This window comes from Psychroflexus halocasei, from assembly GCF_900107595.1.
Classification (GTDB): domain Bacteria; phylum Bacteroidota; class Bacteroidia; order Flavobacteriales; family Flavobacteriaceae; genus Psychroflexus; species Psychroflexus halocasei.
The window spans coordinates 57,672-115,342 of the sequence record NZ_FNQF01000005.1; the positions used below are offsets into that span (position 1 = coordinate 57,672).

A 57,671-nucleotide genomic window follows, 5' to 3' on the forward strand; every position below is an offset into this window, starting at 1 on the left:
CATTTTCAATGCCGTTTGTTAAATCAGCAGGAACAGTCATGCTTGATAAACAATCCATAATTAAAGGTTCTCCATTCTGGAAAGCTTGAATATAAAATTGGCCGCCAGTTTGTAAAGCTGCTTTATCACCATTTGGTTTAACTCCCATTAAAGGTTTATTAGATGTAGCCATTGCGCCACGTTCATAAAACTCAATAAATTCTAAATCAACTTCTCCACTAACAAGATCACCATTTAAGGTCAAGCAATTAGAAGGAATAAATAAACTTGTTCCAGCATCACTTGTAAATGTGATACCATCTTCAGCATCAAATTGAGCGTTTTGCGTTATGGAAGCTAAGCTGTTATCAAACATCTGATCCATAGCAGCTGAAGTTGGAATGTAATATTCAGGGCCTTCTGGCTGCGGTGTAACTTTATCGTCATCACTACAACTCGATAATAGCACAGCTGCTAATGCGAAAGTTAAATAAGTTTTCATCGTTTTCATAATTTATAAATTTAATTGTTCACCCTTAAATCAACTTAAACTGAGAAGTGTTACCCTATAATTTTAAATTTTTTACATTTACTTTTTATAATTTGTATAATGAGCGTACAAAAAGCACATCCTGATCAAAAATATATAGAAGGTTTAAAGCAAGACAATTCATTTGTTATCAGAGAAATCTATGATAAATTTGCGCCTAAAGTCATTCATTTTATTTGTCAGAATAATGGTGATGATGCACAAGCAAAAGATGTTATTCAAGAAGTTCTTCTAGTTATTTATGACCAAGCTTGTATTAAAGACCTAAAATTAACCTGCCCTTTTGATGCTTATTTTTTCTTGTTATGTAAAAGAAGGTGGTATAATAAATTGAAAAAGAAAAAGCTAGACACGGTAACAATTAAAGAAGAGATTGTATCTGAACATGAAGGAGCCAATCATTTAGAATTTGAAACCAGTCTTTTTCAAGATCAACAAGAGCTTTTTAAAAGGATGTTTGGAGAATTAGGGAAATCTTGTCAAGACTTGTTAAAGAAGTCATTTGAAATAGATTCTATGAAAAAAGTCGCAGAAAAACTTGATATTTCTTACGCTTATGCTAGAAAAAAGAAATCTTTATGCATAGGTAAACTGACTGAAATGATTCAGAATTCTCCTCATTATAAAAATTTAAAATCGTAAAAATGAAAGAGCAGGAATACATTTTAATAGAGAATTATTTAGCTGATGATTTGACAGCTAAGGAGTTAGGGGATTTTGAAGATAAGTTAAGGACTGATTTAGAATTTAGAGAAACATTTGAAACTTATCAACAAGTTTCGGATCAACTTAAGCATGAGTTTACACATTATTCTGAAAAAGAAGCTGTGAAGAAATCTATTGATAAAGTTGCTAATACTTATTTTGAAAAGAAAAAAGAACAACCGAAAAAATCAAGTTTTAAACCATGGCGAATAGGAGTGGCAGCGATGATTCTAATTCTTGTTGGAATTTATGCTTACCAAGAATTTTCAACACCAGTTTATAGTGATTATAATCAGTACCCAACGGTAAGTTTTCAGAGTAGAGGAGAAGAAAGTGAAAGCTTAAGAGAAGCTGAGGAGGCTTTTAACTCACATCAATTTGCTGAAGCAGCAACCCATTTTGAGGTCTTGGTTAAAGGAAATGATAATGTTGAATACAAATTATATTGGGCAATTTCTTTAGTTGAAACTGATCAGTTTGAAAAAGCAGATCAACTTTATCTTGATATTTTAAAAAGTGAAAGTGTATTTGTTCATGAAGCTTTATGGTTTGGTGCATTGAGTAAACTAAAACAAGAAGACAATAAAGCAGCTTCACAATTACTGAGTCAGATTCCTGAAGAAAGTGATAGATACAAAGAAGCTCAAAAGCTTTATAAAAAACTCAATTAAATTCTTTAAATAATCATTTCGTTAAAAGCCTGATTTTTGAATAAATTTTAAAAATCAGGCTTTTTCTATTTTTTAATAGAATGATTTTTTAGAAGGAGGTAAAAATCGAATATTCAATTTTTATAAGAGCAATTCTTTCATATCTATTATATTTGTTATCAAATTAAAGAGAAGTGAGGAACAAAAAAGGTTTTGAAAATGATATAGAAATCTTTAAACTTTTATTTGAAGGTATTTCTGAGGGCGTTATTGTTGTTGATAAATCCAAAAGTATTATAGAACTAAACACATCTGCATGCGAAATGTTTGGCTACACTTGTGATGAATTGGTGGGACAACATCTTGATGTACTCATTCCTTCAAAATTTCATCAGAAGCATAAAACATATACAGATCAGTATTTAAGCACACCAAAACGTCGCCAAATGGGCATAGGAAAAGAGCTTTACGGTGTGACTAAGGATGGACATGAGTTTCCGGTTGAGGTTGGTTTAAACCCGTTTAAGCTTAAAAATGAAGATTTTGTGATGTCTATGGTAACCGATATTACTATCAGAAAGGAAAATGAGGTTGTTATTGAAAGACTTAATTTAGAGCTTGAGAGAAAAATTCAGCGTCGTACCGAAGAATTAGAACAGACAATAAGGAAGTTAACTAGCCTTAATAAAGCGCTTGAAATAGAGATAAATAAGAGGAAAATTGCAGAAGCTAAAACTAAAGACGCACTTCAGAAAGAACGTGAATTAAGCGAGTTAAAAACCAAATTTTTATCTTTAGTTTCTCATGAATTTAAAACCCCTTTGAGCGGTATTTTAACATCAACTAGTTTAATAGGTAAATATCAAAAGACAGACCAGCAAGATAAGCGAGATAAGCACCTTAAAACGATTAAGAATAAAGTACATTATCTTACAGGAATCCTAAATGACTTCTTGTCAGTTGAGCGTTTAGAGACTGGCAAAGTCACTTATAATTATGAGGATTTCAGCTTGGTTAACCTTGTTAATGAAGTCATCTATGGAGCTAATATTACATTAAAAGAAGGCCAGAACCTTCACTATCCAAAAGATGTTGAGGATGTAACTTTAAAGCAAGATAAAAATGTTATAGAGTTAATTTTTTCAAATTTATTAAGTAACGCCATCAAATATTCACCTGAACACACAGATATTTACTTTAAAGTTGATACCACAGACGAGAAAATTTTAAAATTTGAGATTCAAGATCAAGGTATAGGTATTCCAGCAGAAGATCAAAAACATATTTTTCAACGTTATTTCAGAGCAGAAAATGCTTTGCTTAATCAAGGAACAGGAATCGGGCTAAATATAGTTAAAGATCACCTTGAAAATCTCAATGGAAAAATTAAATTTGAAAGCAAAGAAAATATAGGAACGATTTTTTTTATAGAAATACCAAAGAGACATGAGTAAGAAAGTGCTTTTAATTGAAGACGATCAAACTGTAAGAGAAAATACAGCCGAAATTTTGGAATTATCTGATTATGATGTCGAAACTGCAGCAGATGGAGAGATTGGTATTCAGAGTGCTATTCGATTTCAGCCGGATATTATAGTTTGTGATATTATGATGCCAAAATTAGATGGTTATGATGTTTTAAAAGCATTATCTCAACATCCAAAAACTAAGCGACTTCCTTTTATATTTCTATCTGCAAAAACCGATCGCAATGACGTCCGCAGAGGAATGAATCTTGGCGCAGATGATTATTTAACAAAGCCTTTTGAAGAAGACGATTTGATACATGCGATTGAAAGCAGAATTGCAAAAACTAAAATATTACAAGAGCGAGAAATTGAAGAAGTTGAAGACTCTAATCAACTTCAGTCTTTTGAGGCCTTGAAAGAAATTATTAAAGATTTTGAAATTCAAGTTTACGATCAAAATGAAATGATTTATGAAGCTGGACAAACAGCTAATCGTGTTTTTTTAATTGAAAGAGGTGTTGTGAAAACACATCAAATCGATCAAAACGGGAAAGAGTTAACCACAGCTCTTTTTCGAGATGATAACTTTTTTGGGCAGTTAAGCTTTACTAAAACTTCAAACTATGTTGATAATGCAACTGCTATGGAAAAAACAAAGCTTTATGAAATTTCTATAGATGATTTCAGGAAGTTTTTTAATAAAAATCCACAAGTTATGTTTGAGTTCATTGATAATCTTGGCGATTCTTTAAATGAAACAAAATCTCAACTTGTAGAGATGGCTTATAGTTCTGTCCGTAAAAAAACAGCCCAAACGGTATTGGTTTTTGCTGAGCGCTTAAAGAAAAACAAGTTGAATCAAATTCGTATTTCTAGAGCAGACCTTGCTGCTGTTGCTGGAATAGCATCGGAAAGTTTAATTAGGACTTTATCTGATTTTAAAAAAAGAGGAATCATCCAAGTTGAGGGAAGAAATATAAAAATCCTTGACTTTGAAGCTCTAAAGAATATATCCTAAACATGATTTTTATCATAAAAAGCTAACGCTTCACCAAATACATTTGCACCTAGACTTGCGTGTTATGAATGTATTAGTGTTAACCGACTTTTCTGAAATCTCCGAACATATTTTAAAATATGCTGGGACAGTTTTGCATGACCGTGAGGTATATTTTACACTTTTAAACATACAATTGCCATGTTCAAATTTTAATTGTCGTGGTGAGTGTAAAGATTTGACTGAACCTAAATTTGATAAAAACTTAAAAACAATTAAGCCTTTTCTAGATGAAAAGCATACAATTAAACCTTTGTTTTTAGAAGGTCGATATATCGAATCAATTCGAAAAACAGTTGAGTCTCATGAGATTGATTTAATTATTTTAGGGAATAGTCACTCATATCAAACTTCAAATGCATCTGAACTTGACAAGAAAACTTTTGATATTATCACAAAAATTAAATGTCACGTTTTATTGGTGTCCAAGTATAGCGAAATCAAAATTCCTGAAAAATTTGTTCTGCCAACAGATTTCTCAATATCAGTTGATCACAAATTATTCTCAATAATTAAGCAATTATATTCAGTTGAGACAAGTGAGCTTTCCGTACTTTCCTTACCTAAATCGGATAAAATGTCTGAAAGACAATCTTTGACTAAAGAACGTATCAACAGGATTGTCTCAAATTTAGATTTTGAATATATTAAAAATATTAATGCGGCTAACGATAATTTGCACACAGAGAAAATGTTTGACTCAGGCATAATTTTTGCTAGAAATCTCAGTATTTTTAATCGTATTTTTTCAAAATCTCACCAAACCGCACAGCACATAAGTGACAAACATTTGCCAATGTTGTTTTTGCATGGTTGATATCTATAAGTTTTTATATCTTTAGAAATTCAATCTGATCAATGAAGAAAAAAACAAAATACCTTTTCTCGATACTTATTATTTTAGGCGTTTATGTAGCAGCTATTATTATTGCTGAATATTTTATAGAAAAAAAAGTCAATACTGAATATGATTTAAAGTACAGCCAGTTTAATCTATCATTAACGACAAATCTGAAAGTTGAAGATTTGCATTTTGTTCAAGATGGGATTGATTTAAAAGCTGAAAGTATAAAAGTGAATCTTGGCTTATGGTCAACTTTATTTTCAGATAAAACAGTGATTAATAAAGTCGATTTACATAATGCAAAACTCAATTATACAATTCCTCAAGAAAAAAAGTCAAAGAATTCAAATTCAAAATCCTCAAAAATTGATGTCAATCATATTTACCTAGAGAAATTCAATGCTATTATCATAAAAGAAAAAGATACAATTGCCGAAATTGCAAATGCTAACTTTGAGCTTTCAGATCCGTTAAGTGAGAATTTTAATACTTCTAATATTGACTTTTTCAGCATGGACGAATTACATTTTCGTTTGGATAAAATTCAAGATTTATCTGTTTACAATTTTGATTTTGCCAAAAATGGTTTTGACATCGATTCGCTTCATATTGATTCAGATTACACAAAGGGAAATTACATAAATCAACTTTCTAAAGAAAAGGATTTGATTATGATGAAAAGTTATGGTTTACATTTTAATGATTTTTCATTTGATGTAGCCTCTAAGAAACTGAGCCAAATTGCTTTTAAAAATATCGCTATAGATTCTAGTCAAACGTTAATTTATCGTGATAAAACAATTGCTGATGATGAGTCTGTTAAAGAAACATATGGTCAAAAACTTCAAAATTTAGACTTTGATTTATCTATTGATGAATTGTCAGTTGATAATTCACAATTAACATATTCTGAAAAACTGAACCAGAAGAAAACCAGTGAGATTGTTTTTAAAGACTTATCTGTAACACTGAGAAATTTTCATAATCTCAAGGAAAAATCTGATGAGCAGATGAAACTCATTGGCTCACTTTCTTTAAGCCAAAGCTCAAAACTTGATGTTGGTATTGCGTATAATCAATTTGCCGATTTGGAAACTTTTCAATTAGATTTAAACGGAAAAAGCATCAATACAGAATCTTTAAATCAAATTATGAAACCAAGCATGAATTTCGGTCTGGGAGGTTATTTTAAAAAGATTAACGCTAAAATGGTTGCAAACAATAACGCACGAGGTACTTTTGATCTCACAGCCAAAGACCTTGAGTTAACAATATATTCGGACTCAGGCCGTGAAAAAAAAATTATGTCTTTTATGGCAAACAAACTTCTTAACAATAATATTTCTGAAGAAATAGAAATTGAAGAAGTTGAGCGCAATCCAACAAAATCCATGTGGAATTTTATTTGGAATTACATTAAATCTGGCTTGACAAAAATATTACTCTAGATTTTAAAGGTAATCACAGGTCGTTGCGCGTGGTTGACAATATTCTCAGAGAGGCTGCCATTAAAGAAATGCGAAATACCTTTACGACCGTGTGTCCCTATACCGATTAAATCAGCATTGATTTTGTTAGCATAATTTCTGATGCCTTCCTCAATAGATTTATCAGAGTAAATTTCAAAATTAAATGAGTTGGGATCAATTCCTTTTGTAAACTTTTCCAAACGTTCTTCAATAAACTGATTTGTCCTAAATGAATGAGGTGTATTGATGTAAACTAAATTTAATTTTGAATCCAAAATTCTAGCTAAATTAACTGCCTCGATAAAAGTTTTGTATTGAGATTCTTTTAAGCTAGATGAGAAAACCATTTCTTGTGTTGAAAAAATAGGAATATCATCTTTAATAACAAGGACAGGGACATCAGAATGTCTCACAACTTTTTCAGTGTTCGAGCCAATAAAAACTTCTTGTAAACCAGAAACACTACTCGATCCCATCACAATGAGTTCGCATTCATACTTATTGGTGATTTCCATAATTCCTTCAAAAGCTTGATTGAACTCAACGGTTTCGTGAACAACCAATCCGTCAAGCTCTTTTTGATATTTCTCAAAAGTTTCTGTAAACCTTTTGTGCGCTAGTTTCATAAAAAAAAGCGATTCAGGTAAATCTCCTGCAACACCTTCATTTATTGGGTCTATCAAATCTAGAGGGAGATCTAACAAGTGTAAAAGATGGATTTCACTATTGTATTTACGAGCAATTTGTGCACTGACTTTTAAAGCGTTTTGTGATTGCTCAGAAAAATCAGTTGGAACAAGAATTTTTTTCATAGCCAATATATATTTTTAATATGTGAAGAACATTAAAACTACAAATTTTTTGGAAAATTCATTTGTTTTTCTATTTAAAAAATAATTGTATCTTTGCAACAGGAAAAAAGAATGATGAGGGGACAACAGTCCCCTCTTTTTATACAGTTATGGCAATAGAAAAAGAACTTATTTTAGAATTGATTGACAAAGCTTTAGAAACTCATGATCATCTTTATGTTGTTGATTTGGAGATTCTTCCGGGAAGTCAAATTCAGTTGACCATTGATGGTGATAAGGATGTTTCCATACAAGACTGTATCAATTTAAGCCGTGCAATTGAGCATAACTTAGATCGTGAAGAGGAAGATTTTTCTTTAGATGTCGCCTCAGCTGGTGCTACTTCACCAATTAGAATTCCACGTCAATATCGAAAAAACTTAAACCGTAAGTTAGAAGTATTAACAAGTGAAGATGAAGAAATCAAGGCAGACTTGATTGAGGTAACAGATAGTTCTATAAAATTACAATGGAAACAGAGAGAACCAAAACCAGTAGGAAAAGGAAAAAGAACTGTACAGAAAGAAAAAGAACTTCTTTTTGATCAAATTAAAAAAGCAAAAGTGATGATAAATTTTAACAAAAAGTGATATGGAAAATATCGATTTAATCAACTCGTTTTCTGAGTTTAAAGACGATAAATTAATAGATAGAGTTACCTTAATGGCTATTCTTGAAGATGTGTTCAGAAACGCATTGAAAAAGAAATTTGGCGATGATGATAACTTTGATATTATTATAAATCCAGACAAAGGCGACCTTGAGATATGGAGAAACCGAGTTGTTGTTAACGATGGCGAGGTTGAAGATGAAAACAAGGAGATTTCACTTTCTGAAGCACGTAAAATTGAACCTGATTTTGAGGTAGGTGAAGATGTTTCTGAAGAAGTTAAGCTTTTTCAATTAGGAAGACGTGCAATTTTAGCATTACGTCAAAATCTGATTTCAAAAATTAATGAACACGATAGCACAAATACATATAAACACTTTAAAGATTTAATTGGCGAAATTTATTCTGCCGAAGTTCATCACGTGAGAAGACATGTTGTTATTTTACTTGATGATGAAGGTAACGAACTTGTCATTCCTAAGGAGCACCAAATTCAAGGAGACTTTTATAGAAAAGGAGACAGCGTAAGAGGTGTTATTGAGCAGGTTGAGCTTAAAGGAAACAAGCCAATTATTATTTTATCGAGAACATCACCAAAATTTTTGGAGAAATTATTTGAACAAGAAATTCCAGAGGTTTTTGATGGTTTAATCAATGTTAAAGCAGCTGTGAGAGTTCCTGGCGAAAAAGCTAAAGTTGCTGTTGATACTTATGATGACCGAATTGATCCTGTTGGCGCTTGTGTCGGTATGAAGGGTTCACGTATTCATGGTATTGTTCGTGAATTGGGGAATGAAAATATTGATGTGATCAATTACACAACAAACCCACGTTTATATATCCAACGTGCTTTAAGTCCTGCAAAAATCGTCGACATGAAAATCGACGAAGATAAAATGCACGCTGAAGTCACTTTAAAACCAGAAGAAGTTTCTAGAGCCATCGGTAGAGGCGGTCATAACATTCGTTTAGCCTGTCAGATAACAGGTTACGAAATTGAAGTCTTTAGAGATGATGTGCAAGATGAGGATGTTGAATTATCTGAATTCTCTGATGAAATTGAAAACTGGGTTATTGAAGAATTTTCAAGAATTGGCTTAGATACTGCAAAAAGTATTTTGGAGCTTGAAATTGAAGATTTGTTAAGACGTACTGATTTAGAAGAAGAGACAATTCTAAACGTAAGAAAAATTTTAGAAGAAGAGTTTGAAGAATAATAATATTAGACTCATCTTTGTTGAATATTTAAAATAGAATTATTTAGAGGCAATTTATGGCTGAAAAAAAACAAAAAAGGTTAAATAAAGTATTAAAAGAATTCAATATATCGCTAGATAGAGCGGTTGAATATTTGGGCTCTGAAGGATACGAAATTGAGGCTAGACCAACGACGAAAATTTCTCACGAAGTTTACGAGGTCTTATTTGACAAGTTTGAAACAGATAAGTCAAAGCGTGCTGCCTCTAAAGAAGCGAGTGAAGAGCGTAAGCGTGAAAAAGAAGAGATTCGAAAAGCACGTGAAAAAGAATTGCTGAAGAAGAAAGAAGAAGAAGCAAAGCGTGAATCCGAAACTAAAAAGCGTCAAGAAGAAGCTTTAAAGGAAAAGCAGCAGAAGGAAGAAAAGGAAAAAAAGGAGAAAGAGAAAGCTGCAAAAGAAGAAGCTGAAGCGAAGAAAAAAGAAGAAGAAAAGAAAAAATCTGATTCTGAATCTTCAAAATCAAAACTTTCTGGACCTAAGTATGTTGGTAAAATTGACCTTGAAGAAAAAGGTAAAAAACCAAAAAGTAAAAAGCCTAAGCAAACATCTGATTCTAAAGACAAGCCAAAGTCTGAATCTAAGCAAAAAAATCTAGAGTCTCCAAAAGCTTCTAAAGCCTCAGAAGCAAAGGAAACGAATAAAGATTCTAAAGCTGAAGAGAAAACAGAAGAAGAAGTTAAGCACGAAACGCAATACACAAAATTAAAGGGTCCTAACTTTACTGGTCAAAAAATTGATCTTGATAAATTCAAAAAGCCAGCCAAAAAGAAGGATGATAATAAAGGTTCTAAAAAACGCAAACGTAAGCGTATAAATAAACCTGGCCAACCTCAACAAAATTCTAAGTTTAAAGATAAAAAAGGAGCAGGAAAGGGTCGTAAGAAAAAATCTGTTGTTAAGGAAGAGCCTACAGAAGCTGAAGTACAAAAACAAATTAGAGAAACGCTTGAAAAACTTCAAGGGAAATCTTCTAAAGGAAAAGGTTCTAAATATAGAAAAGATAAACGTCAACAACACCGTCAGAAAACACAAGAAGAGTCTGATCAGTTAGAGAAAGACAGCAAAATCCTGAAGGTAACTGAGTTTGTTACTGTTTCAGAAGTTGCTACAATGATGGATGTGCCAGCGACTAAAGTGATTTCAGCTTGTATGTCATTGGGTATGATGGTAACCATGAATCAAAGACTAGATGCAGAAACATTAAGTGTTGTTGCTGAAGAGTTTGGTTACGAAGTTGAATTTGTTTCAGCTGAAATCGAAGATCCAATTGAAGAAGTTGAGGTTGATGATCCATCTAAAATGGTTGATCGTGCACCTATCGTTACTGTTATGGGACACGTTGATCACGGTAAAACATCTCTTCTTGATTACGTTCGTAAAGAAAATGTAATTGCAGGAGAAAGTGGAGGCATCACTCAGCACATCGGTGCATATGGTGTTGAACTTGATAATGGTCAAAAAATCGCATTTCTTGATACACCTGGTCACGAAGCCTTTACGGCAATGCGTGCAAGAGGTGCTCAAGTCACTGACGTTGCTATTATTGTAATTGCTGCTGATGATGATGTCATGCCGCAAACTAAAGAGGCAATTTCTCATGCTCAAGCAGCTGGAGTGCCAATTGTTTTTGCAATTAACAAGGTTGACTTACCAACAGCTAACGTTGAAAAAGTTAAAGAATCTTTAGCAAACATGAATTTGCTGGTTGAAGATTGGGGCGGTAAAGTACAGTCTCAAGATATCTCAGCTAAAAAAGGAACTGGTGTTAAAGAATTACTTGAAAAAGTACTTCTTGAAGCTGAAATCTTAGAATTGAAAGCTAACCCAGATCGTAACGCAAAAGGAACTGTTGTTGAAGCTTACCTTGATAAAGGTCGTGGTTATGTTTCTACAATTCTTGTTCAATCTGGAACATTAAAAGTTGGAGATTACGTTCTCGCAGGAACAACAAGTGGTAAAATAAAAGCGCTTCATGATGAGCGTGGTAATAAAGTTAATGAAGCTGGTCCTTCTACGCCTGTATCTATTCTTGGTTTAGATGGTGCGCCGCAAGCTGGTGATACTTTCCAAGTGATGAACGATGAACGTGAAGCAAAAGATATCGCTTCTAAACGTACACAGTTACAACGTGAACAGTCAGTTCGTACACAAAAGCATGTTACGCTTGATGAAATTGGGCGTCGTATTGCTTTAGGTGACTTTAAAGAATTAAATATTATTCTTAAAGCTGATGTTGATGGTTCTGTTGAAGCATTAACTGACAGTTTGCAGAAATTATCAACTGAAGAAATTCAAGTTAATATTATTCATAAAGGTGTTGGAGCAATCACGGAAAGTGATGTTTTACTTGCCTCTGCGTCAGACGCGGTCATAATCGGCTTTAATGTGAGACCTGCAGGTAATGCAAGAACACTAGCTGATAAGGAAGAAATCGATATCAGATCTTACTCAATTATCTATGATGCAATTAACGACATCAAAGATGCGATGGAAGGTATGCTTTCTCCAGAATTGAAAGAAGAAATTACAGGTACTGCTGAAGTGAGAGAAACTTTCAAAATTTCTAAAATTGGTACGATTGCAGGTTGTATGGTAACTTCTGGTAAAATTTACAGAAATTCTGGCATCAGACTTATCCGTGACGGAATTGTGATTTATACAGGAACACTAGCTTCTTTAAAACGCTTTAAAGATGATGTTAAAGAAGTTTCTAAAGGTTACGATTGTGGTATCCAAATCAAGAATTATAACGACCTGAAAAATGATGATATCATTGAAGCTTACCAAGAGGTAGAAGTCAAGAAGAAATTAAAATAAGTAAAGAATAAATTCATTAAAAAGAGCTATCTTTAAAGGTAGCTTTTTTTATTTCAAAATTTAAACGCCATCGAAAATAATCAAAAACATAAAGCCGGATTTGTCAACATAATTGGTAATCCAAATGTTGGAAAATCAACATTGATGAATGCTTTTATTGGTGAGAAATTATCAATTATCACGAATAAAGCTCAAACAACACGACACAGAATTTTAGGAATTTTAAGTGGAGACGATTTTCAAATGATTTTAAGCGATACACCTGGTATTATAAAACCAGCTTATACACTTCAAGAATCAATGATGAATTTTGTGAAGTCAGCTTTTCAAGATGCTGATGTTTTGGTTTACCTTGTTGAAGCTGGCGAGAAAGCCTTGAAGGATGAAGATTTCTTTCAAAAATTAAAAAATACTGATATTCCTATTTTATTGCTACTCAACAAAATTGATTTAAAAGATCAAGAGTTTGTTGAAGAGCAAATTTCTTATTGGCAAGAAGAATTACCTAATGCTGAAATTTATGCTATCTCAGCTCTTAATAAATTTGGTGTTGACTCAGTTTTGCATCGTTTGGTGGAATTACTGCCTGAGTCTCCAGCTTTTTATCCTAAAGACCAAATGACGGATAAACCTGAACGTTTCTTTGTGAATGAAAAAATCAGAGAGAAAATTCTGATTCACTATAAAAAAGAAATTCCTTATAGTGTAGAAGTAGAAACAGAAGAATTTATCGAGGATAAAAACATCATTCGCATACGAAGCTTAATTATGGTCGAGCGTGAATCTCAGCGCGGTATTATTATCGGTCATCAAGGTAAAGGTGTTAAACGCGTCGGAACTGAAGCAAGAAAAGATTTGGAAAAGTTTTTCGACAAGAAAATACATCTTGAACTTTATGTGAAAGTCAATAAAAACTGGCGTAATAATGCACAACAGCTCAAGCGTTTTGGTTATGACGACTAATGAACAATGATTTTATAAATTTCAAAAAGCTCTTTTGTTTGTTCTTTACCTCTTAGTCGATTTTGTCTCGCAAAAATATAAAGGCCAATCCATAATAAACTGATAGTTGCCATCAAACTATAAACAACAGCATTGCTGTTGCCTAAACTGTAATTTGTGTAAAACCACATCAGTAAAGCGATAAAAACAATGGCTAGGAAAAAATGAAAGAACATAAACATCGTCCATAAGTTTGGATCAGGGCCAAATGTCCCTTTAATAATAGGTTTTTCTTTTTCTTCCTTAATATATTCAAGATGTAATTGAGGCGAATAAAGCTTACGATGTTTTTTTGTGAATGATATCCAGACATGCTGATCTCCAGACAATTTCAATTGAAATTTATCTGAAATTTTTTGATGCGATTTTTTAACCTCTTCCTTAAAAAGAGATTGTGACATTTCTGTTTCTGTTGAAAAACGAATCTTAAGCTGCGCTTGTTCATTGAGTTTGTTAAAATCTGGATGATTGACCATTCAATTATGTTTGAATTTCTAAAAATATCTAAAAATTTGGATTTATCAAGTGAGATTCTTTTTTTTAGTCAAATTACATTTTTATAAAAATGCATTAAAAGGCATTTCTAAAAAATAAACACCTAAATTTGCAAAATATTTAAAACTGAAAAATGAGTATTGTAGCTGTTGTAGGCCGACCAAATGTCGGGAAATCTACTTTTTTTAACCGTTTAATCAAACGTCGTGAAGCCATAGTTGACGCTGTGAGTGGTGTGACGCGAGACCGTCATTACGGAAAGTCTGACTGGAACGGAAAAGAGTTCACCTTAATTGATACAGGTGGCTACGTTAAAGGAAGTGATGATATTTTTGAACACGAAATTGATAAACAAGTTGAGCTTGCTATTGATGAATCTGACGTCATTATTTTTGTGGTCGATGTGACGACTGGTATTACGCCAATGGATGATGAAGTCGCCAAGCTTTTACGAAAGCATAACAAACCCGTCTGTATTGCGGTTAACAAAGTTGACTCCAATAAAGCAAGACAAGATGCTGTTGAATTTTATAACCTCGGTCTAGGAGATTATCATTGTATTTCAGCAATTAATGGTAGTGGAACTGGTGAGCTCTTAGATGAAGTCGTTGAAAAATTGCCAGAAACCAGTGTTGATGATTTTGATGATTTACCAAAGTTTGCTGTTGTTGGTCGACCTAATGCTGGGAAATCTTCTTTTATCAATGCTTTAATTGGTGAGGAAAGATACATTGTAACTGATGTTGCAGGGACAACGCGTGATTCTATTGATACGCGTTATAATAGGTTTGGTTTCGATTTTAAACTTGTAGATACCGCTGGAATTCGTCGTAAAGCTAAAGTCAAAGAAGATCTTGAATTTTACTCAGTCATGCGTAGTGTTCGCGCCATTGAAAACTCTGATGTTTGTCTTCTCATCCTTGATGCAACGAGAGGTTTTGATAGCCAAGTTCAAAACATATTTTGGCTAGCTGAAAAGAATAGAAAGGGAGTTGTTATCCTTGTTAATAAATGGGATTTAGTTGAAAAAGAGACGAATACCATTAAAGAGTTTAAAGATTTTATTAAAGAGAAAATCTCTCCTTTTACTGATGTGCCAATCGTCTTTATTTCTGTTTTGAATAAACAACGAATCTTTAAAGCAATAGAAACAGCTGTAGAGGTTTATAAAGCAAGAAGTAAACGTGTTAAAACACGAGAATTGAACGATGTTTTACTACCGATTATTCAGAATAATCCACCGCCTGCTTTTAAAGGGAAATATGTGAAAATTAAGTTTATCACGCAGTTGCCAACACCGCAACCGCAATTTGCTTTTTTCTGTAACTTACCTCAGTATGTGAAGGATCCTTATAAACGTTTCTTAGAAAATAAATTACGAGAACATTTTGATTTTAATGGCGTACCGATTTCGGTCTATATGCGTAAGAAATAAAATCAAACGATTATTAAATAAAAGAGCTGCAATTTATAAAAAATTGCAGCTCTTTTTTTGCTTTTAATCAACTTAGGATTTACCAGCTTCCACTAGCACCTCCGCCGCCAAAACCGCCTCCGCCGAAGCCGCCACTAAAGCCACCTCCGCCAAAACCGCCGCCTGATGATCCGCCGAAGCTTCCTCCACCAAAGCCACCAGATCTTCCTAAACTGCTTAATACAAGAATATCAAATAAGTCTGGTCCGCCTCTACGAGTTCCTGAACCACCGCCAGAACCACCATTCTTGCCACGACTTTTGATAATGATAATGACAATTAATATGATAAATGGAAATATCAAAAATGACCAACGTACGTCACCAGATTCTGCTTGATGCGCTTGTGCATCAAACTTTCCATTTAAAAGTTGGATGATGGCATCCGTTCCTTTATCTAAACCTTCATAATAATTTGCTTTCCTGAATTCAGGTAATATGATCTGATTGATAATTGCTGATGAATTCATGTCGGTTAAAAAAGGCTCAAGACCATATCCATTTTGAATACTGATCTGCTGATCCCTTTTGGACATCAAAATAATCATGCCGTTATCTTTACCTTCCTGACCAATTTTCCATTTGTGAGCCCATTCAGCTGCTAATAAATTGATTTCTTCACCCTTTAGACTATTAACACTTACAAATACAATTTGCGTAGATGTGCTGTCAGCGTAAGTTTCAAGTTTTTTGCGAAGTTGCATCACTTGAGCTTCTTTCATGATTTCAGCGTAATCGTAAACAGCTTTTTGTTTATTAGGAACTTCAGGAATGTCGTACTGCGCAAATCCTGAAAAACTAATCAGTAAAAATAAAAGGCTTAAAAAGTATGTCTTTAAACTAATTCTCATAAATTTTATTTTGAAATATCGTCTGATAATTCGTTGATGTCGTCAGATTGATAAGGGAAATGTTTTTTAAGTTCTTCGCCTGCTTTAATAATGCCTTCAACTAGACCTTGCTTGTATTTTTCTTGTTTAAAATGAGAAATAACGATGTCTTTTGTTGTGTCCCAAAAATTGTTTTCAACAGCATCGTTGATTCCTTTATCTCCACAAATAACGAACTGATGATCTTCTAAAGCGACGTAAAATAAAACACCATTTTGAAGTTCTGTCTTATGCATTTCTAATTTTTCAAAGATTTGTAAAGCACGATCAAAAGCATCATCTTCAGGACACTTGTTTTCTAAATGTACTCTTATTTCTCCTGAAGTGTTTTTTTCAGCTTGTTTGATTGCATCGATAATTTCTTTCTCGTCTTGAGTTGAAATGTATTGAGTGATGTCTGGCATGTATTTATTATTTATCGAAATTAAATTCTACTTCTGTGGCATTTTCTGAACCTTCATCTGCTTGATATCTCGTCATTTCTTCAAAGTCAAACCAACCTGCAAATATGCTATTCGGGAAAACTTTAATGTGCTTATTATAGGTCCCTACATTCTCATTGAAACGATTTCTAGCGATATTGATTCTGTTTTCAGTCCCTTCTAATTGATTCTGTAAATTCAAGAAATTCTGATTAGATTTTAAGTCAGGGTAACGCTCAACACTAACTAATAACCTTGATAAAGCTGAAGTTAAACCGCCTTGAGCTTGGCTAAATTCTTGTATTTGTTGCGCATTTAAATTCCCTGCATCAACATTGACCGATGTTGCTTTTGCTCTGGCTTCAATAACTTCTGTTAAAGTGTTGCGTTCAAAATCTGCTGATCCTTGAACTGTTTTAACAAGGTTGCCAATAAGGTCATTTCTACGTTGGTAAGAGCTTTCTACATTGCTCCAACTTGTTTTCGCATCTTCTTGCAAGGTGACAGCTGTATTGTTAAAGCCTTTGACCCAACTGTACATGCCGAATCCGACAATAACAATGATAATCAGTGGTATAAGCCATTTTTTCATGAGTGTTTTTGTTTTAGAGATTGTTTTTGATTGTGATTAATTCTTCTTTAATATTTTTTAATTTTCTAATGATTTCAAACTTAGAAAGTGTATCACTTTTGGTTTCTCTTAAATGTGTTTTCGCACCTTCAAGTGTAAAACCACGTTCTTTTACTAAATGATATATCAGTTCTAATTTCTTAATGTCTTCTTGAGAAAACTTTCTATTTCCTTTAGCGTTTTTCTTGGGTTTGATTTCATCAAATTCTTTTTCCCAAAACCGAATTAATGAAGTGTTGACATCAAAAGCTTCAGCAACTTCGCCTATTGAGTAATAAAGTTTATGTTGTAAACCTGTTTTCATTAATCCAATGATTGATTTTCAAGTGAAGACAAGTTAAACATAATATCATATTCTTCAGGCGTTAAATCGGCATGATAAAAGTTAATCGGATTCATCACGCGACCATCTTTATGAACTTCATAATGCAAGTGAGGACCAGTGGAAACGCCTGTACTTCCCACGTAACCAATAATGTCACCACGCTTAACTTTTTGGCCTTTTTTAACGTTAAACTTGTTCATGTGTGCGTAATAGGTTTCATAACCAAAACCATGGTCTAAAATGACAAGGTTCCCATATCCAGGTGTTAATCTAACCTTTTTCACAACAGCATTCCCAGTTGCATAAATTTCAGTTCCACGCGGTGCAGAAAAATCCATACCGTTATGCATTCTTCGATATTTATAGATTGGATGTACACGCATACCATAACCAGAAGCTGTTCTTTTAAGATCCTTGTTATTTATTGGTTGAATAGCAGGAATCGATGCTAAAAGTTCTTCTTTGTTTTTTGCTAATTTGGCAATATCATCTAAGGATTCAGATTGAATTGAAATGCGTTTAGATAGAATATCAATTTTTCGTGTTGTTGATTTAATCAACTCAGAATTTTGGTAACCTTCTAGCATTTCATAACGGTTAACACCACCGAAACCAGATTGTCTTTGTTCTTCTGAAATCGGATTAGACTCAAAATATACACGATAAATTTTATTGTCTCTTTCTTCTATGTTTTCTAAAACACCAACTAAGTTTCCAACTCTTTTATTTAAAATGTCATATTGAAGTTGCATATTCGTCAACTCACGTTTATATTTTCGCTCTTTAGGTGTTTCAATACCTGGAATGTTTAAATAGAGCAGAAGCAACAAAGCGCTGGTTCCCAGAATACCAACTGAAAAAGCTAAAATAATAGCGATTTTTCGACTTCTCTTGCGTTCAATTTTTCTGTACGAAAGAGTTTCGCTATCATAATAATATTTTACTTTACGCATCCCTTAAATTTAGTACTTTTGCACAAAAGTGTACAAAAATAAACATTGCATTGTACAAATATAAGTTAAAACATCACTAAGTCAAACAACACTCAGTATTAAGCCTTATGAAATCACAAGAACTACGCTCGAAATTTCTTTCTTTTTTTGAATCAAAACAACATCAGATTGTCCCTTCTGCACCAATGGTGATGAAAAATGATCCGACTTTGTTGTTTACCAATGCAGGAATGAACCAGTTTAAGGAATATTTCTTAGGAAATGCAAACCCAAAGCATACGCGTCTTACAGATAGTCAGAAATGTTTACGTGTCAGCGGAAAACATAATGATTTAGAGGAAGTAGGAAAAGATACTTATCACCATACCATGTTCGAAATGCTAGGGAATTGGAGTATTGGTGATTATTTTAAGGATGAAGCTATTGCCTGGGCGTGGGAGTTTTTTGTTGATATTCTTAAAATAGATAAAGACAATCTATATGTCACAATCTTTGAAGGCGATAAAAATGACGGACTTGAGAAAGATCAAGAAGCTTATGATTTATGGAAAAGACATATTTCAGAAGATAGAATTCTTTTAGGTAATAAAAAAGATAATTTCTGGGAAATGGGAGATCAAGGTCCTTGTGGTCCTGCTTCAGAAATACATATTGACATCCGTAGTGATGAGGAAAAGGCTAAAGTTAGCGGTAAAGATCTTGTTAATGAAGATCATCCGCAAGTTGTTGAAGTGTGGAACTTGGTTTTTATGCAGTATAACCGAATGGCAAACGGTAGCTTAAAAGACTTACCTGCAAAACACATTGATACAGGAATGGGTTTTGAGCGCTTGGCGATGGTAATGCAAGGTAAGCAATCAAACTATGATACGGATGTTTTTATGCCAATTATTAAAGAAATTGAAACAATCACAAACTCAACTTATGGTTCTTCAGAAGAAGTAGATATCGCTATCCGTGTGATTGCTGATCATTTACGCGCTGTCTGTTTCGCAATTGCTGATGGTCAATTACCAAGTAATAATGGTGCTGGTTACGTGATTAGACGTATTTTACGACGTGCTATTCGTTATGGGTTTACGTTTTTAAATATCAAAGAACCTTTTATTTATAAACTTGTCAATGTTTTAAGCGATCAAATGGGAGAGGCCTTTCCTGAGCTTAAAAAACAAAGTCAACTTTGTGAAAATGTGATTAAGGAAGAAGAAAATTCTTTTATGAAAACATTAGAACAAGGTTTAAGCTTGTTGGAGCAAATGATAGAAAGTACAAAAGGCCAAGAAATGTCAGGCAAGAAAGCTTTTGAGCTCTATGACACTTTTGGTTTCCCGATTGATTTAACGGCTTTGATTTTGGAAGAAAAAGGCATGTCTTTAAATAATAAAGAATTTGAGGTTGAACTTCAGAAGCAAAAGCAGCGTTCACGTTCTGCAGCAGAAACTTCAACTGAAGACTGGGTTGTTTTAAGAGAAGATGATGTTGAAGAATTTATAGGTTATGATCATCTTAAAACGGATGTTAAAATCACAAAATACAGAAAAGTTAAAAGTAAAAAAGATGGCGAACTTTTTCAGCTTGTTTTTAACTTAACACCTTTTTATCCTGAAGGAGGTGGACAAATCGGTGACAAAGGTTATCTTGAAGAAAGCAACGGAAATGTTGTTCATATTATCGATACCAAAAAAGAAAATAACCAGATTATCCATTTAGCTAAAAACTTACCTCAAAATATCGAAGGCGTTTTTAAGGCAATTGTGAATGAAGATCTTAGGAATAAAGCAGCTGCAAACCATACAGCAACGCACTTGTTACATCAGGCATTAAGAAGGATTCTTGGAGATCACGTTGAACAAAAAGGCTCTTTGGTTCACGATCAGTATCTGAGATTTGATTTTGCTCATTTTGGAAAAGTGACTGAAGATGAATTAAAAGAAATTGAGAAGTTTGTTAATGCGCGTATTTATGAGCAAATCAACTTAGATGAAAAGAGAAACGTGCCGTTTGATGATGCTATCAAAGAAGGTGCAACAGCTTTATTTGGAGAAAAATATGGCGACACTGTTCGAATGATTCAGTTTGGAGAATCTGTCGAACTTTGTGGCGGAACGCATGTGAGCAATACTTCAGATATTTGGCATTTTAAAATTTTATCCGAAAGTGCTGTGGCGTCTGGAATCAGACGTATCGAAGCAATTACAAGAGATGCTGCTAAAGATTATTTTACAGAAAAAACACAGCAATTTGATGCTATTAAAAAACTGTTGAACAACGCTAAAGATCCTGAGAAATCTGTCAAAGATTTACAAGCAGAAAATAATAAGTTGAAAAAACAAATCGATCAACTTTTAAGTGAGAAAGCAGGAAATATAAAAGGCGATTTAAAAGCGAAAATCAAGGAGGTCAATGGAGTTCATTTCCTTGCTGAAAAAGTTGATTTAGATGCCAATGCTATTAAAGATGTTGCTTTTCAACTTGGTGGAGAAGTTGAGAATTTATTTCTCGTCTTGGCTTCTGATCAAAAAGGGAAAGCTTTGATGTCATGCTATATTTCTAAAGATTTAGTTAAAGAAAAAGAACTCAATGCAGGACAAATTATCCGTGAATTGGGTAAACATATACAAGGTGGCGGTGGTGGTCAGCCATTCTTCGCAACGGCTGGTGGAAAAAATCCTGAAGGAATTGCGCAAGCATTAGCTGAAGCAGAAAAATATATGACAAGCTGATTTTTAAATAATGCAATTACAAACAAAAATTAAACTCAAAGATGGTGAGCCAAAAATTAATTATGGTTCCCATCTTTTTGTTTTGGGCTCATGTTTTTCTGAACATATTGGAGATCGTTTAAGCGCATCTCAATTACGAGTTCTTCAAAATCCATTTGGTATTTTATTTCATCCTTTTGGTTTAGAGAATTTTATCAATCGTGTTGTTGAGCAGAATTTTTTTACAGAAAAAGATATTTTTCATCACAACGGATTATGGCATTCTTTTGATGCGCATTCAAAAATGAGTCATCAAAATCCTGATGTTGTTTTAAAAAAATTGAATGCAGCGATTAAACCTTCATTTGAATTTATCAATAAAAGTTCTCATGTGTTGATAACTTTAGGAACTGCATTTATTTATAGGCATATTGAAAAAGGTAAGTATGTCGCTAATTGCCATAAAATTCCTCAGAAAAATTTTGATAAGGAATTGATTTCTTCAGATCAAATTCAACAGAGTTTATTGAGAATGATGAAATGTTTAAAAAGTATAAATCCTGAGATAAACTTCATTTTTACTGTATCGCCTGTGCGTCATCAAAAAGAAGGCCTTATAGAAAATAATAGAAGCAAAGCTCAGTTGATTTCGGCGATTCATCATATTGTTGAAAAAGAAGAATCATCTTATTTCCCTTCTTATGAAATCATGATGGATGAGTTGCGTGATTATCGTTTTTACAAGTCTGATATGTTACATCCTAATGAAACTGCAATCGCATATATTTGGGAGAAATTTACTGCAACTTGGATGACTGCTGATACTCTGAAAATCATGGAAAAAGTTGATAAACTTCAAAGAAATTTAAAACACAAAGCTTTTAATCCAAATAGTGAAGCGCATCGGTTATTTCTTCAAAAAGTAGAGAAACAAAAAAAGGAACTTAAAAAGCGTTTTCCGCATTTTAAATTCCTTCTTTAACAATCATCATGAAAAAATTATTGAGCAGATAAATTTTTAATTTAATCTGCTTTGAAGGCTACTCCAGCCTCCACCATTGATGCAATCAATGCCATGTTTTTTAAGTGTATTTGCGGCATTACCTGAACGTATACCGCTGGCACAACAACAAATAACAGGTTTATTCATTTTTTTGATGCGCTCAATTTGTGAGTCGATTTGTTGTAAAGGAATGTTTTTTGAGCCGGGAATTGCCCCGCCTGAAAATTCAGCTTTACTTCTCACATCAATTATTATCGCTTGTCGATTTTTATATTCTTCAATCATTTTACTTTTATTTCCGAATAGAAAACTTAATAATCCCATATTCATTAATTTGGATGCAAAGCAACAAACTTTTGACTTGCTCTAAAGTAACCAAAGTTACATTCTTTAGTTTTCTGTCATTTTATTGTAAAAATAAAATATAGCTTAATGAAGTGACAGAAATTATAATCCACAATGTCATGCCAAGTACAATAGGTTGCGCACCACTTTCTTTAATTGATTGTATTGTTAAACCTGAACCAACGAGAAACAAAGTTAAAACAAGAAGTTGTTTTGAAATCATAGGAACGCCAGCTTCAATGAAGTTTGGCAAATCAACATAGGAGTTGATGATAACAGCTAAAACAAAAAGCAAAATAAACCATGGGATTTTGATTTTACCTGATTGTCCTTTGAAAATAAACATGGTAACAATACTTAAAGGAATAATCCATAAAGCACGGGCTAATTTAACGGTCACAGCGATTTCAAGTGCTTCTTCACCATAAGCTAAAGCAGCACCGACAACAGAACTTGTGTCGTGAATAGCAATTGCACTCCACAAACCAAAGTCAGCTTGAGATAAATCTAGCATGTGACCAAAAATTGGAAAAACAAATAAAGCCAAAGCATTTAAAAAGAAAACGACACCCAAAGCGATTGAAATCTGCTTTTCTTTTGCCTGAATCACTGCTGAGACAGCTGCAATGGCACTCCCTCCACAAATGGCAGTTCCTGACGAAATCAAATAGGCGATTTTTTTATCAAGCTTTAAAAGCTTGCCAATGAGAAATCCTAAAACTAAAGTTGTGATAATTGTAAAAACTGTTAGAGAAAGCCCTTCTTTGCCAACTTCTAAAGTATTATTGAGATTCATGCCAAAACCTAAACCAACGACACATATCTTTAATAACCAACTAACAATTTTACCAGTATATTTTTTAAAAGGATTGTAAACGATATTTGTCACAATAAACCCTAAGAATAGAGCAATAGGCGAAGAGACGAAAGGTGTTAGGCATAACACAGCTAAAATCAAAAAAAGCGCTTTCGCTACGAGAGGTGATAATTTTAATTGCATGATTTTACGATTTTGATGCAAAGTTCAGTCAAAATCAGCAAATCAACCCAACGTAATTTTTTATAAGCTATAACCTGTTGTTATGACCTTTTTTAAAAAAGAGCTTTATAATGTCATAAATAGAAGATTGATAACCTTGTTTTGATACAAAATAAAGTGGTCTTTTAATTTCGAAACTCTCTATATCAATGATTTGGAGTTTGTTGTTTTTGAGTTCTTCAATCACAGAAAAAATAGAAACAAAAGCAAAACTCTCGCCGTGGTACAAATATGTTTTGATGCTTTCTGTGCTACCTAAAACCATTTCAATTTGTAAATGGTTTATGTCAATTCCAGCTTCTGTAAGCTGATGCTCAAGAATATGCCTCGTTCCAGATCCTTCTTCTCTTAAAACCATTGGAAGTTGGGTTAAGTCACCAATTTTAATTGTTCTAAGTTTAGATTTTGCATTGGTCACAAGAACCAATTCATCATCTAGAAATTTTTCATATTTCAGCAATGGATTTTGATTCTTACCTTCAATTAAAGCGAAATTGATTTCGTTGGTTTCGATTTTATGCTCAATCGTTGCTGAATTGTCATTGATTAACGTAAAAGCTGTGTCAGGAAATCTTTGTTTGAGCGCGGCCAATGATTTAGGAACAATGTATTGTGCGATAGTTGTACTGGCACCAATTTTAATTTTTTTAGGAAATTTCTGTTGAAGACTTAAAAAATGATTCTCTAGTTCTTCATAATGCGATAAGATTTTATCGCTATATTGAAGAAAATCGTGTCCAGCAGGCGTTAAGGAAATGGAATTGCCTTGTCTTTCAAAAAGCTTGACGCCATAGCGTATTTCTATTTCTTTAATATGTTTAGAAACAGCAGGCTGAGAAAGATGCAGTGTTTTTGAAGCTTTAGAGAAACTTAAGCTTTTAGCAACTTCAGAAAAAACACGCAATCTAAATTCCATAAATAAAAGTTATAGCGCAAATTTACTGATTTCGGGTGAATACAGATTTGTATATTTGTTGTTATTCCATTTTATTTATGGTTTATATACAATTTTTATGAGCAAAATTTTAGCCTTTGCAGGTTCTAATAGCAGTCAATCTATCAACCATGAACTAGTCAGTTATGTTGTTAATCAGTTAATTGATGAAGAAGTAAAATTGATTAGATTAACGGATTATCACTTACCGATTTATCAAATTGATCATGAACAAGAGAAAGGTTTTCCTGAAGATCTTGAAAAACTTTATGATGAAATTAAAGCTGCAGATGCTTTGATTATTTCAGTTAATGAACATAATGGAATGGTCTCAAGTTTTTTTAAAAATGTTTTAGATTGGTTGTCCCGTTTAGATCGTAATTTCTTGGCTTCTAAGAAAGTCCTTTTAATGAGCACATCTACTGGTGAAAATGCCGCGTCAGCATCTCGTGCTTATGTTGAAACCGCAATTGATTGTTACAAAGGTGAGGTGCTTAATAGTTTTGGCTTTCCTTCTTTTCAAGATAATTTTGATATTGAAAAAAAAGAAATCACTGACGAAACCTTGCAACTCGGCGTAAAAGACACTTTGTCTCAGTTTCAGCAAAAAATAGCTTTAGGCTAAGAATCTGATAATCATTTTTCTCTTCATCTAAGCTTTTTCAAAATGAATAAATCTCGCCATCAAGAAATCATCAACACGGCTGCACATCTTTTTAAAGAAAAGGGCTACAATGCAGTTTCAATGCGAGATTTGGCTTCAAAGCTAGATATAAAAGCGGCGAGTTTATACAATCATATTTCGTCAAAGCAAGAAATTTTAGCTGCTATTGTTCTTGAAGTTGCTCAAGAATTTACCTATCATATCAATACAATTTTTCCAGAAAAATCATCGACTCAAGAAAAGCTTGAAGCCATCATTCAAAATCATATAGAAATAACTTTGAGAATGACAGATAAATTGGCATGCATGAATAATGATTGGGTACATCTTCAAGCTGAAAATAAAGAAAAGTATCGTCATTTAAGAAATGCTTACGAAGATAAATTTCGTGCAATTCTAAAAGAGGGAAAAGAAAAAGGCGAGATCAAAGATGTTGATCTTGAAATTATTGTTTTTTCATTTTTAGCCACATTGCGAACTTTATACTTATGGTATACAAAAAAAACGAGTGTTGAGGTTGAAATACTTCAAAGAGATTTACCTAAAACTTTATTGGATGGTATTATTTCATAATATCATTTAATTATAGAAGCTTTAATTTTTTAAAATCAATTTCAAAATGCTTTATTTCTGTGGACTTTTTTGAAGCACCTCACTAAATTTTCTAAATATTTTATTCATATAACCGATAAGTTGATCAATTTTAACAAAAGTCATTTGTAACAAGCGCTAACAATCGTTAGTTTTGGCAGGTAACTTTTATAAAAATGGCAAAATTTCACGAGATTAAAGTCAAAGATGTGATGAAAGAAACAGCAGACACAACAGTTGTTACTTTTGATATTCCAGAAGAATTAAAAGAGGATTTTAAATTTAGACAAGGACAACATTTGACTTTGCGTAAGGAAATTGACGGGGAAGATGTGCGTCGCTCATACTCGCTTTGTTCAAGTCCGCTTGATAAAGAATGGCGAGTGGCTGTCAAACAGATTCCGACAGGAAAATTTTCAAGTTTCATCAATAAAGAACTCAAAGCAGGAGATCATCTTGAAGTGATGAAGCCAAGTGGTGAATTCGGGGTTGAGGTTTCTACTGATCGCCCAAAAAATTATATTGTTTTTGTCGCAGGAAGCGGCATTACGCCAATATTGTCGATGGTAAAAACCCATTTGGCATCTGAGCCAGAAAGTACATTTAAGTTGTTTTATTTGAATAAGAATGCCAAATCCATTATATTTAAAGAAGAACTTGAGCAGCTAAGAAATAAATACTTTGGACGATTAGAGATTTATTATTTCTTGACACGTGAACAACGTGATATCCCTTTGTTTAATGGACGTTTTGATAGTCAAAAATTAGAGCTGCTCACCAATACATTTATAGATGTAGAAGATACAGCGGAATGTTTTATCTGTGGTCCTGAAGAAATGATATTTTTCTTAAAAGACGAGTTGATAAAAGTAGGTTTGCCTGAAGATCAAATTCATTATGAATTGTTTGTGACAGGTTTGTCTAAGGAAGATAAAAAGCGAACTGAAAAAGCTTTAGAGAATAAATTTGAAGGGACGAAAGTGACAATCCTTGATGGCGGTAAGGAGTTCCATTTTGGGATGACAAATGATTATGATAACATTTTAGACGCAGCACTTGGCGCAGGAGCAGATTTGCCTTTTGCTTGTAAAGGAGGTGTTTGCAGTACCTGTAAATGTAAGCTTGTTGAAGGCTCTGTCGAAATGAAACTAAATTACGCACTTGAAGATGATGAGGTTGCTCAAAACTATGTATTGAGTTGCCAATCAGTTCCAACTTCAGAAAAAGTCGTCGTCGATTTTGATGTGTAATTTCTTGAATAAGGAATTTAAAATTGAGTTTTAATCCTATTAAAATGAAAAATTATGAGTGAGAAAGAAGTGAAAAATATGGAAGCGATTTTTGATCAAAAAATTGCGAATGATGAAAAAATAGAACCTAAAGATTGGATGCCCGAGAAGTATAGAAAAACACATATTCGTCAAATTTCTCAGCACGCCCACTCAGAAATAGTTGGGATGCTTCCTGAAGGAAACTGGATCACAAGAGCACCTTCATTAAGACGAAAAGTTGCTTTGTTGGCAAAAGTTCAGGATGAAGCCGGACATGGTTTATACTTGTACAGTGCATGTGAAACCTTAGGAATTTCTCGTGAAGAACTCTACAATCAATTGCATTCTGGCAAAGCTAAATATTCGAGTATTTTCAATTATCCTACAATTACGTGGGCAGATATTGGCGCCATTGGTTGGCTTGTTGATGGTGCAGCAATTATTAATCAAGTTCCACTTTGTAGTACATCTTTCGGACCTTATGCCAGAGCAATGGTACGTGTTTGTAAAGAAGAAAGTTTCCATCAAAGACAAGGTTATGAAATTATGTTGACCTTATGTAACGGAACACCTGAACAAAAAGAAATGGCACAAGATGCATTAAATCGCTGGTGGTGGCCATCCTTAATGATGTTTGGGCCAACTGATGATGAGTCAACACACACAGAGCAATCGATGAAGTGGAAGTTAAAGCGTAAAACAAATGATGAATTACGTCAGCAATTTATCGATCAAACTGTACCACAAGCAGAAATATTAGGAATCACAATTCCTGATAAAGATTTAAAATGGAACGAAGAAAGAGGTCATTATGATTTTGGAAAAATCGATTGGGATGAATTTTGGCAGGTCGTCAAAGGTCATGGGCCTTGCAATAAAGATCGATTAGAAACTAGAGTTAATGCTTGGGAAGAAGGCGAATGGGTACGCGACGCTGCGATGGTTTATGCCGAAAAACAAGCTGATAGAAAAGTGAGGAAAGTAAGTTAGATGATACTGAGTATTGAGTAATTAGCTATGAGCGATTATGCATGTTTTAGAAGATTTGAAAGTGTGGAATAAAGCGATGTCTGTTGCTGAAAAAATATATTTAATCTCAGCTGATTTTCCACTTGAAGAAAAATTTGGTTTAACAAGTCAAATTAGAAGAAGTGCAGTTTCAGTTCCTTCAAATATAGCAGAAGGAGCTGGTAGAAATACTAAAGGTGAATTTAAGAATTTTCTTAGTATTGTTAATGGGTCTGCTTATGAACTGTTTACTCAATTGGTTTTGTCTCATAAACTTAAACTTATCTCAAAAGCAAAAGTTGACCCTATTTTGAAAGAGGTTGTTGAAATTCAGAAAATGAATTACGCTTTGATAAAGTCACTAAATAAAGAGTCTTATTGACTAAAGACTCAATACTAATTACTAAATTCTTAAGCAATTATGTCAGATAATAAAGAAAACAAAAAAAAACCAGCTACTCATTCTTCGAAGGGGACAACAGGAAAAAAGAACTGGCCTTTATGGGAAATTTTTGTGCGTAGCAAAAACGGTCTCGAGCATAGACACTTTGGGAGCTTACATGCGGCTGATGCCGATATGGCTTTAGAAAACGCAAGAGATGTTTATACACGCAGAAATGAAGGTGTGAGCATTTGGGTTGTCGAATCCAAAAATATCACGGCCTCAAATCCTGAACATAATGGAGAAATGTTTGAGCCAGCATCTGATAAAGTCTATCGTCATCCAACATTTTACGATTTACCTGACGATGTCAAACACATGTAACAAATTCCTGCATAGGCAGGAATCTTAGAAGCGCAAGAGTGAGAAAGTTTTATATGGATAAAATTTTAGAGCTGAAGAGTGAATAAGCTTGATTTTCAATAACTAACAAGCCTCGCTCAAACAGAAGAAAACAAAATATTTTTGAATAAATAATAAATAAAATGAGTTCAAAACAAAAAGATTCAAGCTTTAGCGAGAATATGATCAAATATATTTATGGCATTGCTGATAATAGTTTGATATTAGGTCAACGTTTAGGCGAATTAACAGGTCACGGTCCAACTTTAGAGGTTGACATCGCGATGACAAATATCTCTTTAGATTTATTTGGGCAAGTGAGAAGTTACTTTCAATATGCAGCTCAAATTTCTGATAAAGATGTAACTGAAGATGACCTTGCTTTTTTAAGAACTGAGCGAGAATACCTTAATGTACTTTTAGTAGAGCAACCCAATAAAGATTTTGCATACAGCATAGGTCGTCAGTTTTTATTTGATCACTTTCACTTTATATTGATGACAGAATTACAAAATTCAAAAGATGAAACATTGGTGGCAATTGCTAAAAAAACCATCAAAGAAGTCAGTTATCATAAGAGGTTTTCTTCAGATTGGGTCAAACGTTTAGGAGACGGAACTGAAAAAAGTCATCAAAAAATGCAAACAGCCATTGATGATTTATGGAAATACACCGACGAGCTTTTTCATACCACTGAAGCAGATGAAAAAATGATTGAAGCAGGTGTAGGCGTTGATGTTAAGAAGTTAAAAGAACAATATTATAAAAACGTTTCTGAAGTTTTAGAAGAGGCAACTTTACAGGTACCTGATCTCAAATATTTCCAAAAAGGTGGCAAAAATGGAATTCATAGTGAGCATATGGGCTTCATTTTAACAGAAATGCAATATATGCAACGTACATTTCCTGGGATGAAATGGTAAAATTCTGCGCAAGTAGGAATCTTCCAGCGAAAGACTAAGAAAGTTATTGATATAATTCTTACGTAGACAGGAATCTTAATATAAGATATTGATAACTAATGAATTCGAGTAAAAAAATTGAAATATCAGTTTCGATTATTCAATATGATAAATCAAGAAAAAGTATACATCGATAAAAAATTAGAACCCATTTTACAAGAGGTTCCAGATCCTGAAATACCAGTTATTTCAATACTTGATTTAGGTGTTGTGCGTGAAGCAAAAATAGAGGGTGATCAAGCATTTATAAAAATTACACCAACCTACAGCGGTTGTCCAGCCATGGATGTGATCGGAGACGATATTAGTTCTGCTTTAAAAAAAGCAGGATATGAACCTCATGTGAAGTTAATTTTAGCACCAGCATGGACCACAGATTGGATAACCGAACGAGGCAGAAAAGCAATGGAAGAATACGGAATCGCAGCACCTCTTGATGCCTCAGCTGATAAACGCGCTTTGTTAGGTGAGGAGAAAATCGTCAAATGTCCTCAATGTCAATCCACAAATACACATCTTGTTAGTCAATTCGGATCAACAGCTTGCAAAGCTTTGTTTAAATGTGATGACTGTCAAGAACCCTTTGATTATTTTAAATGTTTAATATAATTTCTGCATAAGCAGGAATCTTTTTTATAGTTCAATATGAATAAAAATATACAAGCAGAAATAAAAAACCAAGTCGCATTGATCAATTTAAATCGACCAGATGTTTTTAATAGTTTTAATCGTGAAATGGCATTCGAAATGCAAGATGCCTTAAAAAATGCTGCTCAAAATACTGAGGTTAGAGCGATTTTGATCACAGGTAACGGAAAAGCATTTTGTGCTGGGCAAGACTTAAAAGAAGTGACTCAACCTGAATTAAATCCAGGTTTTAAAGCTATTCTTGAAGAACACTACAACCCGATTATTCGGCTGATTAGAGAAATATCTAAGCCAATTGTCGCAGCTGTTAATGGTGTCGCAGCCGGGGCAGGAGCGAATATTGCTTTAGCTTGTGATGTTGTAGTAGCTTCTGAACATGCAGCTTTTATTCAAGCTTTTAGTAAAATTGGTTTGATCCCTGATTCTGCAGGAACTTTCTTTTTACCGCGCTTAATTGGTTTCCAGAAAGCTTCTGCCTTGATGATGTTAGGCGATAAAATTGATGCAGTTGAAGCTGAACGTTTAGGAATGATTTATAAATATTTCTCTGCTGAAAAATTTGAAGAAGAAAGCATTAAGTTAGTTGAAAAAATGGCACAAATGCCAACTAAAGCTTTAGCACTAACCAAAGAAGCAATGAATCAGTCTTTTACAAATAATTTGGATGAACAATTAGCTTTAGAGAGTAAATTCCAAATAGAAGCCGCATCTTCAAAAGATTATAAAGAAGGCGTTAATGCTTTTGTAGAAAAGAGAAAACCGAAGTTTGAAGGGGAATAAATATCGAATACTGAATATTCAATTAAGAATAGCCTAGTAATTGGTGTAGGAGAAAAAGAAAAGGGTTTAAACTTTACAAAAATTAAGATGCCAAATTATAAATATGATATTGAAGAGCGTTTAATTAATCTTTCTGTTAAAATAATCCTTGCCTGTGATAAAATGGAAGGATCGTTCGCTTCTCAACATCTTTCAAAACAATTAATAAGATCCACGACCTCTGCGGCACTCAACTATGGTGAAGCTCAAAGTGCACAATCACCGAGAGATTTTCTGCATAAAATGCGTTTATGTTTAAAAGAACTGCGTGAATCCTTAGTGAATTTAAAAATTCAAAAAGAAGCGAAACTCTTTGAAAATATAAAAGAAGTAGATGAATTATTGGAAGAAAATAATCAACTCATAGCCATCTTCGTAACCAGTATTAGAACTTCGGAACAAAAAAACAGATAATATTAAAATAGAAAAATTTAAAAATCTCATTTATCGCTTAATTAAAATTTCATCATTCAGCATTAATTATTCGATATTCAATATTCTAACATATGAAAGTAGCTATAATAGGAGCAGGAACCATGGGAAGCGGCATTACACAAGTTGCAGCAACCGCCGGATGTGAAGTGAAGCTTTATGATACTAAAGAAGAAGCTTTAGATAAAAGCAAAACAAAATTAGAAAAAGTTCTAGCGCGTTTAATAGAAAAAGGAAGAATTGACCTAGACGAGAAAAACAGAATACAAAGCAATATCACTTATGTAACCTCTTTAAAAGATTTAGGCGACGCTCATTTAACAATTGAAGCAATAGTCGAAAATCTTGATATCAAAAAACAAGTCTTTCAAGAGCTACAAAGCTTACAATCTCAAGATGCAATTATCGCTTCAAATACGTCATCACTTTCAATTGCTTCCATCGCAGCTTCTTTAGAAAGTTCGGAACGCGTGATTGGCATTCATTTTTTTAATCCTGCGCCTTTAATGCCTCTAGTAGAGATTATTCCAGCCGTTCAAACTTCAGATAAAGTTAAAAATAAAGTGGTTGAAATTATTACTAACTGGAAAAAAGTAGGCGTGCTTGCCAAAGACACACCTGGCTTTATCGTGAATCGTGTGGCGCGTCCTTTTTACGGAGAAGCACTTCGTATTTATGAAGAAGGAGGAGCAAGTTTTGCAGAGATTGATCAGGCTATGAAAACTTTAGGCGGTTTCAGAATGGGACCTTTTGAGTTGATGGATTTTATTGGTAATGACGTCAATTACACAGTGACGGAAACAGTTTTTAAAGAGTTTTATTACGATCCGCGTTACAAACCATCTTTCACTCAAAAACGCCTTTCCGAAGCTGGTTACCTTGGAAGGAAAACCGAAAAAGGTTTTTATCATTATAAAAATGGCAAAATTGATAAAAATTATCACCCTAAAGTTGATTCAGAATCTTTTGAAGATGAAAAAGCAAATCAAATTCTCGACCGAATTTTAGTGATGCTTATTAATGAAGCTGCAGATGCTTTATTTCTAAATATTGCAACAGCAAAAGATATAGACTTAGCAATGACTAAAGGCGTCAATTACCCTAAAGGCTTGCTTTCATGGGCAAACGAAAAAGGTATAAATTGGTGCGTAGAAAAAATGGATGCACTTTATGATGAATACCATGAAGACAGATATAGATGTAGCCCGCTTTTAAGAAAAATGAAGAAGTTAAATAAAACCTTTCAGGTTTCATAGTTTTTGAGTTAGTAAGTTTTTAAGTAAAAGTCTAATGATGAAAAGTAAGTATCATTTCAAGTTTGAAGAATTAACGATGTATCAAAAGGCTTTAGAGTTTGGTGATAATGTTAATTGCCAGATAAAAAGTTTTCCAAAAGAGGAAACCTATAGATTAGCCTCCCAGTTTATTCGTGCTGTAGATTCAATTACACTTAATATAGCCGAAGGATCTTCTAGCTCAAAACCTAACCTCAATAGATATTTACAAATGGCTTGGGATAGTGCTCATGAATGTGTTGTCTGCAGTACAAAAGCATATAGAAGAGGTTTTTTGACTAAAGAAACTAATGAGAAAAATAGAGAATTGGTAACTGAATTATCGAAAATGATCACAGCTTATAAATCCTATTTAAAGAAAAATATGAATGGAAAATAATTCAAAAACTCAAAAACTCCCTAACTCACAAACTATACCACATAACATGCTGAAGAATGACGCTTTCAGTCAGTGGTTAGGCATCGAAATTGTTGAGGTTAGAGAAGCTTTTTGTCAAGTCAAAATGACAATTCGCAAAGACATGCTCAACAGCATGAAAAAGGCACATGGCGGTATCACATACGCTTTAGCCGATACCGCTTTTGGTTTTGCAACAAACACTTTGGGTCGAAAAGCCGTTTCTATCGAAACCTCAATCAATCACATTGAGGCACTTGAAGAAGGCGATGTCATTACGGCAACTTCAGACTTAAAAAGTATGAAAAATAAACTCGGATTTTATATCGTTGAAGTTCAGAAAGAAAACGAAATTGTTGCACTTTTCAAGGGTGTCGCATATCGCACAAATGCAGAATGGAATATTTAAAATAATAATTAGGGCGCAACCCTATCGGGTCGGGCTTTCGCGAGTCGCTTTTATTAATTGCTGTAAAAGGCAGCAATTAATAAAGAGCTTCAACAAACGCTCTATCCCTTGCGCAAAATAGTTGACCATAAAATTTAAAATGTAAAAGTGAAAAATTAGAGGGTTCGTATTAAAAACTTTATCTTTTGCATTTAAAATTAATAACCTAAAATTTAAAATTAGAAATGGACGCATATATCATCGACGGAATCAGAACGCCTATTGGGAATTATAAAGGAACTTTATCTCCCGTTAGAACAGATGATTTGGGCGCTTTAGTCATTAAAGAAATCGTTAAAAGAAACCCGAATATTCCAGAATCAGCTTATGACGATGTGATTCTAGGCTGTGCTAATCAAGCAGGTGAAGACAATCGCAATGTCGCAAGAATGTGTTCTTTATTAGCTGGTCTACCCCATAGTGTTCCTGGCGAAACTGTTAACCGATTATGCAGTAGCGGACTTTCCGCGATTATTCATGCCAATCGTGCTATTAAAGCTGGCGATGGAGATTTATTTATTAGCGGAGGAGTTGAGCACATGACACGAGGACCTTACGCAATAGCTAAACCATCTTCTGCTTATGGAAATGATGCAAAAATGTACGATACAAGTTTTGGTTGGCGCTTTGTGAATCCAAAAATGAAAGCTTTGTATGGTGTTGATGGAATGGGAGTGACGGCTGAAAATTTAGTAGACAAATACAATATCTCCCGAGAAGATCAAGATGCCTTTGCTTATTGGAGTCAGATGAAAGCCAGTAAATCTCAAGAAAATGGCCGCTTAGCTAAAGAACTTGTCACAGTAGAAATTCCTCAGCGTAAAAAAGACCCGATTCTCTTTAATCAAGATGAATTTATAAAACCTAATACATCTTTAGAGGTTTTAGCAAAATTAAGACCAGCTTTTCGCAGAGAAGGAGGAAGCGTTACTGCTGGAAATTCATCAGGTCTGAATGATGGTGCTGCAGCAACAATTATAGCTTCAGAAAAAGCAGTCAAGGAATATGATTTAAAACCAATGGCGAAAATTTTGAGTTCAGCTGTTGTTGGCGTCGAACCGCGTGTCATGGGAATTGGTCCTGTTGAAGCCTCAAACAAAGCCTTGAAAAAAGCAGGTTTAACGATGGATGATATGGATATTATCGAATTGAATGAAGCTTTTGCTGCCCAAGCTTTAGCATGCATCAGAGCTTGGGGATTAAAAGATGATGATCCGCGTTTAAATCCAAATGGAGGTGCAATAGCCATCGGGCATCCATTGGGTGTAACAGGTGCAAGATTAGCTTATTCAGCAGCTCTAGAATTACAATTAACCGGCAAAAAATACGCCCTAGTTACCATGTGTGTTGGCGTTGGACAGGGATATGCTGCGGTTATCGAGCGCGCCTAATTCCTACGCAGGCAGGAATCTTTTAGAGCATGAGTAAGAAATGTATAGTTTGAGTAATTGTGTTATTCAGATTAGTTTGAGATTCCCACTTACGTTGGAATATTGCGCAGGCAGGAATCTTTAAGGGCAAGAGTAAGAAATGTAGGTTTTTTAATTAATTGATATTGTGATCCTTATATTTAATATTTATTAATTATATTTACATTAAATAAATATAAAATGACAACATTTACATCCTCACTTCCAGATCATTTATTGAAAGAGCTTTCCAAAACAGCTAAGGAGTTAAAAATGCCTAAAAATAAAGTCATTGAAAAAGCTTTACAAATTTTTTTAGACGAAATTCAAAGAGCGAAATATGCTGAATCATATCGAAGAGCTGCAAAAGATAAAGATATAATGGCGATGGCCGAAGAAGGAATGGCAGATTATTTTAAACAGCTTCAAAATTTGGATAAAGAATGAAGCAAGGAGATATCTGGAACGTTTACTTTGATCCGATAAAAGGAAGTGAACAAGGCGGAAATCGTCCAGCAGTTGTTATAAGCGGTAATACCTTAAATAAAAATTTGGGAGTTATTGTTGTTTGTCCACTTTCAACTGCTATTCATAATTATGAAGGAAATCCAGTCTTAATTCCTACAAAAGAAAATGGACTAAAATTAACTTCTGAAATATTGGTATTTCATATTCGTTCTCTTTCTAAAGAACGGTTTAAAATAAAAATTGGAGAGGTTACTAAAAAGGAATTAGAGAAAGTTAAACAAACAGTTCTTGATATTTTAAAATATTAAATGAGATAAACTGAGTCTTTTTATCAGATTAAATCAAAAAAACAAAATAAATGCAAAAATTACAGAGTTATATTCATGGAAAATGGGTTGAAGGATCAGGTGAAGGTGTCCCTTTAATTGATGCTGTCACTGGAGAGACAATTGCTTTAAGTGATACAAAAGGACTTGATTTTGATCAGGCTTTAAAATATGGTCGTCAGAAAGGTGAAACATTAAGGAAAATGACTTTCCAGGAGCGTGGAAATATGCTCAAAAAATTAGCCTTACATCTAACCAAAAAGAAAAAACAGTTTTACGAAGTAAGTTTCCGAACAGGTGCTACGAAAGTTGATAGCTGGATTGATATAGAAGGTGGTTTTGGGAATTTATTTGCCAACGCTTCTTTGCGTAAAGTTTTTCCTAATCAAGCTTTTGATGTTGAAGGTGATCCGATTGATTTATCCCGCGGTGGCCGATTTATGGCACATCATATTTTAGTTCCTAAAGAAGGTGTTGCAGTGCACATTAATGCTTTTAATTTTCCTGTTTGGGGAATGTTAGAAAAATGTGCTGTGAATTGGATGGCTGGTATGCCAGCTGTAGTTAAGCCAGCGACAAACACATCTTTCTTAACTGAAGCTGTGGTGCGCGAAATCATCAATTCAGGTATTCTACCAGAAGGTTCTTTACAACTTATTTCTGGTTCTGCGCGTTCAATTCTAGACACCGTAGAATCTCAAGATGTGGTCACTTTTACAGGTTCTGCCGATACTGGTAGGATGTTGAAATCACACAAAAGATTATTAGAAGAATCCGTTCCTTTTAATATGGAGGCTGATTCACTCAATGCTTCTATTCTGGGCGAAGATGCCAAGCCTGGTACGCCAGAATTTGATTTGTTTATTAAAGAAGTACGAAATGAAATGACCGTGAAATGCGGACAAAAATGTACGGCGATTCGTCGTGTTATTGTTCCTGAAAATTTAGTTGAAGATGTTCAAATTGCTCTCGGGAAATCATTAGGGAAAGTCACAATAGGCGATCCGCGTTTAAAAGAAGTCCGTATGGGTGCTTTGGTGAGCAAGGATCAAGTTCAGGAAGTGCGAGAGCGAATTCAAGAAATGACAAAAACGGCTTCAATCGTTTATGGTGATTTAGAAAAAACGCATACAATTGGTGCAGATGCAAATAAAGGCGCTTTCATGTCGCCAATCGTGATGCGAGAAGACAATCCGTTTGAAAATATAGCAGTGCATTCCACAGAAGCTTTTGGGCCTGTCAGTACCATTATGCCTTATAAAAACATGGGTGAAGCGATTGAATTATCCAAAATGGGTAAAGGATCTTTAGTTAGTTCTATCGCGACAAATGATGATAAAATTGCAGCTGATTATACTGTAAATGCAGCAACACATCACGGTCGTATTTTAGTCATCAATAGAGAAAGTGCAAAACAAAGCACAGGTCATGGATCTCCATTACCTTTATTAGTTCACGGAGGACCTGGTCGTGCTGGAGGCGGTGAAGAAATGGGTGGTAAACGCGGTATCAAGCATTATATGCAGCGTTGTGCAATACAAGGTTCGCCTACGACTTTAACTGAGATTACAGGAATCTATCAGCCTAAAGCAAAATATAAGCAAGCTGAAAAACATCCTTTCGCATATCATTGGGAAGATATCCAACCAGGAATGTCTTTAAAAACTCATAACAGAACTCTTACCGATACTGATATTGTGAATTTCGGAAATCTGACTTGGGATCATTTCTACGCGCATACTGATATTACGTCGCTTGAGGGTAGTATTTTTGAAAAAAGAACAGCTCATGGCTATTTCATTATTTCTGCAGCTGCAGGATTATTTGTTTATCCTAATAAAGGGCCAGTGGCAGCGAATTATGGTTTAGAAGAAATTCGATTCTTACGTCCACTCTATCATAACGATACAATTCATGTTCGTTTAACATGTAAAGAAAAAGTTGATAGAGATCAGAAAGGAACTGAACTTCCAAGCGGTATAGTAAAATGGTATGTTGAGGTGTTTGACACAGAAGCTGTTGATGAAGAAGATAAGCTTGTTGCCATCGCCACAATTTTAACGATGGTGCAAAAAAAGCAAGATGTTTTCCATGAAATTGATCGCTTATTTTTAGAGCAAAAATTAAGTCTTTTAAAAGAAGACCAAAAACCAGAATGGGGAATGATGATGCCTCAGCACATGCTTGAACATTTAGAGGGAAGCTTTAATTTAGGAAGAGGTTTAGGTGGAGATGTTGAGATCATCACACCAGAAGAACATCTTGACAAGGTGAAAGAAACACTTTATACTTATGAAAAAATGCCTCAAGGTTATAAACATCCATTGATGAAGGAAAATGAACTTGAGCCTTTAAAACATGAAAGTTTTGATGAGGCAAAAAAATCCTTCTTAAAAGCTTATGATGATTTCCATTTATATCATCAAGAAAATCCAGATGCGATGATCAAGAACGCTGTTTTTGGAGAGTTGAGCTATTTTGAGTGGAAACTTCTTAACAGAAAACACATCAATCATCACTTTGAGCAATTTGGTTTGATTTAATTGTTTTATTAAAAAGTAAAGAAAGCCATTTAAATTCGAATTTAAACGGCTTTTTTAATCAAAAAACTTAAAGTGTTTTATTTCACTAAAGTCAATTCATCAATAATATGTGTTGCGCCAGCATATTTATCGATTAAGAATAAAACGTATCTGATATCAACACTGATTGTTCTTTGTAATTCATCATCAAAGATAACGTCACCAGCCATAGCTTCAATGTTTCCGTCAAAAGCAAGACCGATTAACTCACCATTTCCATTTAAAACTGGCGAACCTGAGTTCCCTCCAGTAATATCATTATCTGTTAGGAAGTTGACAGGCAAATAGCCATCTTCATCAGCATATTGTCCAAAATCTTTATTCTCATATAATTCGATGAGTTTTTTAGGCATGTCAAACTCATCATCACCTGGCTGATATTTTGCTACAGTTCCTTTTAGAGTTGTATAGTAATTATATTTTGCATCGTTTGTTTCATCTTCAGGTAAAGAAATGACTTTTCCGTAAGTTAAACGCAAAGTACTATTTGCATCAGGATAATACTTTTTATCAGGATTTTGTAAACGCATTCCTTTTACCATTAATCTGTAAGCTCTTTTAAACTTGTCATCCCAAGCTTTTTGCTCATCAGATTTGTAACGATAACGCTTCAATAAATCATTTGAAAGTAAGTAAAGCGGATCTTTTGCTAAAACTTCAGCATCAGGATTGTCTAAAAACTCATTAACTTCTTTTTCTGATTTAAAAATACTGTTATCAATACTTTGGTTAATGTAAGTTGTCCATGCTTCAATAGTGTTTCCGTTTTCATCGGCAATCTCTTTTACCATCGGTGCGATGTTTTCAGCTTTTTCTGAGTACAGATGTAACTGGGCTGCTAAAAGATCTTTTTCTAAAGGCATATGTAAACCATCGTAAAGACGAGTTACTTGTGTTTTTATTCTTGGCATTAGCTCAGCTTGTTTTGCTTCGTTTTGCTCAGCGTAATATTCCATAGTTTGTCCAACACGATAAGGAATTGTCGCTAATTTAGAGCGTAGCATAATGCTCATATAATTGTTATGACGGCTTATTTCATTAGTGTTATCGTAATAATCATTAATGACAGACATTACATTTTTGTATTTGCCATCTTCATTCTTCTTCGCCCATCTTTTAAACTTTCTTTCAGCCTTGCGCTTACTTTTAGCTGTTTTATGTTGCTTTAAAGCATCGATCATACCTTGTCTGTTTTTCCAGTAATTAGCAATTCCTGCATAACTTGAAGCATAATCTAAATTTACTTGTGCATCTTCGCTCATATATTTCTCCATCACATCCATTGATGTTCTTGAAGCTTCGACCCAAGCAGGATAAGCGTACTCTACATTTTGCTCAATTCCGCCAGAAGGCATCCAGCGATTTGTTCTTCCTGGGTAACCCAAAATCATAGCAAAATCATTTTCTTTAAATCCTTTTATGCTCGTTGGCAAGTGATGTTTAGGATTTAATGGGACATTATCTTCAGAGTATTCAGCAGGATTTCCGTCTTGATCAGCATAAACTCTAAAAAGAGCAAAATCACCAGTGTGTCTTGGCCATTCCCAGTTATCAGTATCTCCACCAAATTTACCAATGCTTTTTGGAGGTGTTCCTACTAAGCGAACATCATTATAATCTTCATAAACGAAATAGTAAAATTCATTTCCGTTGTAAAATGATTTAACAGAAACTGTGTATTTTCCGCCTTCATCATTTTCTTTCTGAATTTTAGCAATTTCTTTGTTAATAGCAGCTTCACGCTCATCTTCAGTCATTTCATCATTTACCTGACCTAAAATACGTTTAGAAACATCATCCATTCTTACGAAAAAACGAACGGATAAGCTTTCAGGTTTCATTTCTTCCTCATGATTTTGAGCCCAAAAACCATTGTTTAAATAGTCGTTTTCTGCAGTTGAAAGTTCTGCAATTGCACCGTAACCACAGTGGTGATTTGTTAAAACTAAACCTTTATCAGAAATAATTTCAGCAGTACAACCGCCACCAAATTGAACAATGGCATCTTTTAAGCTTGAATTATTAACACTGTAAATTTCTTCAGGAGTTAATTGTAAACCCATTTTTTGCATGTCAACGTAGTTGAGTCTTTCAATGTGCATCAAAAACCACATGCCTTCATTTGCCTTGACCGGTAATATAAACAGGGCAAGGAGTAAACCAAAAATAATCTTTTTCATAAGTCTATTACTATTAAATAAATATTGAGTAAAGCAATAATTAAACTAGATATTTAAGAATAATTATCTAGTCACAAATATACTTTTTATTGACTTTTAAGACTTCATCATAAGATGAAAGTTTAATCTCATATCATAGATTTACAAGTTGATGATGTTATTTTTTGAAGTTTAGGTTTGTTGGATTTTTAGATTTTTTATGATAAGTCAAAAGCTTTAAGTTGTAAATATTGTCATTAAGGCTAACATTCATTAGTTTTGGAAGCAAAAAATATTATAAACATGGCAGAAGCATACGTTAAAAAACAAATAGAAGATAGAATAGCGACAGTTGAATTTTTTCATCCAGCGCATAATTCTTTACCGAGTGATATTTTATCAAAATTGGCAACAACAATTACCGAAGTTGGCCAAGATGATGAGGTTTTAGTCATTATTCTTAAATCTGGTGGAGACCGTACTTTTTGTGCAGGAGCTAGTTTTACTGAATTAATAAATATTCAAGATGAAACCGAAGGTGAAAAATTCTTTATGGGGTTTGCAAATGTGATTAATGCGATGCGAAAGTGTCCGAAATTTATTATCGGAAGGGTGCAAGGTAAAACTGTAGGCGGCGGCCTTGGTTTAGCTTCTGCAATGGATTACTGCATGGCAACAAAATATGCAGCAATCAAGCTTAGCGAATTAAATTTAGGAATAGGTCCTTTTGTTGTTGGTCCTGCGGTTCAAAGAAAATTAGGCGCAAGCGGCATGTCGCAAATTGCAATTGATGCCAATACTTTTTACTCACCTGAATGGGCGAAACAAAAAGGTTTATATGCAAATGTTTACGACTCAACTGAAGAACTTGATGAAGCTGTGATTGATTTTGCAAGAAATTTATGCGAGTATAACCCAGAAGCCGTTAAAGAAATGAAACAAATGTTCTGGAGAGGCACAGAAGATTGGGATCAACTTTTAAATGAGCGTGCAAAAATTAGCGGACGCTTAGTTTTATCTGAATTTACGAAAGAGAAGTTGGAGAGGTTTAAATAAGACGGGAGATTTTTAGAGGTGAGTAAGTAGTAAGAAACTTTTGATTTATGAAAAGTCAATATCATTTTAAATTTGAAGATTTAAAAGTTTATAAAAAAGCAATAGATTTCGGAGAATCAATTAATAGTCAAGTAGAAAATTTTCCAACACACGAAGTATATAAACTATCATCTCAATTTATTAGAGCAGCAGATTCCATCGCTTTGAATATTGCGGAAGGATCAGCAAGTTCGGACGCTAATTTTATGAGGTATTTAAAAATGGCTTGGGATAGTGCTCATGAATGCGTAGCGATTTCAACTAAAGCTAGACTAAGAAATTATATTAATTTTGATGAAAATGAAGAGAATCGAAAGAAAATTACAGAAATATCTAAAATGATTTCCTCGTTAATCAAACACTTAAAAAATAAATAAATTGTAAAAATGACTCACCTCTCATTACTCACTACTAATTTTCTAAATTATGATCTACAAATTTAAAAATCACATCCCCGTTATTCACGAAAGCAGTTTTGTGCATCCTTTAGCGGCAGTGACTGGTAATGTCATTATCGGCAAAGATTGTTACATCGGTCCTGGTGCAGCCATTCGTGGTGATTGGGGCGAAATTATTTTAGAAGACGGTGTGAATGTTCAGGAAAATTGTACAGTTCATATGTTTCCTGGAAAAAGTATCACCTTAAAAAAAGGAGCGCATGTAGGGCATGGCGCTGTCATACATGGTGCAAACTTGGGCAGAAATTGTCTTATTGGGATGAATTCTGTTATTATGGATGATGCAGAAATAGGTAATGAATCTATTATTGGTGCTATGGCTTTTGTGAAAGCTGAAACTAAAATTTCGAAAAGAAGTTTGGTTGTCGGAAATCCTGCAAAAATCATCAAAGAAGTTTCTGACGATATGATTGCTTGGAAAACTGCAGGCACTAAACTATATCAACGTTTGCCTTCAGATTGTCACGAAGGTTTAGAAGAAGTTGAGCCTTTACGAGAGATTGAGGAAAACAGACCTCAACAAGAAAATTTTTATCAAACTCTACAGGAAATGAAAAAGCAAAATTAACTATAAGCTTTTCTGCAAATGTTCATAAGCATGCGTGTCGAGATTGACCATATGCGTATAATTAAAACCCAATCGTGAATACAATCTCTTTGCGGCTGGGTTTTCTTCATCGACAAGTAAGCCTATATTCTTTATTTGATTTTTTTGAGCATATTGTTCAGCAAAAGAAATCAATTGACTCCCGATTTTTTGGCCACGATAGTTATGATTAACGCTTAACGCATCAATATAAAACTCACCTTCACGCGTTTCAGGGTTTAGTTGCCCTTTAAAACTGTAATTTTCACTAAGATGCAAAACAAGGTTTTCTTGTAATTTTTTGTGCTTTTTGCCATCATAACCGACAAGAATACCAACAACTTTTTGATTGATTAAAGCGACAAAAGAGTTTTTATAACTATAAAGCGAAGTTTCACTTTTAAATTGCTCTTCAAGAAAATTGATAGCTTTTTGTTTATCATTTACGCCTATATAAAAATAAATCAAATCTTCCATAGCTTCCAAAAGGAGTTCTGCGGAATCTTTAGCATGAGAAGTCTTAGCAGAAGTTATTTTAATCGACATAAGAAAAGCTTGATTGATAAGTTTATTTTGAGTGCATAGATAGTATATTTGTCAATCTCCATGAAAAAATTATAAAAATATTATGCTTAAAAAAATAACTCACAACTTATTGTTTAAGGTTTTTATCGCAATTGTTTTAGGTGTTCTGATTGGTTTATACACACCTGAATCGGTAAACCGAATTGTTAATACATTTAATGCGTTTTTTGGTGAGTTTTTAGGTTTTGCAATACCTTTGATCATTCTTGGTTTAATTATGCCAGCGATTGCAGATTTAGGCAAAGGTGCAGGAAAACTCCTGCTAATCACAGCGGCCTTAGCTTATGGTTCAACTCTGTTTTCAGGATTCTCAACTTATTTCGTAGCATCTGGTTTCTTTCCTTCTTTTATTGAACCTCAAAACGTACAAGCTATAGAAGAAACAGCTATTGAATTAACTCCTTACTTCTCAATAACTATTCCACCAATTTTGGATGTGATGTCTGCTTTAGTTCTAGCATTTGTCATTGGTTTAGGTTTGGCGCCTTTAGGAAATAGTACTTTGAAAAATGTAACGATGGATTTTCAGAAAATCATCATGTTTTTGATTGAGAAAGTCATTATTCCACTTTTACCACTTTATATCTTAAGTATCTTCTCGGCTATTGCTTTCAAAGGGCAAGTGGCTTCTGTTTTATCAGTTTTCGTCAAAATTATCGGTGTGATTTTTATCATGCACATTTTATTGATGGTGATTCAATATATCATTGCTGGGGCAATTACAAAGAAAAACCCGTTTAAGGCATTGATAACAATGGCACCAGCTTATTTTACAGCTTTAGGAACGCAATCTTCAGCAGCAACAATTCCTGTAACACTTCAACAAGCTGAGAAAAATGGCGTTTCTCCTAAAGTCGCTAATTTTGTTATTCCGTTAGGCGCAACAATTCACTTAGCAGGTAGTACAATGAAAATTGTGGCTTGTGCTGTGGCTCTGATGTTGATGCAGGGCATGGATTTTAACTTCGGAATGTTTGCAGGTTTCGTGATGATGCTTGGTATTGCTATGGTTGCTGCACCTGGCGTTCCTGGAGGTGCAATTATGGCTGCCGTGGGTATTTTACAAACGATGTTAGGTTTTGATGCTGAAGCACAAGCTTTAATGATTGCACTTTACATCGCGATGGACAGTTTCGGAACGGCAGCAAATATTACAGGTGATGGAGCAATTGCTTTAATTGTAAACAGAATTGTAAGAGATAAAAAAGAAACTTCAACTTCCTGATGATTAAACTTTACTAATATAAAATCAGAAAAGCCGTCTCAAAAATTATTTTTGAGACGGCTTTTTTTTGCAATAATCTTCTGATTATTGAAGTTTATTTTGATGAGTTATCTTTCGATTTCGGATGAACCAATTTCATTTCATTAATTAAATGTGTTGCATTTGCATATTTATCAATAATGAATAAAATATAACGTGCATCAACCATAATATTTCTTGAAATCACAGGATCATAAAAGAAATCACTCATCGTGCCTTCCCAAACTCTATCAAAGTTTAAACCGATCAAGTTTCCGTGTGCATCAATGACTGGGCTTCCAGAGTTTCCGCCTGTTGTGTGGTTTGTTCCTATAAAGTTAATTGGCATTTTGCCATCTTTATCAGCGTATCTACCATAATCTTTATTGGCGTGTAAATCTAAAAGTTTTTGAGGCGCATCAAATTCATAATCACCAGGAACATATTTTTCAACAACACCTTCTAAATGTGTTACTGGCTCATAATAAACAGCATCTTTAGGGCTGTAACCCTTCACTTGACCGTAAGTCACACGAAGTGTTCCGTTAGCGTCTGGGAAAATACGCGCTTCTTTCGGACTTAACTCGACAATCGCTTTCATGTATTTTTTCTGAATTGCTTCGATCTCTAAACTTTTACTTCTATAAGTTGGTAAAACTTCAGTATAGAATTTTTCAGCTTGCTCTTTTACGAAAGTGTAACCTAAATCTTTATTTAATCTTTTGATGATTTTTTTAGGACTGCCTTTCAATAAATCTTCAAGAGCTTCATAAGAAGTTAAAGCTGAACTTGAATAAATTTCTTGTGTTAAGTCAGCTTTATTTTTCTGTTTTAATTCATTTGAAATAAACTGCTCTGGCATTTCATGCGCATAGTATTTAATCACTTTTTCAAAAACCTTTTTATCAACTTGAGCGCTGTAATCTTTGTAAGAAGATTTGAATCTTTTTAATAAATTGTCTTTACGATCATTAAAAGATTGTTTGCCTCTATTGTTTAGAATTTGTTCCAATTGATAAAGCTGGAAGCCATTTCTAAGCAACTCAACATTTCTGACAAATGCTTCAGAAAACAAGTTATAAGCTAAATCGTAATCTTCATATTCTGCGTAAGCTTTATCAAAATCACTTAAGATTGAGCCATATTCATTCTCAAGATCTTCAGCTTTAACACGCTGCATAAACTCTTTTTCTTGGTCTTTTTTAATGTTGACAACACCAGTTTTTTTCATGCCTTGGCTTTCACCAATCCATTTTTTATAATAATTGGCAATGCTCGAATATTTAGAAGCATATTGAATTTTTATTTTTTTGTCTTTACGCATAAAAACATCTTGCTCTTTTAATGCAACTTCACGTAAACCAATTCGTGCAGGATTAATTGTTTCAACCAATTGCTCAATTGCAACCGCTGGTAAGTATTCTTCAGTTGAGCCTGGGAAACCAAAAACAAGAGTAAAATCGCCTTCTTCAACACCATCTAAACTTACTGGTAAGTAATGTTTAGGTGTGTATGGCACATTGTCTTCACTGTATTCTGCTGGACGGTTATTTTCGTCAGCATAAATTCTAAATAAAGCAAAATCGCCAGTGTGTCTTGGCCACGTCCAGTTATCAGTATCCGAGCCAAATTTACCAATCGATGAAGGTGGCGCACCGACTAAACGGATGTCTTTAAAAGTTTCAACACGAAACAGCATAAACTGATTTCCGCCATAAAAAGTACTTACACGGTTTGTTTGCCATTCTTCTTTTGGAGAATTTTCAACAACTTTTTGTTTGTTCTTTTCAATAATTTGTTGGCGTTCTTCTTCAGAAGATGCAGATTCAGTGTTTTTTAAAACTTGCTCAGTTACATCTGTGATTTCAACGACAAAAGTGACTGTCATTCCTGGGTTTGCCAATTCGTGCGACATGCTTTTAGCCCAAAATCCATCAGCTAAATAATCGTTTTCTACAGAAGAATGCGATTGAATTTGACCATAACCACAGTGATGGTTTGTTAATAAAAGACCTTGAGGCGAGATCACTTCAGAAGTACACCCACCATTAAAATGAGGGACAGCATCTTTAAGACTGCTTTGGTTGACGCTGTAAATGTCTTCAGCCGACATTTTCATACCAAGGTTTTGCATTTCATTTTCGTTCATTCCTTCAAGTAGTGAGGGAATCCACATTCCGCCTTGCTGTGCAAAAAGCGGTAAGGCGAATAAAAAGACAAATAATCGAATTAATTTCATCATAAGTTTATAAATATTTTATGTCATAATAGGCAAAAAACCATCATGCCGCAAAATAATAAATTTTGAGTTGACTTTTTGATTTTTAGATTGAATTTGCAAACGATTTGAAGATGCTTTCGTGATTAAAAATTTTATTCACATGCTATTTGATGTAAAGAAATGGCTTAGCCTATTTTATTTTTAACGATAAAATTAATGACTATTGTTAAAGCTTAGGAATTCAAATAAGAATCCTTTAGAAATAGGCTTAAAATGTTATTTTTGTTAGCAATCCAATTCAATTAAATCAGAAATTAACTTCTTTATGATGTAAGTTTTCTTGCTTAATTGAAGATCAAAATGAATCATTGACCTTAAAGAATTGAAAAATTCTTGGTAAGTAAAAAAATATAAAATGAGTGAAGAAAAAAAATCTCCATCAATATGGGAATTTAAATTGCCTAAAATGGGTGAAAGTATCACTGAAGGAACAATTATCAATTGGTTAGTTAACGAAGGTGATGAGGTTGAAAAAGATCAAATCATTCTTGAAGTTGCCACTGACAAAGTTGACTCAGAAGTGCCGTCACCCGTTCGAGGAACGATAAAAAATATTTTAGCCGAAGCTGATTCAATTGTCAAAGTTGGAGAAGTGATTGCGAAAATTGAAGCATCTGAAGATCAATCAGACCAACCGAAAGAGGTTTCTACAAAAAAGCCTGAGGCAGAATCTAAAAAATCTAAACCAGCAAAAAAGAAAGCTGCTCTAACTTCAAGTTCAAAGCCAACTTCAGATGCGAAGACTTACACCATTAATAAAAATCAAAACACATATATATCACCCTTAATTCAGAATATCGCGATTGATTATCACATTAGTTATGAAGAATTGGCACGCATTCCTACAACAGGACATGACGGACGTTTACGCAAAAGCGATGTGTTTAAATATATAGAAGAAGGTCGACCAGCACAGTTTGCACAACCTCAAACTGAAACAAACGGTTTCCAGGTGCCCGACTTGAAACTTGAAAAAGGCAAAGGAGAAATAATAGAAATGGATCGCATGCGACAGATGATCGCCGATCACATGGTGTATTCAAAACACACTTCGCCACACGTGACAGCTTATGTTGAAGCAGATTTGACAGATATGGTCAACTGGCGAAACGCAAATAAAAAAGCTTTTCAAGAAAAATACGGAGAGAAATTGACTTTTACACCATTATTTGTTGAAGCAGTCGCTAAGGCTGTTAAAGATTTTCCGATGATTAACGTCAGTGTTGATGGTAAAAACATCATTAAAAAGGAAGAGATTAATATCGGAATGGCAACGGCTTTGCCTAGTGGAAATCTCATTGTGCCAGTTGTGAAAAATGCCGATCAAAAGGATCTAAAAACGATTGCAAAAGAAGTGAATGCTCTAGCTGAAAAGGCAAGAGAAAATAAACTTAAGCATGAAGAAACAAGCGGAAGCACGTTTACAATTTCAAATGTTGGGACTTTTGGAAGCTTGATGGGAACACCAATTATCAATCAGCCTGAAGTTGCCATTTTAGCAACAGGAATTATCAAAAAACGCGCTGAAGTGATGGAATATGAAGAAGGCGATAAAATTGAAATCAGAAGCATGATGTATCTCTCATTATCTTTCGATCATCGTGTGGTTGATGGTTTCCTCGGCGGAAGCTTTTTAAGAAGAGTAGCGGATTACTTTGAAGATTTTAATTAAAAACGGACGGTTTGAAACAAGACGGTTTGAAACATGATATTTAAAATACCAATTTATCAATAATAATCATGAGAAGGCATAATTATAAAAAACTTCAAATATGGAATGAAGCCATGGATTTAATTGATGAGAATTACCTTTTCACATCGACTTTACCAGATTATGAAAAATATGGATTGAGAACTCAAATGAATCGTTGTGCCGTCTCCATTGCTTCCAATATTTCTGAAGGTTCGAGTAAACGAACCAATAAACATTTTATTAAATATCTTGAAGATAGTTTAGGTTCTGCTTATGAGTTGGAAACTCAGTTAACTGTCTGTTTCCGTCAAAAATTTATTTCAGATGAAATTTATTTGAGTTTGGAAAATAAAATACAAAAATTACAAAGCAAAATTTCGAATTTTATTGATCGTCTTGAATCTAATCAATGAAAAAGTCATGATTCAAAATGTCTTGATTCGTGATTCTAAAATATAAAAAATGAAAATAGATAAAAAAATACTTAAGAAAGCTTTTTCAAATCTCTGTACGGCGAAAGCTTTAACAGATTTATACGAAGAGAATTTCAAAACGGTTTCAAAATATGTTCACGCAACCTCTCGTGGACATGAAGTTATTCAGATTGCTGTTGGGATGCAACTTTTACCGCAAGATTATGTCTTCCCTTATTACAGAGACGATTCAATTTTGCTTTCAATCGGGATGCAACCTAAAGACTTAATGCTACAAGTTTTAGCCAAAAAGGATGACCCTTTTTCTGGCGGACGCACTTATTATTCGCACCCAAGCATTAAAGATGCTGATAAACCAAAAGTTCCTCACCAAAGTTCAGCAACAGGCATGCAAGCCATTCCTGCAACTGGTGTCGCTCTAGGAATGCATTACAGAGAAGGCGGCGACCTTTTTAAGGATGACGAAAAATATGCCTTTTTTAAAGATATGGGTCATGAGGAAAAGGATTCCCGCCTGCGCGGGAATTTACCTGTCGTCGTCTGTTCTTTAGGAGATGCGAGTGTGACGGAAGGTGAGGTGGCAGAAGCATTCCAAATGGCAGTTCTCAAAAAGTTACCAATTTTATACGTTGTTCAGGATAATGGCTGGGATATTTCTGCCAATGAAGCTGAAACACGAGCACAAAATGCTGCAGAATATGCCAAAGGTTTCAAAGGCTTAGAGGCGATTTCTATAGACGGAACTGATTTTGAAGAAAGTTATCAAACAGTACAAGACGCCATCAAAACAATTCGAGATGAGCGCCGACCAATGCTGATACATGCAAAAGTTCCTTTGTTAAACCACCACACATCTGGTGTGCGTATGGAGTTTTATCGTGACGATTTGGAGGAAGCCAAAACCCGAGATCCTTATCCGAAGATGAAAAAATTACTTTCTGAAAATGATTTTTCTGAGGATGAAATTGAAGCCATCGAAGCTTTGGCTCACGTTAAAGTGAAAGAACATTTTGAAGAAGCCTTAAAAGCTGAAGACCCAAAACCTGAAAATTTATTTACAAATGATTTTGCGCCAACACCAATTACTGAAGAAAAAGGTGAGCGTTCGCCAGAAGGTGCTGAAAAAGTAGTGATGGTTGATTGTGCGCTTTTTGGTATTGAGGAACTCATGAAAAAACACAAAGAATGTTTGCTTTATGGTCAAGATGTTGGTGGCAGATTAGGCGGCGTTTTTAGAGAAGCGGCAACTTTAGCTCAAAAATTTGGTGATAATCGTGTGTTTAATACGCCAATACAAGAAGCTTTTATTATCGGCTCAACAGTTGGGATGTCGGCAGTGGGACTAAAACCAATTGTTGAGGTTCAGTTTGCAGATTATATTTGGCCTGGCCTCAATCAATTATTTACTGAAGTGAGCAGAAGCTGTTACTTATCTAATGGGAAGTGGCCAGTTTCTATGGTGTTGCGTGTGCCAATTGGAGCTTATGGTAGCGGTGGACCTTACCATTCATCTTCGGTTGAAAGTGTGGTGAGCAATATACGCGGTATCAAAATCGCATATCCAAGTAATGGCGCTGATTTAAAAGGTTTGATGAAAGCGGCTTATTATGACCCGAATCCTGTTGTTATTTTTGAACACAAAGGTTTATATTGGAGTAAAGTGCCAGGAACAAAAGGCGCCACTTCGGTAGAGCCGAGTGAAGATTATGTTTTGCCTTTCGGGAAAGCTTGGGTTTTACAAGAAATCTGGAAGCAAGAAGATAAAGAAACATTAAGCATTATCACTTATGGTATGGGTGTGCATTGGGCAATGAATGCTTCAGAAGAATTAGGAATGCAAGACCAAATTGAAGTTGTTGATTTGAGAACTCTACATCCTTTAGATGAAGAAACGATCATGAAATCTGTCAAGAAATGCGGAAAATGTTTAGTTGTCACTGAAGAGCCTTCTGATAATACTTTTGCAAGAGCTTTGTCTGGTAAAATTCAGGAAGAATGCTTTAAATATCTTGATGCGCCTGTGATGACAATTGGTTCTGAAAATATGCCTGCCATTCCGTTAAATTCAACTTTAGAACAAAGCATGATTCCTTCTACAGAAAAAGTGAAAAAGAAAATTGAAGAATTACTGAATTATTAAGTAATATCATTTAAGATGAAGTTGATATATCAAGAAAAGCAAGTGATATGGTTGATCGTCATACCATTTTCCATATTCTTGTTTTTCTTGATTCCTCTACTTTTAATACCTTCTGATTCAGAAATTGTCAAACTCGTTTTTCTATTTTTGATTGTATTATTTTCTCTTATTCTAATTAATTTATACCAACTTAAATTTTCAGTTTTTCAAAATCATTTGGAAATTAAATTTGGTTTAGGTTTTTTTAAATAAAAAAATACCGATAAAAGATATTGACCCTGATAGTTTTACGGAAGTGAAGCTGCCTTGGTATTATGGTTTAGGTTGGAAATATGATTTAAAAGGTCACGAGTTCTTCAGTGCAAAACCTGGCTTAGCTTTGAGTTTCAGGTTAAATGACAGCCCAAAACAATACAGATTAGTCGCAAAAAATAATCAGGCTTTGAAGGAGGCGATCATTAGGGCAGTAGATTATAGTAAATAATTAAAGCTTAATATTTTACTGCATTAACTCAGAGAAAAGGAAACTTTTCTATTTTTAAGCTTTGTTTAAGCGCACGGATGAATAAAGTTTTAGAAACATACAGAAAAAGTCGTTTTAGGCAGTTTTTAAGAAAACATCAAAAATATGCACCTCTTTTATTTTTCATTGGCGGATTTATTTTCGATTCCTTGACGCTCAGACGCATCGATCGACTTTACGATTTGGTGGTTTTGTGCTTGCACATGACCTCGCTAACAGTCGTTTTGTATCTCTATAATTTAGCTGATGATGGGAAGTGGAGAAACACTTTTTTAGAGCGATTTCAGCTTTATTTTCCATTAGCCATTCAGTTCTTTTTTGGTGCGCTTTCTAGTGCTTTTGTAATTTATTTTTCTAGAAGTGTTTCCTTATCCAAAACCATATTTTTCTTTGTTATTCTTGTTGGTTTATTGATTGCCAATGAGTTTTTAAAAAAGCGAATCTCAAATAAATATCTCCAGTTTAGTGTTTATTTTTTCGTGAGCTTTACTTTTTTTACATTCATCATTCCTGTGTTTGTCAAGATGATGAATACTGGTGTTTTTATTTTTTCTGGTTTAGTGAGTTTGATTTTGACCCTCTTACTTTTAATGACAATTTATTATCGGAGTCCGAGTACAAGAGCAGAGGTGAAGCTTAAGAAAATTCTGAGTTTTATTTTTGGTATTTATCTGATGATTAATACTTTTTACTTCTTTAATTTGATTCCACCTGTTCCATTATCTCTTGAAGAGGGGATGGCTGCTCATCATGTTGAAAAAAATGATCAAGAATACATCGTTACTTATGAAACTGACGATTGGTATGTGTTTTGGCGGGATCATAGGTTGAAATTCATTTCATCACCTGGAGAAAAAGTCTATATTTTTACTTCCATTTTTGCACCAACGCAAATTAAAAAAAAAGTTTTTCACCGTTGGAAATGGTTTGATGAAAAAACAGATGATTGGGAGTTGATAGAAGATATTGGTTACAAAATTACTGGTGGTCGAGGAGATGGCTATCGCGGATATACATTTAAAAAGAATGTAAAAGAAGGAACCTGGAAAGTTGAAGTGATTACAGAAGAAGAATTAATTTTAGGCGTCATTGATTTTGAAATAATATTTGATGAATCAAAACAACCAAAAGGATTAATTCAAAAAATATTCTAATTCATATTTCATCTAATTTTATAGGCCTCACTTTTTATATTCTATCCTTATTAGTCTATATTGTAATAATCTTTATAAAAAACAGATAATGGATCAAGAATTTTGGTTACATCTCAAAGATGATTTTATAGATCTACTTTTGTATATCGGGCCGCGTATTATTTATGCAATTATTGCTTTTGTAATAGGCTTATTTGTCATCAAGCTTCTTATGCGATCTCTTAGGCAATTGCTTAAAAAATCAAAAACTGAACTTTCTCTACAAACATTCATAGAAAGCCTTTCCGTATTTTTACTCTGGGGAGTCCTAATTTTTATTATAGGTTCCATCATAGGGATTAAAGCATCATCTTTTTTCGCGATTTTTGGAGCCGCAGGTATTGCTATAGGTCTCGCATTACAAGGGAGTTTATCAAATTTTGCCGGAGGTGTTTTAATTCTGGTATTTAAACCTTTTAAAGTTGGTGATTTAATTGAGGTGAATGGTGTTTTGGGTTTTGTGCAACAAATTGATATCCTCTACACACGTGTCAAAACTTACGATGGACGTATCGTCACCATGCCAAATGGTAATCTTTCTAACAGCGATGTTGATAACAGAAGTATGAATCCTTATCGACGTGTTGAACTTGATTTGAAGTTTCATTATAGTGAGGATATGGGTCGCATTCGTGAAATTTTATTGAGAACTTTAAGCAAACATCCCGATATATTGAAAGATCCAGCGCCTGATGCTTGGCTCGATAAAATAGGCGAATATCAATTAGTGATTACAGCGCGTTGTTGGACAAAATCTGAAGTATTTTGGGATGTCTATTGGGATCAACTTGAGGCTGTTAAAAAAGCACTTGATGAAGAAGGTATTGAAATCCCGATTCCAAAACAAAAAATTGAAGCCAACCAATTTCAAACTGAAATTGTTTCCCATGAAAAACAGAAATAATTAAATACAATTCGTATAAAAAACTAAACCGCAGAATTGAATTTTTCAAAGCTGCGGTTTTTTAATTTTATTTCTAAAACTTATTCTATGCTTGCGCTTGATGTAGGGAATCGACGATCTACTTTTTTAAGTAATCCTTGTAAAACTTTTCCAGGGCCAACTTCTGTATAAGACTCCATACCATCTTCAAGCATTTGCTTCATGATTTGTGTCCATTTGACAGGTGCTGTAAGCTGCGCGATTAAATTCTTTTTAATCTCCTCAGGGTCTGTTACAGCTGTTGTTGTCACATTTTGATAAATAGGACAATTGGGTTGGTTAAAAGTTGTTTCCTCAATCGCCTTTGCTAATTCTTCTCGTGCAGGCTCCATTAGTGGAGAGTGGAAAGCACCACCAACAGGAAGCAACATGGCGCGTTTTGCACCTTTTTCTTTTAAAACTTCGCAAGCTTTTTCTACAGCTTCAGTTTCTCCAGAAATGACTAATTGTCCTGGACAATTGTAATTGGCAGGGACGACGACACCATCAATTGTTTGACAAACATCCTCTACGATATCATCTTCCAAACCTAAAACAGCAGCCATTGTTGATGACTGATTTTCACAAGCTTTCTGCATGGCAAGTGCTCTTTTATGAACAAGTTTTAGCGCATCTTCAAAAGATAAAGTTCCATTAGCCACAAGCGCTGAAAATTCTCCTAAAGAATGTCCAGCAACAAGATCTGGTTTAAAATCTTCACCCATCAATTTACTTAAAATAACTGAATGCAAAAAGATGGCAGGTTGTGTCACTTTTGTTTGCTTGAGGTCTTCTGCAGAGCCTTCAAACATAATATCTGTAATGTTAAAACCTAATATTTTGTTTGCTTTTTCAAATAGTTCTTGAGCCTCTGGCGACTTTTCATAGAGATCTAATCCCATTCCTGAAAATTGTGCACCTTGACCTGGAAAAACGTATGCTTTCATAAATTCTTTGTTTTATCAAAAGCAAATGTAGTCAGTTTCTTACTTTATGGCAATTTTATTTTTATTTAAGCATATTTAGAGATGATATCTTGACATCTTGAAAAATAAGCTTGACCAAAACAATTGAGATGGACGAGTAAATAATAAAGCTGATAAACATCTAAATGATCTTTTTCTTCTCGCGCTTCTGGCAGAATTTCATAGTAACTTTCAAAAGCTTCTGATGAAAATCCACCGAAAAGTTTCATCATTGCAAGATCAAAATTTTTGAGGCTGTATGAAATGGCAGGATCAATTAAACAAAAACCTTCTTTCCTTGAATATAAATAATTTCCTGACCATAAATCGCCATGAATTAAACTGGACTTTTGTTCAGGAATCAGATGTTCGATTTGCTTTAAGAAAGAATCTATCTGTTTAAGATCGTACTTTTTCTGAAGTGCCAAGTTGAGTTGAGGTAACAGACGTTGATTAATCAGAAAGTCAACGGCTGATGTTTCAGTTGAGTTGCTTTGCTTTAATTGGCCGATGTAATTGTCTTCATTTAAGCCAAAATCATCTTTGCTGAGCTGATGTAATTCTGCCAATTGCTGACCAAAATTAGAATAATCCGATGCTTGATGTGAATTGATATAATTTAAAATCAAATATTGAAATTGATGATGCTCCCCAACTTTGAAAACTTCAGGAATATAAAAAGTATTCGTTTCTCGAAGCTTTTCTAAACCATTAGCTTCTCGCTGAAGCATGTCAGGAAAACGATGTTTGCGATTGATTTTAATCACAAGTTTTTCTGAAGTTGTTTCTAATAAATATGTTTGATTGATATCTCCGCCGTGTAGCTGTTTTGCTGAGCGCAATTCTATTTTATCATCTTGAGCTATTTTTGTGAGGAGCTCACGCATAATTAAACTCTTTTGAAAGTTTGGTAGGTGAAAGCGTAATCATGTTTTTCATCCTTAGCATGAAATTCTTCCTTGATAACTTGCCATTTTTGGTCGCTGATTTTAGGAAAAAAAGTTTCAGCATCATCAAAATCTGCATGAACTCTTGTGATTTCAAGTTCATCAATTTTTTCCATGGCTTCTTTATATATTTCTCCACCACCAATTATGTATGCTTTTTCTTCCTGTGTAGGAACAGCATTTATAGCCTTTTCTAAACTATCAACAACAATATGAGAATCGTTGGTTTGATAATCTTTTTGTCGTGTAATAATCACGTGAGTGCGATTTGGTAAGGGTTTAGGGAAAGACTCAAATGTTTTGCGACCCATGATGATATAATGTCCAGATGTTGTTTTTTTAAAATGTTTAAAATCATCTGGTAAATGCCACATCAAAGTGTTGTCTTTACCAATAGCATTGTTTTCTGCAATGGCAGCGATGGAGATAAGTTTTGTCATAACTAAACTGAAACTTGACCTTTTATTAATGGGTAAGGATCGTAATTTTTTAAAGTGAAATCCTCGTATGTAAAATCAAAAATAGAGGAAACATCAGGATTCATTTCCATTTTAGGCAAAGCTTTAGGTTCTCTCGAAAGCTGAAGTTTCACTTGCTCAAAATGGTTATTATAAATATGTGCATCACCAAAAGTATGAATGAAATCTCCATTTTCAAAACCACAAACCTGCGCAATCATCATTGTTAGTAAAGCGTAAGATGCGATATTAAAAGGCACGCCAAGAAAAATATCAGCGCTACGTTGATAAAGCTGACAAGATAGTTTATTATCAGCCACATAAAATTGAAAGAATGCGTGGCAAGGAGGTAAAGCGGCTTTGTCATTGGCGACATTTTCAGCAAAACTCTGTGAAGTATCTGGTAAAACACTCGGGTTCCATGCCGAAATCAGCATGCGTCTGCTATTAGGATTTTTCTTTAAAGTGTCGATTAATTCTTTGATTTGATCTATTTCTTCGCTGTTCCAGTTACGCCATTGATGTCCGTAAACAGGTCCTAAATTTCCATGATCATCAGCCCATTCATTCCAGATTCTAACGCCGTTTTCTTTTAGGTATTTGATGTTCGTATCACCTTTTAAAAACCAAAGTAATTCATGAATAACAGATTTAACATGGATTTTTTTTGTTGTGACTAAAGGAAAACCTTCAGCCAAGTCAAAACGCATTTGATAGCCAAAAACACTTCGCGTTCCAGTTCCTGTTCGGTCACCTTTGTCAGTGCCGTTTTCGAGAACATGTTTTATTAAATCGTGATACTGTTTCATGAGAATTATTATTAAGAATGAACTTAACCAATTATCATCCCTGCAATTGTCGCAGACATTAATGATGCTAAAGTTCCACCGATCAAGGCTTTAAATCCAAATTCTGATAATGTTTTTCTTTGTCCTGGAGCTAATGAGCCAATGCCACCAATTTGAATACCTATGGAAGCAAAGTTGGCAAAACCACAAAGCATATAAGTTGCCATGATAATTGACTTTTCATAACCTAAACTAATTGCATTTGAAGCATCTTTAAGTTCAGCAAGTTGAATATAACCAACAAATTCACTAGCTGCTAGTTTGATGCCAAGGAGTTGCCCCATCAGCATCACATCTTCTTTGGCAACACCAATAAGCCACATAAGTGGAGCAAAGACAGTTCCTAAAATAGCTTCTAAAGAAAAACTCTCATAAGGTGAATTTTCAGCGATGAGTCCGTTTAAGGAAGTCCAATCACCAACAACGCCAAGACCATAGTTGATCATCGCAATTAAAGCGACAAAAACGAGTAGCATCGCACCAACGTTAGCAGCAAGTTTTAAACCTTCTGTTGTACCGTTGGCAATCGCATCCAACATATTTGATCCGATTTTATCAATTGAG

General features: G+C 34.2%; 59 protein-coding genes (2 of these 59 cut by a window edge). 40 read left to right on the forward strand and 19 right to left on the reverse strand.

Features of this window, described 5'->3' with window-relative positions:
* Positions 1-490, reverse strand: partial view of a hypothetical protein gene (locus BLV84_RS07150; RefSeq protein WP_093243671.1) — the start only. 503 nt of this gene lie to the left of the window's left edge; 490 of the gene's 993 nt are visible here — the first part of the coding sequence; the start codon lies at positions 488-490; its stop codon lies beyond the left edge, outside the window.
* A gap of 99 nt (positions 491-589) precedes the next feature.
* Here BLV84_RS07150 and BLV84_RS07155 point away from each other — a divergent pair, with 99 nt between their 5' ends.
* The 6 genes from BLV84_RS07155 to BLV84_RS07180 all read left to right on the forward strand — a co-directional run bounded on the left by BLV84_RS07155 (position 590) and on the right by BLV84_RS07180 (position 6,702).
* Positions 590-1,171, forward strand: coding sequence for an RNA polymerase sigma factor (locus tag BLV84_RS07155; protein WP_093243676.1), 582 nt, complete (start codon positions 590-592; stop codon positions 1,169-1,171).
* Between the two features lie 2 nt (positions 1,172-1,173).
* Complete coding sequence (locus BLV84_RS07160) at positions 1,174-1,905, forward strand: tetratricopeptide repeat protein (RefSeq protein ID WP_093243680.1); 732 nt, start codon at positions 1,174-1,176, stop codon at positions 1,903-1,905.
* Positions 1,906-2,078: 173 nt separating this feature from the next.
* Positions 2,079-3,338: a PAS domain-containing sensor histidine kinase gene (locus BLV84_RS07165; RefSeq protein WP_093243685.1), complete on the forward strand. Its 1,260-nt coding sequence runs from the start codon at positions 2,079-2,081 to the stop codon at positions 3,336-3,338.
* Positions 3,331-4,371, forward strand: coding sequence for a response regulator (locus BLV84_RS07170; protein WP_093243688.1), 1,041 nt, complete (start codon positions 3,331-3,333; stop codon positions 4,369-4,371). Before BLV84_RS07165 ends, BLV84_RS07170 begins: the two co-directional genes overlap by 8 nt.
* A 64-nt stretch (positions 4,372-4,435) precedes the next feature.
* Entirely contained in the window at positions 4,436-5,227 is a 792-nt protein-coding gene (locus BLV84_RS07175; protein WP_093243693.1) for a universal stress protein, read from the forward strand.
* 41 nt (positions 5,228-5,268) lie between these two features.
* The gene (locus tag BLV84_RS07180; RefSeq protein WP_093243698.1) at positions 5,269-6,702 is read left to right on the forward strand and encodes a hypothetical protein; all 1,434 of its coding nucleotides are present in this window, start codon (positions 5,269-5,271) and stop codon (positions 6,700-6,702) included.
* Here BLV84_RS07180 and BLV84_RS07185 read toward each other — a convergent pair.
* Complete coding sequence (locus tag BLV84_RS07185) at positions 6,699-7,535, reverse strand: universal stress protein (protein ID WP_093243702.1); 837 nt, start codon at positions 7,533-7,535, stop codon at positions 6,699-6,701. The genes BLV84_RS07180 and BLV84_RS07185 overlap by 4 nt on opposite strands.
* A 149-nt stretch (positions 7,536-7,684) precedes the next feature.
* Between BLV84_RS07185 and rimP the strand changes: the two genes are divergently transcribed.
* From rimP to era, 4 genes are all read left to right on the forward strand, one after another.
* The gene (gene rimP / locus BLV84_RS07190) at positions 7,685-8,164 is read left to right on the forward strand and encodes a ribosome assembly cofactor RimP (RefSeq protein ID WP_093244195.1); all 480 of its coding nucleotides are present in this window, start codon (positions 7,685-7,687) and stop codon (positions 8,162-8,164) included.
* A 1-nt stretch (position 8,165) separates the two neighbouring features.
* Positions 8,166-9,401: a transcription termination factor NusA gene (nusA, locus tag BLV84_RS07195; protein WP_093243707.1), complete on the forward strand. Its 1,236-nt coding sequence runs from the start codon at positions 8,166-8,168 to the stop codon at positions 9,399-9,401.
* A 56-nt stretch (positions 9,402-9,457) separates the two neighbouring features.
* Entirely contained in the window at positions 9,458-12,259 is a 2,802-nt protein-coding gene (gene infB, locus BLV84_RS07200) for a translation initiation factor IF-2 (RefSeq protein WP_093243712.1), read from the forward strand.
* 69 nt (positions 12,260-12,328) lie between these two features.
* Positions 12,329-13,222, forward strand: coding sequence for a GTPase Era (gene era / locus BLV84_RS07205; RefSeq protein ID WP_093243716.1), 894 nt, complete (start codon positions 12,329-12,331; stop codon positions 13,220-13,222).
* Here the strand turns inward: era and BLV84_RS07210 are convergent.
* Entirely contained in the window at positions 13,219-13,737 is a 519-nt protein-coding gene (locus BLV84_RS07210) for a hypothetical protein (RefSeq protein WP_093243721.1), read from the reverse strand. The two genes, era and BLV84_RS07210, sit on opposite strands and share 4 nt — an antisense overlap.
* A gap of 152 nt (positions 13,738-13,889) precedes the next feature.
* On the opposite strand from BLV84_RS07210, the gene der reads away from it, so the two are divergent.
* Positions 13,890-15,191 carry a ribosome biogenesis GTPase Der gene (gene der, locus BLV84_RS07215; protein WP_093243724.1) on the forward strand — a complete coding sequence of 434 codons (1,302 nt, stop codon included), beginning with the start codon at positions 13,890-13,892 and terminating at the stop codon, positions 15,189-15,191.
* Positions 15,192-15,270: 79 nt separating this feature from the next.
* On the opposite strand, the gene BLV84_RS07220 is transcribed toward der, so the two are convergent.
* From BLV84_RS07220 to BLV84_RS07240, 5 genes are read right to left on the reverse strand one after another with little or no spacing between them, the layout of a single operon-like run.
* Entirely contained in the window at positions 15,271-16,080 is an 810-nt protein-coding gene (locus BLV84_RS07220) for a TPM domain-containing protein (RefSeq protein ID WP_093243729.1), read from the reverse strand.
* Positions 16,081-16,085: 5 nt separating this feature from the next.
* A complete protein-coding gene (locus tag BLV84_RS07225; protein WP_093243731.1) occupies positions 16,086-16,523 on the reverse strand; it encodes a TPM domain-containing protein in 438 nt (145 codons plus the stop codon).
* Between the two features lie 7 nt (positions 16,524-16,530).
* Positions 16,531-17,133, reverse strand: a complete 603-nt coding sequence (locus BLV84_RS07230) for a LemA family protein (RefSeq protein ID WP_093243736.1) — start codon at positions 17,131-17,133, stop codon at positions 16,531-16,533.
* 13 nt (positions 17,134-17,146) lie between these two features.
* Complete coding sequence (locus BLV84_RS07235) at positions 17,147-17,476, reverse strand: MerR family transcriptional regulator (protein ID WP_093243740.1); 330 nt, start codon at positions 17,474-17,476, stop codon at positions 17,147-17,149.
* Positions 17,476-18,450, reverse strand: a complete 975-nt coding sequence (locus tag BLV84_RS07240) for a M23 family metallopeptidase (RefSeq protein ID WP_093243745.1) — start codon at positions 18,448-18,450, stop codon at positions 17,476-17,478. The genes BLV84_RS07235 and BLV84_RS07240 overlap by 1 nt, the downstream gene beginning before the upstream one ends.
* A 107-nt stretch (positions 18,451-18,557) precedes the next feature.
* Between BLV84_RS07240 and alaS the strand changes: the two genes are divergently transcribed.
* Together alaS and BLV84_RS07250 are read left to right on the forward strand one after the other, a co-directional pair.
* Complete coding sequence (gene alaS / locus BLV84_RS07245; RefSeq protein ID WP_093243749.1) at positions 18,558-21,173, forward strand: alanine--tRNA ligase; 2,616 nt, start codon at positions 18,558-18,560, stop codon at positions 21,171-21,173.
* Between the two features lie 10 nt (positions 21,174-21,183).
* Positions 21,184-22,134: a GSCFA domain-containing protein gene (locus BLV84_RS07250; RefSeq protein ID WP_093243753.1), complete on the forward strand. Its 951-nt coding sequence runs from the start codon at positions 21,184-21,186 to the stop codon at positions 22,132-22,134.
* Between the two features lie 36 nt (positions 22,135-22,170).
* Here BLV84_RS07250 and BLV84_RS07255 read toward each other — a convergent pair whose 3' ends face one another.
* The 3 genes from BLV84_RS07255 to BLV84_RS07265 form a co-directional block, all read right to left on the reverse strand.
* Entirely contained in the window at positions 22,171-22,479 is a 309-nt protein-coding gene (locus tag BLV84_RS07255; protein ID WP_093243757.1) for a rhodanese-like domain-containing protein, read from the reverse strand.
* An 82-nt stretch (positions 22,480-22,561) separates the two neighbouring features.
* The gene (locus BLV84_RS07260; RefSeq protein ID WP_093243761.1) at positions 22,562-23,500 is read right to left on the reverse strand and encodes a YeiH family protein; all 939 of its coding nucleotides are present in this window, start codon (positions 23,498-23,500) and stop codon (positions 22,562-22,564) included.
* Positions 23,501-23,567: 67 nt separating this feature from the next.
* Complete coding sequence (locus BLV84_RS07265; RefSeq protein ID WP_093243764.1) at positions 23,568-24,455, reverse strand: LysR family transcriptional regulator; 888 nt, start codon at positions 24,453-24,455, stop codon at positions 23,568-23,570.
* 97 nt (positions 24,456-24,552) lie between these two features.
* Here BLV84_RS07265 and BLV84_RS07270 point away from each other — a divergent pair, with 97 nt between their 5' ends.
* From BLV84_RS07270 to paaZ, 17 genes are all read left to right on the forward strand, one after another.
* A complete protein-coding gene (locus BLV84_RS07270; protein WP_093243768.1) occupies positions 24,553-25,098 on the forward strand; it encodes an NADPH-dependent FMN reductase in 546 nt (181 codons plus the stop codon).
* Positions 25,099-25,140: 42 nt separating this feature from the next.
* Positions 25,141-25,710: a TetR/AcrR family transcriptional regulator gene (locus tag BLV84_RS07275; RefSeq protein WP_093243772.1), complete on the forward strand. Its 570-nt coding sequence runs from the start codon at positions 25,141-25,143 to the stop codon at positions 25,708-25,710.
* A 194-nt stretch (positions 25,711-25,904) separates the two neighbouring features.
* Positions 25,905-26,978, forward strand: coding sequence for a 1,2-phenylacetyl-CoA epoxidase subunit PaaE (gene paaE / locus BLV84_RS07280; RefSeq protein WP_093243779.1), 1,074 nt, complete (start codon positions 25,905-25,907; stop codon positions 26,976-26,978).
* A gap of 54 nt (positions 26,979-27,032) precedes the next feature.
* Complete coding sequence (gene paaA, locus BLV84_RS07285) at positions 27,033-27,989, forward strand: 1,2-phenylacetyl-CoA epoxidase subunit PaaA (RefSeq protein WP_093243783.1); 957 nt, start codon at positions 27,033-27,035, stop codon at positions 27,987-27,989.
* Positions 27,990-28,026: 37 nt separating this feature from the next.
* Positions 28,027-28,389, forward strand: coding sequence for a four helix bundle protein (locus tag BLV84_RS07290; RefSeq protein ID WP_093243787.1), 363 nt, complete (start codon positions 28,027-28,029; stop codon positions 28,387-28,389).
* Between the two features lie 39 nt (positions 28,390-28,428).
* Entirely contained in the window at positions 28,429-28,773 is a 345-nt protein-coding gene (gene paaB / locus BLV84_RS07295; protein ID WP_234953112.1) for a 1,2-phenylacetyl-CoA epoxidase subunit PaaB, read from the forward strand.
* 161 nt (positions 28,774-28,934) lie between these two features.
* Complete coding sequence (gene paaC / locus BLV84_RS07300) at positions 28,935-29,714, forward strand: 1,2-phenylacetyl-CoA epoxidase subunit PaaC (protein ID WP_093243792.1); 780 nt, start codon at positions 28,935-28,937, stop codon at positions 29,712-29,714.
* 144 nt (positions 29,715-29,858) lie between these two features.
* Positions 29,859-30,362, forward strand: a complete 504-nt coding sequence (gene paaD / locus BLV84_RS07305) for a 1,2-phenylacetyl-CoA epoxidase subunit PaaD (RefSeq protein WP_093243798.1) — start codon at positions 29,859-29,861, stop codon at positions 30,360-30,362.
* Positions 30,363-30,398: 36 nt separating this feature from the next.
* On the forward strand, positions 30,399-31,181 hold the full coding sequence (locus tag BLV84_RS07310; RefSeq protein ID WP_093243801.1) for an enoyl-CoA hydratase-related protein: 783 nt from the start codon (positions 30,399-30,401) through the stop codon (positions 31,179-31,181).
* Positions 31,182-31,268: 87 nt separating this feature from the next.
* Positions 31,269-31,634: a four helix bundle protein gene (locus BLV84_RS07315; protein WP_093243803.1), complete on the forward strand. Its 366-nt coding sequence runs from the start codon at positions 31,269-31,271 to the stop codon at positions 31,632-31,634.
* A 92-nt stretch (positions 31,635-31,726) separates the two neighbouring features.
* A complete protein-coding gene (locus tag BLV84_RS07320) occupies positions 31,727-32,908 on the forward strand; it encodes a 3-hydroxyacyl-CoA dehydrogenase NAD-binding domain-containing protein (RefSeq protein WP_093243806.1) in 1,182 nt (393 codons plus the stop codon).
* 37 nt (positions 32,909-32,945) lie between these two features.
* Entirely contained in the window at positions 32,946-33,326 is a 381-nt protein-coding gene (locus tag BLV84_RS07325) for a four helix bundle protein (protein WP_093243810.1), read from the forward strand.
* Positions 33,316-33,753 (forward strand): PaaI family thioesterase, encoded by a 438-nt coding sequence (locus BLV84_RS07330; protein WP_093243813.1) that lies wholly within the window; start codon positions 33,316-33,318, stop codon positions 33,751-33,753. The genes BLV84_RS07325 and BLV84_RS07330 overlap by 11 nt, the downstream gene beginning before the upstream one ends.
* A 224-nt stretch (positions 33,754-33,977) precedes the next feature.
* Positions 33,978-35,183, forward strand: coding sequence for a 3-oxoadipyl-CoA thiolase (pcaF, locus tag BLV84_RS07335; RefSeq protein ID WP_093243818.1), 1,206 nt, complete (start codon positions 33,978-33,980; stop codon positions 35,181-35,183).
* Positions 35,184-35,402: 219 nt separating this feature from the next.
* On the forward strand, positions 35,403-35,648 hold the full coding sequence (locus BLV84_RS07340; RefSeq protein WP_093243823.1) for a CopG family transcriptional regulator: 246 nt from the start codon (positions 35,403-35,405) through the stop codon (positions 35,646-35,648).
* Positions 35,645-35,977, forward strand: coding sequence for a type II toxin-antitoxin system PemK/MazF family toxin (locus BLV84_RS07345; RefSeq protein WP_093243826.1), 333 nt, complete (start codon positions 35,645-35,647; stop codon positions 35,975-35,977). The genes BLV84_RS07340 and BLV84_RS07345 overlap by 4 nt, the downstream gene beginning before the upstream one ends.
* 50 nt (positions 35,978-36,027) lie before the next feature.
* Positions 36,028-38,538, forward strand: coding sequence for a phenylacetic acid degradation bifunctional protein PaaZ (gene paaZ / locus BLV84_RS07350; RefSeq protein WP_093243830.1), 2,511 nt, complete (start codon positions 36,028-36,030; stop codon positions 38,536-38,538).
* A gap of 77 nt (positions 38,539-38,615) precedes the next feature.
* Here paaZ and BLV84_RS07355 read toward each other — a convergent pair whose 3' ends face one another.
* On the reverse strand, positions 38,616-40,757 hold the full coding sequence (locus BLV84_RS07355; protein ID WP_093243833.1) for a S46 family peptidase: 2,142 nt from the start codon (positions 40,755-40,757) through the stop codon (positions 38,616-38,618).
* A gap of 282 nt (positions 40,758-41,039) precedes the next feature.
* On the opposite strand from BLV84_RS07355, the gene BLV84_RS07360 reads away from it, so the two are divergent.
* Genes BLV84_RS07360 through BLV84_RS07370 form a run of 3 tightly spaced genes read left to right on the forward strand, consistent with a single transcriptional unit; the run spans position 41,040 to position 42,857 of the window.
* Positions 41,040-41,792 (forward strand): enoyl-CoA hydratase/isomerase family protein, encoded by a 753-nt coding sequence (locus tag BLV84_RS07360; protein ID WP_093243835.1) that lies wholly within the window; start codon positions 41,040-41,042, stop codon positions 41,790-41,792.
* Between the two features lie 47 nt (positions 41,793-41,839).
* On the forward strand, positions 41,840-42,208 hold the full coding sequence (locus tag BLV84_RS07365; RefSeq protein WP_093243837.1) for a four helix bundle protein: 369 nt from the start codon (positions 41,840-41,842) through the stop codon (positions 42,206-42,208).
* 49 nt (positions 42,209-42,257) lie between these two features.
* A complete protein-coding gene (locus BLV84_RS07370) occupies positions 42,258-42,857 on the forward strand; it encodes an acyltransferase (RefSeq protein WP_093243839.1) in 600 nt (199 codons plus the stop codon).
* On the opposite strand, the gene BLV84_RS07375 is transcribed toward BLV84_RS07370, so the two are convergent.
* A complete protein-coding gene (locus tag BLV84_RS07375; RefSeq protein ID WP_093243842.1) occupies positions 42,858-43,421 on the reverse strand; it encodes a GNAT family N-acetyltransferase in 564 nt (187 codons plus the stop codon).
* An 82-nt stretch (positions 43,422-43,503) separates the two neighbouring features.
* Here BLV84_RS07375 and BLV84_RS07380 point away from each other — a divergent pair, with 82 nt between their 5' ends.
* Positions 43,504-44,685, forward strand: a complete 1,182-nt coding sequence (locus BLV84_RS07380) for a dicarboxylate/amino acid:cation symporter (RefSeq protein ID WP_093243845.1) — start codon at positions 43,504-43,506, stop codon at positions 44,683-44,685.
* 94 nt (positions 44,686-44,779) lie between these two features.
* Here the strand turns inward: BLV84_RS07380 and BLV84_RS07385 are convergent, their stop codons facing one another.
* Entirely contained in the window at positions 44,780-46,942 is a 2,163-nt protein-coding gene (locus tag BLV84_RS07385) for a S46 family peptidase (protein WP_093244197.1), read from the reverse strand.
* 397 nt (positions 46,943-47,339) lie between these two features.
* On the opposite strand from BLV84_RS07385, the gene BLV84_RS07390 reads away from it, so the two are divergent.
* The 6 genes from BLV84_RS07390 to BLV84_RS07415 all read left to right on the forward strand — a co-directional run bounded on the left by BLV84_RS07390 (position 47,340) and on the right by BLV84_RS07415 (position 53,871).
* On the forward strand, positions 47,340-48,656 hold the full coding sequence (locus BLV84_RS07390; protein ID WP_093243849.1) for a dihydrolipoamide acetyltransferase family protein: 1,317 nt from the start codon (positions 47,340-47,342) through the stop codon (positions 48,654-48,656).
* Positions 48,657-48,724: 68 nt separating this feature from the next.
* The gene (locus BLV84_RS07395) at positions 48,725-49,090 is read left to right on the forward strand and encodes a four helix bundle protein (protein ID WP_093243854.1); all 366 of its coding nucleotides are present in this window, start codon (positions 48,725-48,727) and stop codon (positions 49,088-49,090) included.
* Positions 49,091-49,139: 49 nt separating this feature from the next.
* The gene (locus BLV84_RS07400) at positions 49,140-51,251 is read left to right on the forward strand and encodes an alpha-ketoacid dehydrogenase subunit alpha/beta (protein ID WP_093243858.1); all 2,112 of its coding nucleotides are present in this window, start codon (positions 49,140-49,142) and stop codon (positions 51,249-51,251) included.
* Between the two features lie 295 nt (positions 51,252-51,546).
* Positions 51,547-51,735: a hypothetical protein gene (locus BLV84_RS07405; RefSeq protein ID WP_093243861.1), complete on the forward strand. Its 189-nt coding sequence runs from the start codon at positions 51,547-51,549 to the stop codon at positions 51,733-51,735.
* A gap of 77 nt (positions 51,736-51,812) precedes the next feature.
* Positions 51,813-52,928, forward strand: coding sequence for a DUF2914 domain-containing protein (locus tag BLV84_RS07410; protein ID WP_093243864.1), 1,116 nt, complete (start codon positions 51,813-51,815; stop codon positions 52,926-52,928).
* Between the two features lie 88 nt (positions 52,929-53,016).
* Positions 53,017-53,871 carry a mechanosensitive ion channel family protein gene (locus BLV84_RS07415; protein WP_093243867.1) on the forward strand — a complete coding sequence of 285 codons (855 nt, stop codon included), beginning with the start codon at positions 53,017-53,019 and terminating at the stop codon, positions 53,869-53,871.
* Between the two features lie 80 nt (positions 53,872-53,951).
* On the opposite strand, the gene fabD is transcribed toward BLV84_RS07415, so the two are convergent.
* The 5 genes from fabD to BLV84_RS07440 form a co-directional block, all read right to left on the reverse strand.
* Complete coding sequence (gene fabD, locus BLV84_RS07420; protein ID WP_093243871.1) at positions 53,952-54,836, reverse strand: ACP S-malonyltransferase; 885 nt, start codon at positions 54,834-54,836, stop codon at positions 53,952-53,954.
* A 65-nt stretch (positions 54,837-54,901) separates the two neighbouring features.
* Positions 54,902-55,741, reverse strand: coding sequence for a fructosamine kinase family protein (locus BLV84_RS07425; protein WP_093243874.1), 840 nt, complete (start codon positions 55,739-55,741; stop codon positions 54,902-54,904).
* A gap of 2 nt (positions 55,742-55,743) precedes the next feature.
* Entirely contained in the window at positions 55,744-56,241 is a 498-nt protein-coding gene (locus tag BLV84_RS07430) for a dihydrofolate reductase (protein WP_093243877.1), read from the reverse strand.
* A 2-nt stretch (positions 56,242-56,243) separates the two neighbouring features.
* A complete protein-coding gene (locus BLV84_RS07435) occupies positions 56,244-57,068 on the reverse strand; it encodes a thymidylate synthase (RefSeq protein ID WP_093243881.1) in 825 nt (274 codons plus the stop codon).
* A 23-nt stretch (positions 57,069-57,091) separates the two neighbouring features.
* Positions 57,092-57,671, reverse strand: partial view of a NupC/NupG family nucleoside CNT transporter gene (locus BLV84_RS07440; protein ID WP_093243885.1) — the 3' end only. It continues 1,109 nt past the right edge of the window; 580 of the gene's 1,689 nt are visible here — the last part of the coding sequence; its start codon lies off the right edge, out of view; it ends in the stop codon at positions 57,092-57,094.

What these genes read in the sequence shown, in the direction of transcription:
- BLV84_RS07265 (WP_093243764.1), bottom strand. Translation starts at nt 24,455, where the DNA reads ATGGAATTTAGATTGCGTGTTTTTTCTGAAGTTGCTAAAAGCTTAAGT.
- BLV84_RS07170 (WP_093243688.1), top strand. Translation starts at nt 3,331, where the DNA reads ATGAGTAAGAAAGTGCTTTTAATTGAAGACGATCAAACTGTAAGAGAA.
- BLV84_RS07230 (WP_093243736.1), bottom strand. Translation starts at nt 17,133, where the DNA reads ATGAAAAAATGGCTTATACCACTGATTATCATTGTTATTGTCGGATTC.
- BLV84_RS07210 (WP_093243721.1), bottom strand. Translation starts at nt 13,737, where the DNA reads ATGGTCAATCATCCAGATTTTAACAAACTCAATGAACAAGCGCAGCTT.
- BLV84_RS07410 (WP_093243864.1), top strand. Translation starts at nt 51,813, where the DNA reads ATGAATAAAGTTTTAGAAACATACAGAAAAAGTCGTTTTAGGCAGTTT.
- BLV84_RS07345 (WP_093243826.1), top strand. Translation starts at nt 35,645, where the DNA reads ATGAAGCAAGGAGATATCTGGAACGTTTACTTTGATCCGATAAAAGGA.
- BLV84_RS07375 (WP_093243842.1), bottom strand. Translation starts at nt 43,421, where the DNA reads ATGTCGATTAAAATAACTTCTGCTAAGACTTCTCATGCTAAAGATTCC.
- pcaF (WP_093243818.1), top strand. Translation starts at nt 33,978, where the DNA reads ATGGACGCATATATCATCGACGGAATCAGAACGCCTATTGGGAATTAT.
- BLV84_RS07435 (WP_093243881.1), bottom strand. Translation starts at nt 57,068, where the DNA reads ATGAAACAGTATCACGATTTAATAAAACATGTTCTCGAAAACGGCACT.
- BLV84_RS07400 (WP_093243858.1), top strand. Translation starts at nt 49,140, where the DNA reads ATGAAAATAGATAAAAAAATACTTAAGAAAGCTTTTTCAAATCTCTGT.
- BLV84_RS07290 (WP_093243787.1), top strand. Translation starts at nt 28,027, where the DNA reads ATGCATGTTTTAGAAGATTTGAAAGTGTGGAATAAAGCGATGTCTGTT.
- paaC (WP_093243792.1), top strand. Translation starts at nt 28,935, where the DNA reads ATGAGTTCAAAACAAAAAGATTCAAGCTTTAGCGAGAATATGATCAAA.
- BLV84_RS07260 (WP_093243761.1), bottom strand. Translation starts at nt 23,500, where the DNA reads ATGCAATTAAAATTATCACCTCTCGTAGCGAAAGCGCTTTTTTTGATT.
- der (WP_093243724.1), top strand. Translation starts at nt 13,890, where the DNA reads ATGAGTATTGTAGCTGTTGTAGGCCGACCAAATGTCGGGAAATCTACT.
- nusA (WP_093243707.1), top strand. Translation starts at nt 8,166, where the DNA reads ATGGAAAATATCGATTTAATCAACTCGTTTTCTGAGTTTAAAGACGAT.
- BLV84_RS07185 (WP_093243702.1), bottom strand. Translation starts at nt 7,535, where the DNA reads ATGAAAAAAATTCTTGTTCCAACTGATTTTTCTGAGCAATCACAAAAC.
- BLV84_RS07325 (WP_093243810.1), top strand. Translation starts at nt 32,946, where the DNA reads ATGAAAAGTAAGTATCATTTCAAGTTTGAAGAATTAACGATGTATCAA.
- BLV84_RS07330 (WP_093243813.1), top strand. Translation starts at nt 33,316, where the DNA reads ATGGAAAATAATTCAAAAACTCAAAAACTCCCTAACTCACAAACTATA.
- BLV84_RS07355 (WP_093243833.1), bottom strand. Translation starts at nt 40,757, where the DNA reads ATGAAAAAGATTATTTTTGGTTTACTCCTTGCCCTGTTTATATTACCG.
- BLV84_RS07385 (WP_093244197.1), bottom strand. Translation starts at nt 46,942, where the DNA reads ATGAAATTAATTCGATTATTTGTCTTTTTATTCGCCTTACCGCTTTTT.
- BLV84_RS07255 (WP_093243757.1), bottom strand. Translation starts at nt 22,479, where the DNA reads ATGGGATTATTAAGTTTTCTATTCGGAAATAAAAGTAAAATGATTGAA.
- BLV84_RS07430 (WP_093243877.1), bottom strand. Translation starts at nt 56,241, where the DNA reads ATGACAAAACTTATCTCCATCGCTGCCATTGCAGAAAACAATGCTATT.
- BLV84_RS07240 (WP_093243745.1), bottom strand. Translation starts at nt 18,450, where the DNA reads ATGCGTAAAGTAAAATATTATTATGATAGCGAAACTCTTTCGTACAGA.
- BLV84_RS07415 (WP_093243867.1), top strand. Translation starts at nt 53,017, where the DNA reads ATGGATCAAGAATTTTGGTTACATCTCAAAGATGATTTTATAGATCTA.
- paaA (WP_093243783.1), top strand. Translation starts at nt 27,033, where the DNA reads ATGAGTGAGAAAGAAGTGAAAAATATGGAAGCGATTTTTGATCAAAAA.
- paaD (WP_093243798.1), top strand. Translation starts at nt 29,859, where the DNA reads ATGATAAATCAAGAAAAAGTATACATCGATAAAAAATTAGAACCCATT.
- alaS (WP_093243749.1), top strand. Translation starts at nt 18,558, where the DNA reads ATGAAATCACAAGAACTACGCTCGAAATTTCTTTCTTTTTTTGAATCA.
- BLV84_RS07235 (WP_093243740.1), bottom strand. Translation starts at nt 17,476, where the DNA reads ATGAAAACAGGTTTACAACATAAACTTTATTACTCAATAGGCGAAGTT.
- rimP (WP_093244195.1), top strand. Translation starts at nt 7,685, where the DNA reads ATGGCAATAGAAAAAGAACTTATTTTAGAATTGATTGACAAAGCTTTA.
- BLV84_RS07155 (WP_093243676.1), top strand. Translation starts at nt 590, where the DNA reads ATGAGCGTACAAAAAGCACATCCTGATCAAAAATATATAGAAGGTTTA.
- BLV84_RS07250 (WP_093243753.1), top strand. Translation starts at nt 21,184, where the DNA reads ATGCAATTACAAACAAAAATTAAACTCAAAGATGGTGAGCCAAAAATT.
- BLV84_RS07310 (WP_093243801.1), top strand. Translation starts at nt 30,399, where the DNA reads ATGAATAAAAATATACAAGCAGAAATAAAAAACCAAGTCGCATTGATC.
- BLV84_RS07225 (WP_093243731.1), bottom strand. Translation starts at nt 16,523, where the DNA reads ATGCCAGACATCACTCAATACATTTCAACTCAAGACGAGAAAGAAATT.
- BLV84_RS07340 (WP_093243823.1), top strand. Translation starts at nt 35,403, where the DNA reads ATGACAACATTTACATCCTCACTTCCAGATCATTTATTGAAAGAGCTT.
- BLV84_RS07270 (WP_093243768.1), top strand. Translation starts at nt 24,553, where the DNA reads ATGAGCAAAATTTTAGCCTTTGCAGGTTCTAATAGCAGTCAATCTATC.
- fabD (WP_093243871.1), bottom strand. Translation starts at nt 54,836, where the DNA reads ATGAAAGCATACGTTTTTCCAGGTCAAGGTGCACAATTTTCAGGAATG.
- BLV84_RS07380 (WP_093243845.1), top strand. Translation starts at nt 43,504, where the DNA reads ATGCTTAAAAAAATAACTCACAACTTATTGTTTAAGGTTTTTATCGCA.
- BLV84_RS07180 (WP_093243698.1), top strand. Translation starts at nt 5,269, where the DNA reads ATGAAGAAAAAAACAAAATACCTTTTCTCGATACTTATTATTTTAGGC.
- infB (WP_093243712.1), top strand. Translation starts at nt 9,458, where the DNA reads ATGGCTGAAAAAAAACAAAAAAGGTTAAATAAAGTATTAAAAGAATTC.
- BLV84_RS07320 (WP_093243806.1), top strand. Translation starts at nt 31,727, where the DNA reads ATGAAAGTAGCTATAATAGGAGCAGGAACCATGGGAAGCGGCATTACA.
- BLV84_RS07275 (WP_093243772.1), top strand. Translation starts at nt 25,141, where the DNA reads ATGAATAAATCTCGCCATCAAGAAATCATCAACACGGCTGCACATCTT.
- BLV84_RS07360 (WP_093243835.1), top strand. Translation starts at nt 41,040, where the DNA reads ATGGCAGAAGCATACGTTAAAAAACAAATAGAAGATAGAATAGCGACA.
- paaB (WP_234953112.1), top strand. Translation starts at nt 28,429, where the DNA reads ATGTCAGATAATAAAGAAAACAAAAAAAAACCAGCTACTCATTCTTCG.
- BLV84_RS07220 (WP_093243729.1), bottom strand. Translation starts at nt 16,080, where the DNA reads ATGAGAATTAGTTTAAAGACATACTTTTTAAGCCTTTTATTTTTACTG.
- BLV84_RS07425 (WP_093243874.1), bottom strand. Translation starts at nt 55,741, where the DNA reads ATGCGTGAGCTCCTCACAAAAATAGCTCAAGATGATAAAATAGAATTG.
- BLV84_RS07370 (WP_093243839.1), top strand. Translation starts at nt 42,258, where the DNA reads ATGATCTACAAATTTAAAAATCACATCCCCGTTATTCACGAAAGCAGT.
- BLV84_RS07395 (WP_093243854.1), top strand. Translation starts at nt 48,725, where the DNA reads ATGAGAAGGCATAATTATAAAAAACTTCAAATATGGAATGAAGCCATG.
- BLV84_RS07365 (WP_093243837.1), top strand. Translation starts at nt 41,840, where the DNA reads ATGAAAAGTCAATATCATTTTAAATTTGAAGATTTAAAAGTTTATAAA.
- BLV84_RS07315 (WP_093243803.1), top strand. Translation starts at nt 31,269, where the DNA reads ATGCCAAATTATAAATATGATATTGAAGAGCGTTTAATTAATCTTTCT.
- paaE (WP_093243779.1), top strand. Translation starts at nt 25,905, where the DNA reads ATGGCAAAATTTCACGAGATTAAAGTCAAAGATGTGATGAAAGAAACA.
- BLV84_RS07390 (WP_093243849.1), top strand. Translation starts at nt 47,340, where the DNA reads ATGAGTGAAGAAAAAAAATCTCCATCAATATGGGAATTTAAATTGCCT.
- BLV84_RS07175 (WP_093243693.1), top strand. Translation starts at nt 4,436, where the DNA reads ATGAATGTATTAGTGTTAACCGACTTTTCTGAAATCTCCGAACATATT.
- BLV84_RS07160 (WP_093243680.1), top strand. Translation starts at nt 1,174, where the DNA reads ATGAAAGAGCAGGAATACATTTTAATAGAGAATTATTTAGCTGATGAT.
- paaZ (WP_093243830.1), top strand. Translation starts at nt 36,028, where the DNA reads ATGCAAAAATTACAGAGTTATATTCATGGAAAATGGGTTGAAGGATCA.